The sequence below is a fragment of the Curvibacter cyanobacteriorum genome (genome assembly GCF_028649475.1).
Lineage (GTDB): Bacteria > Pseudomonadota > Gammaproteobacteria > Burkholderiales > Burkholderiaceae_C > Curvibacter > Curvibacter cyanobacteriorum.
In genome coordinates, this window is the sequence record NZ_JAQSIP010000004.1 from 1 (window position 1) to 57,671 (window position 57,671).

42 protein-coding genes and 2 tRNA genes (1 of these 44 running past the window's edge) are annotated in these 57,671 nt (G+C 67.4%); 26 read left to right on the forward strand and 18 right to left on the reverse strand.

Going from position 1 to position 57,671, the window contains the following annotated elements; translation table 11 throughout:
- The 16 genes from PSQ40_RS09625 to PSQ40_RS09700 all read left to right on the forward strand — a co-directional run.
- Positions 1-127 (forward strand): EF-Tu C-terminal domain-related protein (locus tag PSQ40_RS09625; protein WP_457851493.1); only part of this gene is annotated, 127 nt, incomplete at its 5' end.
- A gap of 9 nt (positions 128-136) precedes the next feature.
- Positions 137-212: transfer RNA gene (locus PSQ40_RS09630), tRNA-Trp, on the forward strand.
- A 91-nt stretch (positions 213-303) separates the two neighbouring features.
- On the forward strand, positions 304-687 hold the full coding sequence (gene secE, locus PSQ40_RS09635; protein WP_273951172.1) for a preprotein translocase subunit SecE: 384 nt from the start codon (positions 304-306) through the stop codon (positions 685-687).
- Positions 687-1,274 (forward strand): transcription termination/antitermination protein NusG, encoded by a 588-nt coding sequence (nusG, locus tag PSQ40_RS09640; RefSeq protein WP_273925129.1) that lies wholly within the window; start codon positions 687-689, stop codon positions 1,272-1,274. The genes secE and nusG overlap by 1 nt, the downstream gene beginning before the upstream one ends.
- 140 nt (positions 1,275-1,414) lie before the next feature.
- The gene (gene rplK / locus PSQ40_RS09645) at positions 1,415-1,846 is read left to right on the forward strand and encodes a 50S ribosomal protein L11 (RefSeq protein ID WP_019577992.1); all 432 of its coding nucleotides are present in this window, start codon (positions 1,415-1,417) and stop codon (positions 1,844-1,846) included.
- Positions 1,846-2,541, forward strand: a complete 696-nt coding sequence (rplA, locus tag PSQ40_RS09650) for a 50S ribosomal protein L1 (protein ID WP_273951173.1) — start codon at positions 1,846-1,848, stop codon at positions 2,539-2,541. The genes rplK and rplA overlap by 1 nt, the downstream gene beginning before the upstream one ends.
- 243 nt (positions 2,542-2,784) lie before the next feature.
- Positions 2,785-3,324: a 50S ribosomal protein L10 gene (gene rplJ, locus PSQ40_RS09655; RefSeq protein ID WP_273951174.1), complete on the forward strand. Its 540-nt coding sequence runs from the start codon at positions 2,785-2,787 to the stop codon at positions 3,322-3,324.
- A gap of 40 nt (positions 3,325-3,364) precedes the next feature.
- Positions 3,365-3,739 carry a 50S ribosomal protein L7/L12 gene (gene rplL / locus PSQ40_RS09660; protein WP_273951175.1) on the forward strand — a complete coding sequence of 125 codons (375 nt, stop codon included), beginning with the start codon at positions 3,365-3,367 and terminating at the stop codon, positions 3,737-3,739.
- A gap of 287 nt (positions 3,740-4,026) precedes the next feature.
- A complete protein-coding gene (gene rpoB, locus PSQ40_RS09665; protein ID WP_273951176.1) occupies positions 4,027-8,151 on the forward strand; it encodes a DNA-directed RNA polymerase subunit beta in 4,125 nt (1,374 codons plus the stop codon).
- Between the two features lie 20 nt (positions 8,152-8,171).
- On the forward strand, positions 8,172-12,386 hold the full coding sequence (rpoC, locus tag PSQ40_RS09670) for a DNA-directed RNA polymerase subunit beta' (protein WP_273951178.1): 4,215 nt from the start codon (positions 8,172-8,174) through the stop codon (positions 12,384-12,386).
- A 106-nt stretch (positions 12,387-12,492) separates the two neighbouring features.
- Positions 12,493-13,047, forward strand: a complete 555-nt coding sequence (locus PSQ40_RS09675) for a LemA family protein (protein WP_273951180.1) — start codon at positions 12,493-12,495, stop codon at positions 13,045-13,047.
- Positions 13,044-14,435 (forward strand): 16S rRNA (cytosine(967)-C(5))-methyltransferase RsmB, encoded by a 1,392-nt coding sequence (gene rsmB / locus PSQ40_RS09680; RefSeq protein ID WP_273951181.1) that lies wholly within the window; start codon positions 13,044-13,046, stop codon positions 14,433-14,435. The genes PSQ40_RS09675 and rsmB overlap by 4 nt, the downstream gene beginning before the upstream one ends.
- On the forward strand, positions 14,386-15,036 hold the full coding sequence (locus PSQ40_RS09685) for a DUF4390 domain-containing protein (RefSeq protein ID WP_409338576.1): 651 nt from the start codon (positions 14,386-14,388) through the stop codon (positions 15,034-15,036). The genes rsmB and PSQ40_RS09685 overlap by 50 nt, the downstream gene beginning before the upstream one ends.
- A complete protein-coding gene (locus PSQ40_RS09690) occupies positions 15,033-17,312 on the forward strand; it encodes a sensor histidine kinase (RefSeq protein ID WP_273951183.1) in 2,280 nt (759 codons plus the stop codon). The genes PSQ40_RS09685 and PSQ40_RS09690 overlap by 4 nt, the downstream gene beginning before the upstream one ends.
- 50 nt (positions 17,313-17,362) lie before the next feature.
- A complete protein-coding gene (locus PSQ40_RS09695; RefSeq protein ID WP_273951184.1) occupies positions 17,363-18,028 on the forward strand; it encodes a response regulator in 666 nt (221 codons plus the stop codon).
- 51 nt (positions 18,029-18,079) lie between these two features.
- A tRNA-Phe gene (locus PSQ40_RS09700) sits at positions 18,080-18,155 on the forward strand.
- A gap of 216 nt (positions 18,156-18,371) precedes the next feature.
- Here PSQ40_RS09700 and PSQ40_RS09705 read toward each other — a convergent pair.
- Positions 18,372-18,821, reverse strand: coding sequence for a winged helix-turn-helix transcriptional regulator (locus PSQ40_RS09705; RefSeq protein WP_273951185.1), 450 nt, complete (start codon positions 18,819-18,821; stop codon positions 18,372-18,374).
- Between the two features lie 88 nt (positions 18,822-18,909).
- On the opposite strand from PSQ40_RS09705, the gene PSQ40_RS09710 reads away from it, so the two are divergent.
- On the forward strand, positions 18,910-19,761 hold the full coding sequence (locus tag PSQ40_RS09710; protein WP_273951186.1) for an SDR family oxidoreductase: 852 nt from the start codon (positions 18,910-18,912) through the stop codon (positions 19,759-19,761).
- A 133-nt stretch (positions 19,762-19,894) separates the two neighbouring features.
- On the opposite strand, the gene PSQ40_RS09715 is transcribed toward PSQ40_RS09710, so the two are convergent.
- The 4 genes from PSQ40_RS09715 to PSQ40_RS09730 all read right to left on the reverse strand — a co-directional run bounded on the left by PSQ40_RS09715 (position 19,895) and on the right by PSQ40_RS09730 (position 24,517).
- Positions 19,895-20,293 (reverse strand): hypothetical protein, encoded by a 399-nt coding sequence (locus PSQ40_RS09715; protein WP_273951187.1) that lies wholly within the window; start codon positions 20,291-20,293, stop codon positions 19,895-19,897.
- A gap of 171 nt (positions 20,294-20,464) precedes the next feature.
- A complete protein-coding gene (locus PSQ40_RS09720; protein WP_273951188.1) occupies positions 20,465-21,724 on the reverse strand; it encodes a phospholipase A in 1,260 nt (419 codons plus the stop codon).
- Positions 21,721-22,236: a hypothetical protein gene (locus tag PSQ40_RS09725; RefSeq protein ID WP_273951189.1), complete on the reverse strand. Its 516-nt coding sequence runs from the start codon at positions 22,234-22,236 to the stop codon at positions 21,721-21,723. Before PSQ40_RS09725 ends, PSQ40_RS09720 begins: the two co-directional genes overlap by 4 nt.
- A gap of 217 nt (positions 22,237-22,453) precedes the next feature.
- Positions 22,454-24,517: an ATP-dependent helicase gene (locus tag PSQ40_RS09730; RefSeq protein WP_273951190.1), complete on the reverse strand. Its 2,064-nt coding sequence runs from the start codon at positions 24,515-24,517 to the stop codon at positions 22,454-22,456.
- Between the two features lie 186 nt (positions 24,518-24,703).
- On the opposite strand from PSQ40_RS09730, the gene PSQ40_RS09735 reads away from it, so the two are divergent.
- Positions 24,704-25,687, forward strand: coding sequence for an acid phosphatase (locus PSQ40_RS09735; protein ID WP_273951191.1), 984 nt, complete (start codon positions 24,704-24,706; stop codon positions 25,685-25,687).
- A gap of 112 nt (positions 25,688-25,799) precedes the next feature.
- Entirely contained in the window at positions 25,800-26,777 is a 978-nt protein-coding gene (locus tag PSQ40_RS09740; RefSeq protein WP_273951192.1) for an AEC family transporter, read from the forward strand.
- 82 nt (positions 26,778-26,859) lie between these two features.
- Here PSQ40_RS09740 and priA read toward each other — a convergent pair whose 3' ends face one another.
- From priA to PSQ40_RS09770, 6 genes are all read right to left on the reverse strand, one after another.
- A complete protein-coding gene (gene priA, locus PSQ40_RS09745; RefSeq protein WP_273951194.1) occupies positions 26,860-28,965 on the reverse strand; it encodes a replication restart helicase PriA in 2,106 nt (701 codons plus the stop codon).
- A gap of 1,131 nt (positions 28,966-30,096) precedes the next feature.
- Positions 30,097-31,242 (reverse strand): uroporphyrinogen decarboxylase, encoded by a 1,146-nt coding sequence (gene hemE / locus PSQ40_RS09750; RefSeq protein ID WP_273951195.1) that lies wholly within the window; start codon positions 31,240-31,242, stop codon positions 30,097-30,099.
- Positions 31,243-31,346: 104 nt separating this feature from the next.
- The gene (locus tag PSQ40_RS09755; protein ID WP_273951196.1) at positions 31,347-31,679 is read right to left on the reverse strand and encodes a thioredoxin family protein; all 333 of its coding nucleotides are present in this window, start codon (positions 31,677-31,679) and stop codon (positions 31,347-31,349) included.
- A gap of 23 nt (positions 31,680-31,702) precedes the next feature.
- A complete protein-coding gene (locus PSQ40_RS09760; protein ID WP_273951198.1) occupies positions 31,703-34,018 on the reverse strand; it encodes a protein-disulfide reductase DsbD family protein in 2,316 nt (771 codons plus the stop codon).
- A gap of 42 nt (positions 34,019-34,060) precedes the next feature.
- Positions 34,061-34,816 carry an alanyl-tRNA editing protein gene (locus PSQ40_RS09765; RefSeq protein ID WP_273951199.1) on the reverse strand — a complete coding sequence of 252 codons (756 nt, stop codon included), beginning with the start codon at positions 34,814-34,816 and terminating at the stop codon, positions 34,061-34,063.
- A complete protein-coding gene (locus PSQ40_RS09770) occupies positions 34,813-35,769 on the reverse strand; it encodes a LysR family transcriptional regulator (protein WP_273951200.1) in 957 nt (318 codons plus the stop codon). Before PSQ40_RS09770 ends, PSQ40_RS09765 begins: the two co-directional genes overlap by 4 nt.
- A gap of 119 nt (positions 35,770-35,888) precedes the next feature.
- On the opposite strand from PSQ40_RS09770, the gene PSQ40_RS09775 reads away from it, so the two are divergent.
- Positions 35,889-36,929 carry a zinc-binding alcohol dehydrogenase family protein gene (locus PSQ40_RS09775; RefSeq protein ID WP_273951729.1) on the forward strand — a complete coding sequence of 347 codons (1,041 nt, stop codon included), beginning with the start codon at positions 35,889-35,891 and terminating at the stop codon, positions 36,927-36,929.
- Positions 36,930-36,948: 19 nt separating this feature from the next.
- Here the strand turns inward: PSQ40_RS09775 and PSQ40_RS09780 are convergent, their stop codons facing one another.
- The 3 genes from PSQ40_RS09780 to PSQ40_RS09790 all read right to left on the reverse strand — a co-directional run bounded on the left by PSQ40_RS09780 (position 36,949) and on the right by PSQ40_RS09790 (position 40,847).
- On the reverse strand, positions 36,949-39,270 hold the full coding sequence (locus tag PSQ40_RS09780; protein ID WP_273951201.1) for a diguanylate cyclase domain-containing protein: 2,322 nt from the start codon (positions 39,268-39,270) through the stop codon (positions 36,949-36,951).
- Positions 39,260-40,219, reverse strand: a complete 960-nt coding sequence (locus PSQ40_RS09785) for a transporter substrate-binding domain-containing protein (protein ID WP_273951203.1) — start codon at positions 40,217-40,219, stop codon at positions 39,260-39,262. The genes PSQ40_RS09780 and PSQ40_RS09785 overlap by 11 nt, the downstream gene beginning before the upstream one ends.
- A 145-nt stretch (positions 40,220-40,364) precedes the next feature.
- Complete coding sequence (locus PSQ40_RS09790) at positions 40,365-40,847, reverse strand: Lrp/AsnC family transcriptional regulator (RefSeq protein ID WP_273951204.1); 483 nt, start codon at positions 40,845-40,847, stop codon at positions 40,365-40,367.
- 105 nt (positions 40,848-40,952) lie between these two features.
- Between PSQ40_RS09790 and mdeB the strand changes: the two genes are divergently transcribed.
- Entirely contained in the window at positions 40,953-43,607 is a 2,655-nt protein-coding gene (gene mdeB, locus PSQ40_RS09795; protein WP_273951205.1) for an alpha-ketoglutarate dehydrogenase, read from the forward strand.
- A 196-nt stretch (positions 43,608-43,803) separates the two neighbouring features.
- Here mdeB and PSQ40_RS09800 read toward each other — a convergent pair whose 3' ends face one another.
- Complete coding sequence (locus tag PSQ40_RS09800) at positions 43,804-46,671, reverse strand: bifunctional diguanylate cyclase/phosphodiesterase (RefSeq protein WP_273951206.1); 2,868 nt, start codon at positions 46,669-46,671, stop codon at positions 43,804-43,806.
- A gap of 169 nt (positions 46,672-46,840) precedes the next feature.
- On the opposite strand from PSQ40_RS09800, the gene PSQ40_RS09805 reads away from it, so the two are divergent.
- Entirely contained in the window at positions 46,841-47,686 is an 846-nt protein-coding gene (locus PSQ40_RS09805; protein WP_273951207.1) for a creatininase family protein, read from the forward strand.
- A gap of 63 nt (positions 47,687-47,749) precedes the next feature.
- Here PSQ40_RS09805 and PSQ40_RS09810 read toward each other — a convergent pair whose 3' ends face one another.
- The 3 genes from PSQ40_RS09810 to PSQ40_RS09820 form a co-directional block, all read right to left on the reverse strand.
- The gene (locus PSQ40_RS09810; protein WP_273951208.1) at positions 47,750-50,104 is read right to left on the reverse strand and encodes an ATP-binding protein; all 2,355 of its coding nucleotides are present in this window, start codon (positions 50,102-50,104) and stop codon (positions 47,750-47,752) included.
- A gap of 73 nt (positions 50,105-50,177) precedes the next feature.
- Positions 50,178-52,436, reverse strand: a complete 2,259-nt coding sequence (locus PSQ40_RS09815) for an EAL domain-containing response regulator (RefSeq protein WP_273951209.1) — start codon at positions 52,434-52,436, stop codon at positions 50,178-50,180.
- A 111-nt stretch (positions 52,437-52,547) separates the two neighbouring features.
- Positions 52,548-53,495 (reverse strand): LysR substrate-binding domain-containing protein, encoded by a 948-nt coding sequence (locus PSQ40_RS09820; RefSeq protein WP_273951210.1) that lies wholly within the window; start codon positions 53,493-53,495, stop codon positions 52,548-52,550.
- 185 nt (positions 53,496-53,680) lie between these two features.
- On the opposite strand from PSQ40_RS09820, the gene PSQ40_RS09825 reads away from it, so the two are divergent.
- The 4 genes in view from PSQ40_RS09825 to PSQ40_RS09840 are tightly spaced (at most 29 nt apart) and all read left to right on the forward strand, a layout consistent with a single transcriptional unit that may run on beyond the window.
- A complete protein-coding gene (locus PSQ40_RS09825) occupies positions 53,681-55,354 on the forward strand; it encodes an ABC transporter substrate-binding protein (RefSeq protein WP_409338577.1) in 1,674 nt (557 codons plus the stop codon).
- A 25-nt stretch (positions 55,355-55,379) separates the two neighbouring features.
- Positions 55,380-56,333 (forward strand): ABC transporter permease, encoded by a 954-nt coding sequence (locus PSQ40_RS09830; RefSeq protein ID WP_273951212.1) that lies wholly within the window; start codon positions 55,380-55,382, stop codon positions 56,331-56,333.
- A gap of 29 nt (positions 56,334-56,362) precedes the next feature.
- Positions 56,363-57,256, forward strand: a complete 894-nt coding sequence (locus PSQ40_RS09835) for an ABC transporter permease (RefSeq protein WP_273951213.1) — start codon at positions 56,363-56,365, stop codon at positions 57,254-57,256.
- Between the two features lie 2 nt (positions 57,257-57,258).
- Positions 57,259-57,671, forward strand: partial view of an ABC transporter ATP-binding protein gene (locus tag PSQ40_RS09840; protein ID WP_273951214.1) — the beginning only. Its footprint extends 697 nt past the window's final position; only the first 413 of its 1,110 coding nucleotides appear in the window; the start codon lies at positions 57,259-57,261; its stop codon lies off the right edge, out of view.

Here is a 57,671-nt window from a genome sequence, read left to right on the forward strand (position 1 = left end):
TGGCGACAACGTGTCGATCACTGTGAAGCTGATCAACCCCATCGCCATGGAAGAAGGCCTGCGCTTCGCCATCCGCGAAGGCGGCAAGACCGTGGGTGCTGGCGTTGTGGCCACCATCATCGCCTAATTGACACGGAGGGGTATAGCTCAATTGGCAGAGCGTCGGTCTCCAAAACCGAAGGTTGTAGGTTCGATTCCTACTGCCCCTGCCACCTGAAGGTGGCAACCCAAAAGCCCGTCAAGACCTGACGGGCTTCGGTGTCTCAGGACACGCAACAATTTTCAAGCGGGAACCAGCCAATCATGGCAACTTCACAGGTTGAAACCGTCAGTGCCGGGGCCGACAAGGCCAAGATCGCGGCTGCAAGTGCTCTGGTGCTTGCAGCCTTGGTGGCGTTTTATCTGCTGTCGCGCCAAGGCGCCTGGGCTCAGTGGGCCGCCCTGATCGTGGGCCTGGCAGCCGCCGTGGGCGTCTTCCTGACGTCTGAGCCGGGTCGCCAGTTGGTGGCCTTTGGCCGCGAAGCCGTGCGCGAAGTTCGCAAGGTGGTCTGGCCCACCCGCAAAGAAGCCATGCAGATCACGGCCTATGTGTTCGCCTTTGTGGTCGTCATGGCTTTGTTCCTCTGGTTCACTGACAAAACCCTGGAATGGTTGTTCTACGACTTGATTCTGGGCTGGAAGAAATAATGACTGACGCTGTTGACAACACCGCAGGCGAAGCGGCTGCGGCGCCCGTGAACCCGGATCTGCGCTGGTACGTGGTGCACGCCTATTCGGGCATGGAAAAGGCCGTCGAGCGCAACATCCTCGAGCGCATCAACCGCGCCGGCATGCAGCACAAGTTTGGTCGCATCCTGGTCCCCACCGAAGAAGTGGTGGAGATGAAGAACGGCCAGCGCAAGACCACCGAGCGTCGCTTCTTCCCCGGCTACGTGCTGGTGGAGATGGTCATGGACGACGAGTCCTGGCACTTGGTCAAGCACACCAACAAGGTCACTGGCTTTGTGGGTGGCGCCAAGAACCGACCTGCTCCGATCTCCGAAGCCGAAGTGCAGAAGATCGTGAGCCAGATGCAAGAAGGCACCGACAAGCCGCGTCACAAGGTCGAGTTTGAAGTGGGCGAACTGGTTCGCGTCAAGGAAGGCCCGTTCACGGATTTCAATGGCTCGGTCGAAGAAGTCAACTACGAAAAGAGCAAGGTTCGTGTGTCGGTGACCATCTTCGGTCGCGCCACCCCGGTCGAGCTCGAGTTCACCCAGGTCGAAAAGACCTGAGTTTGCTCCCCTCCCTTTCCCGGTTCGCCGGTTGAGGTGCTACCCGATTCGGCACCCCGTCAAAACTCAGAGTCGTTAACCCCGGGAAGCTGCGCCGCTCATGTCGAGTGGTGCCGCGTTTGACCCGCAAGGAGTAAAGCATGGCGAAGAAAATCGTCGGTTTTGTGAAGCTGCAAGTTCCAGCTGGCAAGGCCAACCCGTCCCCCCCGATCGGCCCGGCACTGGGTCAACGTGGTCTGAACATCATGGAGTTCTGCAAGGCGTTCAACGCGCAGACCCAAGGTGTTGAGCCTGGTCTGCCGCTGCCGGTGGTGATCACCGCGTTCGCTGACAAGAGCTTCACCTTCATCATCAAGACGCCCCCGGCGACCACCTTGATCAAGAAGGCCATCAAGCTGGACAAGGGCTCTGCCCGTCCGCACAGCGACAAGGTCGGCAAGATCACCCGCGCTCAGCTCGAAGAGATCGCCAAGACCAAGATGAAGGACATGAACGCTGCCAGCGTTGATGCCGCCATTCGTACCATTGCCGGTTCCGCACGCTCCATGGGCGTGACGGTGGAAGGTCTGTGATGACTAAGCTCACCAAAAAAGCAAAAGCCCTGCAAGGCAAGGTTGACAGCAACAAGCTGTACCCCCTGAACGACGCCCTCACCCTGGTGAAGGATTGCGCAACCGCCAAGTTCGATGAATCCATCGACGTGGCTGTGCAACTCGGCGTTGACGCCAAGAAGTCGGACCAAGTGGTTCGTGGCGCTGTCGTGCTGCCCAACGGCACCGGCAAGACCAAGCGTGTCGCTGTGTTCGCCCAAGGCGCCAAGGCTGAAGAAGCCAAGGCCGCTGGCGCTGACGTGGTCGGCATGGACGACCTGGCTGCCATGGTCAAGGCGGGCGACATGCCTTTCGACGTCGTGATCGCTGCCCCCGATGCCATGCGCATCGTGGGTACCCTGGGTCAAATCCTGGGCCCGCGCGGTCTGATGCCTAACCCGAAGGTGGGCACCGTGACCCCGGACGTCGCCACGGCTGTGAAGAACGCCAAGGCCGGTCAAGTGCAATTCCGCGTCGACAAGGCCGGCATCATCCACTCGACCATCGGCCGTCGCTCGTTCGACACCGACAAGCTGCAAGCCAACCTGGCTGCGCTGGTCGATGCCCTGAACAAGGCCAAGCCGGCGACCAGCAAGGGTGTTTACCTGCGCAAGGTGGCTGTGTCCTCGACCATGGGCGTGGGCGTTCGCGTTGACACCCAAACCATCGCAGCCTAATCGCTCGATTGAAGAAATCGTCAGAGGGTGAAAGCCCTCTGGTGTGGTGGGCCCTGATGGCTGCAAGGCTGTCAGGGGCCATCCAAGACCGCTGGTGTGCACGCCGCAAGGCAGGCACTTAATACCCGAGGGGCCAGCGCAGATGGCGATCCCGCTGCAGATGGAAATTTTCCAAAACAGTTGGTCGCTGCACTAAGGCGCGTTGCGGGTTCCGACCCAAAACGCATTTTGAAGGAGTAGACCTTGAGTCTGAATCGCAGTGAGAAAGAAGCGGTCATTTCCGAAGTGACCAGCCTCGCCGCTAAAGCTCAAACGCTCGTGATCGCGGAATACCGTGGCATCACGGTCGCTGACATGACCAAACTGCGCGTCGATGCACGCAGCAAGGGTGTGAGCCTGAGTGTTCTGAAGAACACCCTGGCCCGCCGTGCTGTGGCTGGCACCCAGTTTGACGTTGTCGCCGACCAGATGACCGGTCCGCTGATCTATGGCTTCTCTGAAGACGCTGTGGCCGCCGCTAAGGTGGTGGCCGATTTCGCGAAGACCAACGACAAGCTGGTGATTCGTGGTGGCGCCATCGGAGGCAAAGTCCTGGATGTGAACGGCGTTAAGCAACTGTCTAGCATTCCGTCGAAGGACGTGCTGTTGGCCCAGTTGTGCGGCTTGTTGATGTCCCCCATCTCCCGTACCGCTGTGGTGCTGGGTGCTCTGGCGGCCAAAAAGGGCGAAGGCGCAACCGAGGAAGTGGCTGCTGCCGCTACCGAAGAAGTGGCTGCTGCTTGAGCGCGCAGTCACCTGTTAACCAATTGTTAGGAATTTAAAAATGGCATTCGATAAAGACGCATTTCTGACCGCTCTCGACAGCATGACGGTCCTCGAACTCAACGACCTGGTCAAGGCCATCGAAGAGAAGTTTGGCGTGAGCGCTGCCGCCATGGCCGCTCCCGCTGCTGGTGGCGGCGCTGCTGCTCCGGCCGCTGAAGAAAAGACCGAATTCAACGTCGTGCTGACCGACGCTGGCGCCAACAAGGTGTCCGTCATCAAGGCCGTGCGCGAAATCACCGGTCTGGGTCTGAAGGAGGCCAAGGACCTGGTCGACGGCGCTCCCAAGGCCGTCAAGGAAGGCATTGCCAAGGCCGACGCCGAAGCTGCCAAGAAGAAGCTGGAAGACGCTGGCGCCAAGGTCGAACTCAAGTAATTGGGTCTCGCTCAGAGGCTGGAGTGCCCCAAAAGGCCTCCAGCCTTTGGTGCTTCTTGGATGCATCCAAGCAGAGCACACCCAAAAGAGGCAAATTGGCCTCTTTTGAGTGTTTTCTGACCCCGACAGCAGAAGACGCCTTGGTTCGGGCGATGTGCAACGCATCGCCGTCAGCCATGGTTGGTAGTGGCCAACCGCCAAGTCTCGCCCGAGTGTGCCCCAGCGTGCGCCACCGTGCGTTTCCCATCGTCGAAGACCCAGGACTCATGTCTTTGCCCGGAGATTTCATGGCCCAAACATCCACGTACAGCTACACCGAACGCAAGCGAATTCGCAAGTCTTTCGGCAGCCGCGACAGCGTGCTCGAAGTGCCTTACCTGCTGCAGATGCAAAAGGACGCCTACACCGCGTTCCTGCAAGCAGATCGTGCCCCCCAAAAACGGACTGCTGAAGGCCTGCAAGCTGCTTTCGAAGCCGCTTTCCCGATCGTCTCGCACAATGGTTTTGTCGAGATGAAGTTTGTCGAGTACAACCTCGCCAAGCCGGCTTTTGATGTGCGTGAGTGCCAGACCCGTGGCCTGACTTTCGCTTCCGCCGTGCGTGCCAAGGTGCAGCTCATCATTTACGACCGCGAGTCCTCGAGCGCGCAGTCGAAGGTGGTCAAGGAAGTCAAGGAACAAGAGGTCTACATGGGTGAAGTGCCCCTGATGACCGACAAGGGTTCCTTCATCATCAACGGCACCGAACGCGTGATCGTGTCCCAGCTGCACCGCTCGCCGGGCGTGTTCTTTGAACACGACAAGGGCAAGACCCACAGCTCGGGCAAGTTGCTGTTCTCGGCCCGCGTGATTCCTTACCGTGGCTCGTGGCTGGACTTCGAATTCGATCCCAAGGACCTGCTGTACTTCCGCGTTGACCGCCGCCGCAAGATGCCGGTCACCACGCTGCTGAAGGCCATCGGCCTGAACCCCGAGTCGATCCTGGCGAACTTCTTCGTCAACGACAACTTCCGCCTGATGGACAGCGGCGCGCACATGGAGTTCGTGGCCGAACGCCTGCGTGGCGAAGTGGCCCGTTTCGACATCACCGACAAGTCGGGCAAGGTGGTCGTGGCCAAGGACAAGCGCATCACCGCGCGCCACACCCGTGAGCTCGAGCAATCGGGCACCACCCACGTCAGCGTGCCGGAAGACTTCCTGATCGGTCGCGTGGTGGCCCGCAACATCGTGGACGGCGACACCGGCGAGATCATTGCCAAGGCCAACGACGAGCTGACCGAAGCGCTGCTGAAGAAGCTGCGCAGCGCCGGCATCCACGATCTGCAGTGCATCTACACCAACGAGTTGGACCAAGGCCCGTACATCTCGCAGACCCTGCGCATCGACGAAACCACCGACGAGTTCGCCGCCCGCGTCGCCATCTACCGCATGATGCGCCCTGGCGAGCCGCCGACCGAAGACGCCGTGCAAGCGCTGTTCCAGCGCCTGTTCTACAACCCGGACACCTACGACCTGTCGCGCGTGGGCCGCATGAAGTTCAACGCCAAGATTGGCCGCGAAGAATCCACCGGTCCGATGGTCCTGACCAACGAGGACATCCTGGCCGTGGTCAAGATCCTGGTGGACCTGCGCAACGGCAATGGCGAAGTCGATGACATCGACCACTTGGGCAACCGCCGCGTGCGTTGCGTCGGCGAACTGGCCGAGAACCAGTACCGCACCGGTCTGGCCCGCATCGAGAAGGCCGTCAAGGAACGTCTGGGTCAGGCTGAGCAAGAGCCGCTGATGCCGCATGACCTGATCAACTCCAAGCCGATTTCTGCGGCCCTCAAGGAGTTCTTCGGCGCCTCGCAGTTGTCGCAGTTCATGGACCAGACCAACCCGCTGGCCGAGATCACCCACAAGCGCCGCGTCTCGGCCCTGGGCCCGGGCGGTTTGACCCGCGAACGTGCCGGCTTCGAAGTGCGTGACGTGCACGTGACCCACTACGGTCGCGTCTGCCCGATCGAAACGCCTGAAGGCCCGAACATTGGTCTGATCAACTCGCTGGCGCTGTACGCCCGCCTCAACGAGTACGGTTTCATTGAAACCCCGTACCGCCGTGTGGTGGATGGCAAGGTGACCGACCAGATCGACTACTTGTCCGCCATCGAAGAAGGCAAGTACGTGATCGCGCAGGCCAACGCCACCCTGGACAAGGATGGCCGCCTGACCGGTGACCTGGTGTCGGCCCGTGAAAAGGGTGAATCCACCCTGCTGAGCGCCGAACGTGTGCAGTACATGGACGTGTCGCCGGCCCAGATCGTGTCGGTGGCCGCCTCGCTGGTGCCGTTCCTGGAGCACGATGACGCGAACCGCGCATTGATGGGCGCCAACATGTCGCGTCAGGCCGTGCCGGTGCTGCGTCCCGAGAAGCCGATGGTCGGCACCGGGATCGAGCGCGTGGCCGCTGTGGACTCGGGCACCGTCGTCACCGCCAACCGCGGTGGCGTGGTGGACTACGTCGACGCCACCCGCATCGTGATCCGCGTCAACGACGCTGAAGCGGTGGCCGGTGAAGTCGGTGTGGACATCTACAACCTGATCAAGTACCAGCGTTCCAACCAGAACACCAACATCCACCAGCGCCCGATCGTCAAGCGTGGCGACAAGCTGGCCAAGGGGGATGTGATTGCCGACGGCGCATCGACCGACCTGGGCGAAATCGCCATCGGTCAGAACATGCTGATCGCCTTCATGCCGTGGAACGGCTACAACTTCGAAGACTCGATCCTGATCTCCGAACGCGTGGTGGCCGACGACCGCTACACCTCGATCCACATCGAGGAACTGGTGGTCATGGCCCGTGACACCAAGCTGGGCGCTGAAGAAATCACGCGCGACATCCCGAACCTGTCGGAACAGCAACTGAACCGCCTGGACGAGTCCGGCATCATCTACGTCGGCGCCGAAGTGCAACCCGGCGACGTGCTGGTGGGCAAGGTCACGCCGAAGGGCGAGACCACCCTCACGCCTGAAGAGAAGCTGCTGCGCGCCATCTTCGGCGAGAAGGCTTCCGACGTGAAGGACACCTCGCTGCGCGTGGACCAGGGCTCGCAAGGCACCGTCATCGACGTGCAGGTGTTCACCCGTGAAGGCATCGTGCGCGACAAGCGCGCTCAGCAGATCATCGACGATGAACTCAAGCGCTTCCGCCTCGATCTGAACGACCAGCTGCGCATCGTGGAGGCCGACGCCTTCGACCGTATCGAGAAGCTGCTGACCGGCCGCATCGCCAACGGTGGCCCGCAAAAGCTGGCCAAGGGCACCAAGCTCGACAAGGCTTACCTGAGCTCGGTCGAGAAGTTCCACTGGTTCGACATCCGTCCGGCCGAGGACGAAGTCGCCACCCAGCTCGAATCGATCAAGAACTCCCTGGAGCAGACCCGTCACAGCTTCGACCTGGCTTTTGAAGAAAAGCGCAAGAAGTTGACCCAAGGCGATGAGCTGCCCGCTGGCGTGCTGAAGATGGTCAAGGTCTACCTGGCCGTCAAGCGCCGCCTGCAGCCGGGTGACAAGATGGCCGGCCGCCACGGTAACAAGGGTGTGGTGTCGAAGATCGTTCCGGTCGAAGACATGCCCTACATGGCCGACGGCACCCCCGCTGACATCGTTCTGAACCCGCTGGGCGTGCCTTCGCGGATGAACGTGGGTCAGGTGCTGGAAGTCCACTTGGGCTGGGCCGGCAAGGGCATTGGCCAGCGCATCGGCAACATGCTGCAAGCCGAAAGCCGCCTGGCCGAGCTGCGCAAGTTCTTCGAAGAGCTGTACAACGCCCACGGCCGCAAGGAAGACCTGTCGCAACTGAGCGACGAGGACGTCATCGAGATGGCCGAGAACCTGAAGTCGGGCGTGCCTTTCGCCAGCCCGGTGTTCGACGGTGCCTCCGAAGAAGACATCCGCGCCATGCTCAAGCTGGCTTACCCGGACGACATCGCTGCCGCCAAGGGTCTGACCGCTGCACGCACCCAGGCCCACCTGATCGACGGCCGCACGGGTGAACCGTTCGAGCGTCCGACCACCATCGGCTACATGCACTTCTTGAAGCTGCACCATTTGGTCGACGACAAGATGCACGCCCGCTCCACGGGTCCGTACTCGCTGGTGACGCAACAACCACTGGGCGGCAAGGCCCAGTTCGGTGGTCAGCGTTTCGGGGAAATGGAAGTCTGGGCGCTGGAAGCTTACGGCGCCGCTTACGTGCTGCAAGAAATGCTCACCGTCAAGTCCGACGACGTGCAAGGCCGTACTAAGGTGTACGAAAGCATCGTCAAGGGCGAACACGCCATCGAAGCCGGCATGCCGGAATCGTTCAATGTGCTGGTCAAGGAAATCCGTTCCCTGGGCCTGGACATCGAACTCGAACGTTCTTAATTTGAAAGGGAAAGAGTCACATGAAATCGCTACTCGACCTGTTCAAGCAATTCACGCCTGACGAGCATTTCGATGCCATCCGCATCGGCATGGCCTCGCCCGAGAAGATCCGTTCCTGGTCTTTCGGTGAGGTGAAGAAGCCCGAAACCATCAACTACCGCACCTTCAAGCCGGAGCGTGATGGTCTGTTCTGCGCCAAGATCTTCGGCCCCATCAAGGACTACGAATGCCTGTGCGGTAAGTACAAGCGCCTCAAGCACCGCGGTGTGATCTGCGAGAAGTGCGGCGTTGAAGTCACGCAGACCAAGGTGCGTCGCGAGCGCATGGGTCACATCGACCTGGCCGCGCCTTGCGCCCACATCTGGTTCCTGAAGTCGCTGCCGTCGCGTCTGGGCCTGGTGCTCGACATGACCCTGCGCGACATCGAACGCGTGCTGTACTTTGAAGCCTACGTGGTGACCGACCCCGGCATGACCCCGCTGAAGAAGTTCAGCATCATGAGCGAGGACGACTACGAAGCCAAGCGCAAGGAATACGGCGACGAGTTCATCGCCAAGATGGGCGCTGAAGGCATCAAGGACCTGCTGGAGTCGATCGAGATCGACACCGAGATCGAACGCCTGCGCGGCGACCTGACCGGCTCGGAAGTCAAGGTCAAGAAGAACGCCAAGCGCCTCAAGGTGCTCGAAGCCTTCAAGAAGTCGGGCATCAAGCCCGAATGGATGGTGCTCGAAGTGCTGCCCGTGCTGCCGCCGGACCTGCGTCCGCTGGTGCCGCTGGACGGTGGCCGTTTCGCCACCTCCGACCTGAACGACCTGTACCGCCGCGTCATCAACCGCAACAGCCGTCTGCGCCGTCTGCTCGAGTTGAAGGCCCCGGAAATCATCGCCCGCAACGAAAAGCGGATGCTGCAAGAAGCCGTGGACAGCTTGCTGGACAACGGCCGCCGCGGCAAGGCCATGACCGGCGCCAACAAGCGCGCTCTCAAGTCGCTGGCCGACATGATCAAGGGCAAGAGCGGTCGTTTCCGTCAGAACTTGCTGGGCAAGCGCGTCGACTACTCGGGTCGTTCGGTGATCACCGTGGGCCCGACCCTGAAGCTGCACCAGTGCGGTCTGCCCAAGCTGATGGCCCTGGAGCTGTTCAAGCCCTTCATCTTCTCGCGCCTCGAAGCCATGGGCATCGCGACCACCATCAAGGCCGCGAAGAAGGAAGTTGAATCCGGTACCCCGGTGGTGTGGGACATCCTTGAAGAAGTCATCAAGGAACACCCGATCATGCTGAACCGGGCGCCGACGCTGCACCGCTTGGGCATTCAGGCTTTCGAGCCGATCCTGATCGAAGGCAAGGCCATCCAACTGCACCCGCTGGTTTGCGCGGCCTTCAACGCCGACTTCGACGGTGACCAGATGGCTGTCCACGTGCCGCTGTCGGTTGAAGCCCAAATGGAAGCCCGCACCCTGATGCTGGCCTCCAACAACGTGCTGTTCCCGGCTTCGGGCGAACCGTCCATCGTGCCTTCGCAAGACGTGGTGCTGGGTCTGTACTACACGACCCGTGACCGCATCAACGCCAAGGGCGAAGGCCTGGTGTTCTCCGACACCCATGAAGTGCAACGCGCTTTCGACGCTGGCCAGGTGGACCTGACCGCCCGCGTGACCGTGCGCATCACCGAATGGAACAAGGACAAAGCTACGGGCGAATTCGTGCCTGAAACCAAGCTGGTGGAAACCACCGCTGGCCGGGCCCTGCTGTCCGAGATCCTGCCCAAGGGCCTGCCTTTTGCCAACATCAACAAGGCGCTCAAGAAGAAGGAAATCTCCAAGCTGATCAACGTCTCCTTCCGCAAGTGCGGTCTCAAGGAAACAGTGGTCTTCGCCGACAAGCTGCTGCAAAACGGTTTCCGTCTGGCGACCCGCGCCGGCATCTCGATCTGCATCGACGACATGCTGGTGCCGCCAGAGAAGCACGGCATCATCGAGCGCTCCGAGAAGGAAGTGAAGGAGATCGAACAGCAGTACGTCTCCGGTCTGGTGACCTCGGGCGAACGCTACAACAAGGTCGTGGACATCTGGGGCAAGGCCGGTGACGAAGTCTCCAAGGTCATGATGGCCCAGTTGGCCAAGCAAAAGACCATTGACCGCCACGGCAAGGAAGTCGATCAGGAATCGTTCAACTCGATTTACATGATGGCCGACTCCGGTGCCCGCGGTTCTGCTGCCCAGATCCGTCAGCTCGCAGGGATGCGGGGCCTGATGGCCAAGCCTGACGGCTCGATCATTGAGACCCCCATCACGGCGAACTTCCGTGAAGGTCTGAACGTGTTGCAGTACTTCATCTCCACCCACGGTGCCCGTAAGGGTCTGGCGGACACGGCGTTGAAGACGGCCAACTCGGGTTACCTGACCCGTCGTCTGGTGGACGTGACGCAGGACTTGGTTGTGACCGAGGACGATTGCGGCACCAACAATGGTTCGCTGATGCGCGCCATCGTTGAAGGCGGTGAAGTGATCGAATCGCTGCGCGACCGTATCCTCGGCCGCACCGCTGCCGACGACGTGCTGCACCCCGAAACCCGCGTCGTGCTGGCCAAGGCCGGCCAGATGCTGGACGAAGACCTGATCGAAGAACTCGAAGCCGCTGGCGTCGACGAAGTGAAGGTGCGCACCGCGCTGATCTGCGAAACCCGCTACGGCCTGTGCGCCAAGTGCTACGGTCGCGACTTGGGCCGCGGTGGCCTGATCAACCTCGGCGAAGCCGTGGGCGTGATCGCTGCCCAGTCCATCGGTGAACCGGGTACCCAGCTGACCATGCGGACCTTCCACATCGGTGGTGCCGCGTCGCGTGCTGCCATCGCCTCCAGCGTGGAAGCCAAGTCCAACGGCATCATCGGCTTCAATGCCACGATGCGTTATGTGAGCAACACCAAGGGCGAGCTGGTGGTGATTGCACGTTCGGGTGAAATCATCATCCAGGACGAGCATGGCCGCGAGCGCGAACGCCACAAAGTGCCTTACGGTGCGACCCTGACGGTGAAGGCCGACCAGACCATCAAGGCTGGCACGATCCTCGCCAACTGGGACCCGCTGACCCGCCCGATCATCACCGAGTTCGCCGGTCAGGTGAAGTTCGAGAACATCGAAGAAGGCCTGACCGTGGCCAAGCAGGTCGACGAAGTGACCGGTCTGTCCACCCTGGTGGTGATCGATCCGAAGCGTCGTGGCTCGGCCAAGGTGGTGCGTCCGCAAGTGAAGCTGGTCGACGCCCAGAACCAGGAAGTCAAGATCCCGGGCACCGATCACTCGGTGACCATTGGCTTCCAGGTCGGCGCGCTGATCCAGGTGCGCGACGGTCAAGACGTGGGCCCTGGCGAAGTGCTGGCCCGCATCCCGGTTGAAGGTCAAAAGACCCGCGACATTACCGGGGGTCTGCCGCGTGTGGCCGAGCTGTTCGAAGCCCGTACGCCGAAGGACAAGGGCACCCTGGCCGAAATGACCGGTACCGTGTCGTTCGGTAAGGAAACCAAGGGCAAGGTCCGCTTGCAGATCACCGATCCGGAAGGCAAGGTCTGGGAAGAACTCGTGCCGAAGGAAAAGAACATCCTGGTGCACGAAGGCCAGGTGGTGAACAAGGGCGAATCGATTGTGGACGGCCCGGCCGACCCGCAAGACATCCTGCGCCTGCTGGGCATGGAAGAACTGGCCCGCTACATCGTGGACGAAGTGCAGGACGTGTACCGCTTGCAAGGCGTGAAGATCAACGACAAGCACATCGAGGTGATCGTTCGCCAGATGCTGCGCCGTGTCGTGGTCGAGAACACCGGCGAGTCGAACTACATTGCTGGCGAACAAGTGGAGCGTTCGGAAATCCTGAACACCAACGAAGCGCTGCAACGTGAAGGCAAGGTGCCCGCCACCTACACCAACCTGCTGCTGGGGATCACCAAGGCCTCGCTGTCGACCGACTCGTTCATCTCGGCGGCTTCCTTCCAGGAAACCACCCGCGTGCTGACCGAAGCGGCCATCATGGGCAAGCGCGACGAACTGCGCGGCCTGAAGGAAAACGTGATCGTGGGTCGCCTGATCCCCGCCGGTACCGGTCTGGCTTACCACCAGGCGCGCAAGGCCAAGGACGCCATGGACGAAGCCGAGCGCCGTGCCATCGCTGAAGCCGAAGCCGCCGAGCTGGCAGCCAGCCAGGACTCGACGTCTGAAGAAGGCGCTGCCACCGAGTAATTTCGGCGGTTGACCCTCTCTCAGCCTGGCGCCCCAGGCCCGTCACACGATGGGTCTGGGGCGTTTTTCATCTGACAATGCATTGGAGCAATCTGGAGAGCCCGACATGTCCTGGGACGATGTGCTTGAATGGCCAATCGGGGTCTGGATCACAGCCGCGCTGCTGCTGTTCTGGGCCGTGGGCGCCTACAACCGCCTGGTGCGCTTGCGCGCCGCCGCGGTGCAGGCGTTCAGCCTGCTGGAGTCGCAGTGGCTGCGGCACCTGGCTTGGATCGAGGTGCAGACCTTGCCGGTGCCCAGCGACGCGGGGCCGCAACCCCCCGCGGGGGACTGGCAGGTGATGCTGCCTGCCATGGCCCAGTTCCGAGCCTGCCTGCAGTCGGCCAAGGCGGCCCCTTTGAGCGCCGAACGCCTGGCCGCGCTGGCCTCGGCATGGTCTGTGCTGCTGATGGCCATCCGCCAGACCCTGGCGCCCGATGACGCGGGTGCGTTGCGGGTGCCAGAATGGCTGGTGCCGCAGTGGGAGCAAATGATGCTTCAGGACCAGGCTGCCGTCGACGTGTTCAACGCGGCCATCACCCAATACAACGAGGCCATCCGCCAGTTTCCAGCCCTGCTTTTGGCGGGCTTGTTTGGCTACCGGTTGGCCCGCCCCCTATGACAAGCGAACAAAAGACAACGACTGCCAAGACCGGTCCCCGGACCGGTGATTTCTCTGACTCGGTGCCTTTGTGGCAGCAGTTGCAGGCAGTGGCCCAGGCCCTGGCCGAGGTGCGCGGTGGCGCATCGGCCACCACCGCGCTGGACGCGGTGCCCGCGGCGCTGCGCCCCGGCGTGCAATCGCTGCTGTTCCATGTGCTGCGCTGGCTCGGTCAGGCCGAGGCCTTGCGCCGCAAGCTGGCGCCGCGCAACCCGCCGCCGGTGGCCGACGCCCTGCTGTGCACCGCCTTGGCCCTGGGCTGGCGTGAGGCCGAGGCCCCCTACGAGATGTTCACCCTGGTGGACCAGACGGTTGAGGCCGCCAAGCGCCTGCCCGCGACGCGCCCGCAGTCGGCCTTCATCAACGCCTGCCTGCGCCGTTTTCTGCGTGAGCGCGAGGCCCTGGTGGACGCCACCGCGCGCGAGCCCATGGCCCAGTGGAACCACCCGCGCTGGTGGATCGACCGCCTGCGCCAGGACCACCCGCGCCACTGGCAAGAAATCTTGCGCACCAACGCCACCCAGGCACCGATGACGCTGCGCGTCAACCTGCGCAAAACCACGGTGGCGGACTACCTGGACCGGCTCGCCAGCCAGGGCATCGAGGCCTTGCCGCTGGGCGGCCAGGCCCTCATGCTGTGGCAGGCCCGCCCAGTGCAAGACGTGCCGGGCTTTGCCGAAGGTTGGGTGTCGGTGCAGGACGCCGGAGCCCAGCTGGCCGCTCCGCTGCTGCTGCAAGAGCTGACCCCGCCGCCGGCGGGCCGACCGTTGCGTCTGCTCGACGCCTGTGCCGCCCCGGGGGGCAAGACCGCCCACCTGCTGGAGCTGGCCGAGGCCGAGGTCACCGCGCTGGACATCGACCCCAAGCGCTGCGAGCGCATCCACCAAAACCTGGCACGTCTGCAATTGCAGGCGCGGGTGGTGGCCGCCGACGCGCGCGACATCGACCAATGGTGGCCAGTCAACGGCCAGCGGGAGCTGTTCGATGGCATTTTGCTCGACGCCCCCTGCACGGCTTCGGGCATTGTGCGGCGCCACCCCGATGTGCGCTGGCTGCGCCGCGAGAGCGACATTGGTCAGCTGGCCGTCATCCAGGCGGCCTTGCTGTCCCTGCTGTGGCCCCTGGTCCGACCCGGGGGGCGACTGCTCTACTGCACCTGCTCGGTTTTCAAGGCCGAGGGCGAGCAGCAGATTCAAACGTTTCTTGCGCACAACACTGATGCGGTTTTACGCCCGTCACCTGGCCATTTAATCCCCCGCACGGCGCGCAAGGGCGACGCTGTCCGGGACAATGGACACCGTGACCTCGACGGATTTTTCTACGCCTTGCTCGAAAAACGCGCAGATTGACCGCTTTGTCTTTCTCGCGGGATGGCTGCTGGCCCTCTTTCTGCTGATCGGCCTTCGCCCCGCGTGGGCTGACGCCGCGGACATCGAGGTGTCCCAGATGCGGGTCGAACGCACCGAAGAAGGGCTTTACCTGTCCGCTCTGGTGCGTTTTGACCTGCCCCAGCTGGTCAATGACGCGGCCGTCAAAGGCATTCCCCTGTATTTCGTGGCCGAGGCCGAGTTGCTGCGCGAGCGCTGGTACTGGTACGACCGCCACATGACCAGCGCCACCCGCTACATGCGCTTGGCCTACCAGCCCCTGACCCGGCGCTGGCGCCTGCAGGTGGCGCCCACCCCCATCACCAATTCCGGCCTGGGCGTCAGCCTGGCCCAAAGCTTTGACGAGCTGGAAGACGCCCTGGCGGCGGTGCAGCGCATCTCGCGCTGGAAGATCGCTGAGGCCAGCGACGTCGAGGGCGACGCCAAGCACACCGTCAACCTGCGCTTCCGCCTGGACGTGTCGCAGCTGCCGCGGCCGTTTCAGCTCGGCCTGGCCGGTCGCACCGACTGGAACCTGGCCACCAGCCGCAACCAGCGCCTGGGCCCGGAGACCCCCAAGTGAGCGTGGCGCCTCCCCGGCGGGCCGACCGGCATTCGCTGTTCAGCTCGCGCACCGCGCGCTGGACGGTCGGGCTGGGCATTGTCACGATGGTGGTCACCGGCATCGTGCTGCTGTTCCTGCTGACCCAGGCCACCAACAACCGCGACCTTTACGAGCGCAACTACCTGCGCCTGTTTGTCATCAACTTGGTGGTGGCGGGCGCCTTGCTTGCGGCCATCCTGTGGATCGCGCTGCGCCTGTACCAGCGGCTGCGTCGGGGGCGCTTTGGCAGCCGACTGCTGGTCAAGCTGGCCGCCATCTTTGCGCTGGTCGGCTTCATGCCCGGGGTGTTGATTTACGTGGTGTCCTACCAGTTCGTGTCGCGCTCCATCGAAAGCTGGTTTGATGTCAAGGTCGAAGGGGCGCTGGACGCCGGGGTCAGCCTGGGGCGCGCCACCCTGGACACGCTGGCCAACGACCTGGCCAACAAGACCCGGGTCGCCGGCACCCAGCTGACCGATGTGCCCGACACCACCGCGGGCCTGGTGCTGGAGAAGATCCGTGATCAGCTGTCCGCCAGCGATGTGGTGCTGTGGGGCGCCTCGGGCCAGTTGATTGCCAGCGTCGGCCAGTCTCGCTTTCAGCTCAACCCCGATCGCCCCTCGGTGCAGGTGATCCGCAATGTGCGCAAGCAGCGCGCCGTGGCCCAGATCGAGGGCCTGGACGACCCCGGCAACGCCGCCGCCCTGAGCAATGCGCGCATCCGCGCCATGGCCCTGGTCAGCAGTTCCAGCCTGGGCTTGTTGTCGGAGGCCCGTTTTCTGCAGGTCTCGGTGCCATTGCCGCCGACGCTGGTGGCCAATGCCATGGCAGTGCAAGAAGCCAACCGCGAATACCAGGAGCGGGCCCTGGCCCGTGGCGGCCTGCGCCGCATGTACATCGGCACGCTCACGCTGAGCCTGTTCCTGGCCGTGTTTGGCGCCGTCTTGCTGGCGGTGTTGCTGGGCAACCAGCTGGCGCGTCCGCTGCTGGTGCTGGCCGAAGGCGTGCGCGAGGTGGCTGCCGGCAACCTCAGCCCCAAGGCCGTGCTGCAGGGCAAGGACGAGCTCGGGGGCCTGACGCGTTCGTTTGCCGACATGACCCAGCAGCTGGCCGACGCCCGCGCCACGGTGGAGAAGAGCATGCGCCAGGTCAGCACCGCGCGCGCCAACCTGCAGACCATCCTCGACAACCTGACCGCGGGTGTGATCGTGCTCGACAGCCAGGGCCAGATCCAGTCGTCCAACCCCGGCGCCACCCGCATCCTCAAGGTGCCGCTGGCGGCCTACGAAGGCCGGTCCCTGTCGGCCATCCCGGGCCTGGAGGGGTTTGCCAGCCGGGTACAGGGCCAGTTCGATGCCTTCCTGGGCGACAACGCGCTGCAACACGGGCTGGACCACTGGCAGCAGTCCTTCGAGTTGCCCGACGGCCAGACCGGGGCCAGCGCCACCATGATCACCCTGGTGGCCCGGGGCGCCGAGCTGCCAGGCGCGGCCCGTCTGCTGGTGTTTGACGACATCTCGGAGATCGTGTCGGCCCAGCGCGCCCAGGCCTGGGGCGAGGTGGCGCGTCGCCTGGCGCACGAGATCAAGAACCCGCTCACCCCCATTCAACTGTCCGCCGAGCGCCTGGAGATGAAACTCTCGGGCAAGGTCGCGGCGCCCGAACAGGCCATCCTGACCAAGTCCGTCAAGACCATCGTGGACCAGGTCGACGCCATGAAGCGCCTGGTCAACGAGTTCCGCGACTACGCGCGACTGCCCGCCGCCGAGCTCAAGCCCCTGGACCTCAACGCCCTGGTGCAGGACATCCTGCAGCTCTACAGCCCTGAAAACGCCGACGTGCCCGTGCACGTCGAACTCGACCCGCGCTGCCCCCCGGTGCTGGGCGATGCCCAGCAACTGCGCCAGGTGGTGCACAACCTGCTGCAGAACGCGCAGGACGCCACCGAAGGCAGCCGCGAGGACAGCGATGTGCCCGCGGTGGAGATCCTCACCCGCTGGAGCGAAAGCAGCCAGCGCGTGCGCCTGATCGTGCGCGACCATGGCACCGGCTTTCCGGAGCACATCCTCAAACGGGCCTTTGAGCCCTACGTCACCACCAAATCCAAGGGCACCGGCCTGGGTCTTGCTGTGGTGAAGAAAATCGCTGACGAGCACGCCGCACGCATTGATCTGTCCAACCACTTGCGTGGCGACAAAATTGCGGGGGCCCAAGTGTCGCTATCATTCGCCACTGCACAGGCCCGTGTGGCCTGAGGCGCAAGCGCTCTTCGTCTCTTCTCTCCTGGAATCGCAAACTTTTAATCATGGCAAACATACTGGTGGTCGACGACGAGCTGGGCATTCGTGATCTGCTGTCCGAGATCCTCAACGACGAGGGCCACAACGTTGAATTGGCGGAGAACGCTTCGCAGGCCCGCAACGCCCGCCAGCGTGAAGAATTCGACCTGGTGCTGCTGGACATCTGGATGCCCGACACCGACGGTGTCAGCCTGCTCAAGGAATGGGCCGCGGGCGGCTTGCTGTCCATGCCCGTGATCATGATGAGCGGCCACGCCACCATCGACACCGCGGTCGAAGCCACCCGCATCGGCGCCTTCTCCTTCCTCGAGAAACCCATCACCCTGCAAAAGCTGCTCAAGGCGGTGGAGCAGGGCCTGGCCCGGCACCAGCTGCGCAAGACCGTCCCCGTGGTGCCCAGCGAGCCCGAGCCGCGCATCGAGCCCACCCCCTTGCCCGTGATGCCAAGCAACGAGCAGCTGTCGCAAGCCCAGCAGCTGTTTGACCTGGACAAGCCCTTGCGCGAGGCCCGCGATGGCTTTGAGAAAGCCTACTTCGAGTTCCACCTGGCGCAGGAGAACGGCTCCATGACCCGCGTGGCCGAGAAGACCGGCCTCGAGCGCACCCACCTGTACCGCAAGCTGCGCCAGCTGGGCGTGGACCTCTCGCGCAGCAAAAGAAATGCGATTTAATGCCGTTTCTTGCGCAGACCCCAAAAAACTGGTTATAATTTAAGTCTCGCAGGCCTGGTAGCTCAGTTGGTAGAGCAGCGGATTGAAAATCCGCGTGTCGGTGGTTCGATTCCGCCCCAGGCCACCAAATACAAGCGCCCCAGCACTCGAAAGAGTCTGGGGCGTTTCGCATGGGGCCTTGGCTGAAGTGGGTCAGGGTGACCCTCGGTCGTCGACGGAGCCGCTAGCTGGTGCTGGTGCTGGTGCTGGTGCTCGCCGACGGGCCTCCAGCGGACCCTCCAGGCCCAGACGTCATCGCTGGGTCTGAACCCCTGGCCCCTACCCCCTTTGAAGCCGCAGTCCCTCAGCCCGCCAGCCCTGCGCGCTCGACTTCACCCTCTGCCACACCCGCCCCGCGTGCTTCCATCATCCGTGGCAGGTTGCCCTCGATCCAGTCGGCCAGGTCTTCCACCCGCAAGCCCACCTCCTGGCCCAGCGGGGTCAGCGAGTACTCGACGTGGGGCGGCACCACGGGGTAGGACACCCGCAGCACCAGGCCGTCGCTTTCCAGCCATTGCAGGGTCTGGGCCAGCATCTTTTCGCTCACCCCATTGATCTTGCGGCGCAACTCGCTGAAGCGGTGCGTCTTGCGCAGCAGCGCCACCAGCACCAACACGCCCCAGCGGCTGGTGACGTGGCGCAGCACCTCGCGCGACGGACAGGCCTCCGAGAACAGGTTGCCGCGCTCCAGGCCCTCGGCCAGTGAGCGGGGGCGGATGGGGCCCACGGCCCGGGGTGCGTCTGGTTTTTGCATCGCTTACCTTTTGGTGCGTACTTGTAAAAAGTTAGTGCTTACCAAATGATAGTGCTTGTCTTCAACCAACGCATTGGGAATTCACACCATGATCGTCGTCACCGGCGCCAACGGCCAATTGGGCCAACTCGTCATCCAGGCGCTGCTGCGCCAAGTCCCCGCATCGCAGGTCGTGGCCGCGGTGCGCCAGCCCGCCAAAGCCGCTCAGCTGGCCGCGCTGGGCGTGCAGGTGCGGCAGGCCGACTACAACCAGCCCGCCACCTTGGACGCGGCCTTTCAGGGCGCCCACCGGGTGCTGTTGATCTCGTCCAGCGAAGTGGGGCAACGCGCGCTGCAGCACCAGAACGCCATCGACGCAGCGCAGCGCGCTGGGGTGCAGTTGCTGGCCTACACCAGCCTGCTGCGCGCCGATGCCTCGCCGCTGGGCCTGGCCGCCGAGCACCAAGCCACCGAGGCCTACCTGAAGTCGGTCGGGCTGCCCCATGTGCTGCTGCGCAATGGCTGGTACACCGAGAACTACCTCGCCAGCGTGCCGCCGGCGCTGCAACACGGAGCCTTCATTGGCAGCGCGGGCGAAGGCCGCATCGCGTCGGCCGCCCGGGCCGACTACGCCGAGGCCGCGGCCCGAGTGCTGACCTTGCCGGACCAGGCCGGCCGTGTTTACGAGCTGGCCGGTGACTCGGCCTACACCCTGGCCGAGTTCGCGGCGGAGTTGAGCCGCCAATCGGGCAAGACCATCCCCTATGTGAACCTGCCCGAAGCCGATTACCAGAAGGCATTGGTGGGCGCGGGCCTGCCCGAGGGCCTGGCCCATTTGCTGGCCGATTCGGATGCGGGTGCCGCGCAGGGGGCCTTGTTCGACGAGGGCCGTCAGCTCAGCGCTTTGCTGGGGCGCCCGACCACGGCGCTCGCGCCGCTGATGGCGCAGGCCCTGGCTTGACCGCGGACCCCGCCGTGGACTCGGCGGGTGGTTGGCCGGCGGATGTGCTGGCCTGATGTGCCCGCCAGCAGCCCGTTGACGGTGGCGGGGGCGGGTGGGACCCGGGCTGGTGCGAGGCTCGGGTCAGGCATGCTCAGGCGGCTTGGAACCCCGGCCGGCTCTTGGGCGGGGTGGCTTTGGGGAACTTGCCATGGGGCAGGGCGTGCAGGCGGTGGAACAGGCGCCGGCAGTAGCCCGTGATGCCCAGGCATTTGTTGATTTCTTCGACTGGCAGCGGACCCGACACCACCACGATGTCATTGGCGATGTCCACCGCACCCGCGGCGCGCAGGCGCCGACGCGCGCCGGTGGCCCAGGACTGGATGCGGGTCGGGTTGCCGTGTTGGTGCAATTCGCCGGTGTGGCGGTCAAAGGCGATGGCCACCGTGTCGGTCTTGAGCCGAAAGCGCCGTTCCCCGGTGAAGGGGCTGGGCGCTTCGGTCATGTCGTACAGGTAGTAGCTGCCGGATTTGAGTTGGTATTGCAGGTCCATGGGTGTGTCCTCGTGTCCCGATTGTGGTCGGGCGTCACCGGGGCAAGAGCTGGAAAACGGGCCTAAAACCCCCGGTTATCGGGGGTGTCGAGCGCCGCAGGCGCGCGGCGTTGCGCTAAGCAGGTTGGGTGCCAGGCCCCAGGGCGCAAGGCCCGGCGCATGGCTCGGGCGTCAGAAGTCCACCAGGCTCAGGCCCACGCTGAACACCACGCGGCGGCGGTTGTAGTCGAGCAGGCTGTCGCCATAGCCGCTGAACAACTGGGTGTGCAGGCGCAAGCCGCTCTTGCCACCGCTGTCCGGGCCGTTGCCCAGGGCCTTGAGCCATTCCAGCCGCACCGAGCCACGGGCTTGCGAGCCCAGCGAGTGCCGCACCGTGGCGCCGAGCGTGTTGTCCGGGCTGGGGTGGTAGTAGACCGAGGCCTCGGCCCGACCCACGTAGTTGCTGATGCCCGGGTTGTCGTCACTGCCCGCGCTCTCGTTGATGCGACGCCACAGCCGCCCTTGCACCCGCCAGCGGGTGTCGAGCTCGGCCCCGCTCATGAGGTAGTAGCGGTTCCAGCTGCGCGACAGCGGCAGGCTTTGCCCGTTCGACTGGTGGGCCACCCCAACCCCCGTGAAGCGCCAGCGCCAGCCGCCCGGCAAGGCCGCGTCGGTGGGGTAGACGTAGATCAGCTCGGGCTCGTGGTCGGTGCTGCGGAAGGGGCGCGACAACTGCGGCGTGAACAGCTGCCAGTAGGACTGCTGGGTGTAGCCAAACCACAGCGAGTCTTTCAGCGTCGGGTGGCCTTGGGTCAGCAGGCCCTGGGCGATCTTGGTGCGCACCGACAGCTGCAAGCGCGTTTCGGTGCGCTTGTACTCGACCGGCGTGCTCAGCGTGTGGCCCGGGCTGGGGGAGCTGGGCTGGGTGTTGACGCCGTCCGACAGGATCAGCGACAGGCTGATGGGGCGGTAGCCCCGGATGCCAAAGGTGCCGCAGTCGCTGCCGGCTTCAAGCTCCCAGAAGCGCGAGGTTTCGGTGTACTGGCGGTCCTGGCAGCCTGCTTCGGTGCCCACGCTGATCAAGCGGGTGGCCGGCAAGGTGGTGTCCACCGGGCGGGTGTCGGGGTACTGGCTGGCCAGCGCGCCGGGCGACACCGTGACCTCCCGCGGGGCCGATGCGGCGGCCCCCGTGGCCGGGGCCGCGGGGGACAGTGGCGGCGGCGCGGCGGTGCTCAGGGCGCCGGGGGCGCCGACGGGCAGGCGCGCGGCCTGGGCCCAGGCGTCAAAGCAGGCCAGGCGGGCGCTGGGGTCGTTGACCAGGGTCTGGCAGTGCGTCCAGTCCGCCACGGGCGGCTGCAGCGGCGCGGTGGCGGTGGCCAGCGCGGGCGCGCACGGCAGGCCACTCAGCAGGCCCAGTGCGAGGGCGGCGGTCCAGCGACGAACTCGGTTCATTCGGCCAGCTTGCGCAGCACGAACTGACGGGTTTGGGGCGGTTTTTCTGAAGTCCATGTGCCTTTGATCTCGCGGCCGCAGCGCTGGTCTGTCACCTCGCCCAGCCAGGTGGCTGAGATGTTGCGGCCGTTGTCTGATTCTTCCAAGGTGAAGTCGCCATTGTCCACATCACCGCTCAACCACACCCGTTGACCGTCTCTCTGCAGCACGCCACGCACGCTGTCGGGCAGTTCCGGGTGACGCTCCAGCAGCAGGGTGATGGGCTGGGCCGGGCCCGGGCTGAACTCGGCGCGCCACAGGCCGTACAGGTCACTGGCTTGCAGTTCGCTGGCCTCGGGACAGCGGCTTGGGGCGCTGGGCGCCGCCGGGGGGGGCGGCGCATCGGCCTGCACGGGCAGGCTGCCCCCCAGGGCCAGCACGCCAGCCAGGCTGAGTTTCAGCAGCCCAGCCCCCCACGCGCCCGCGGTGGGCAGGGGCCGGGGGGGGGGCAGGATGGTGTGGAGGGCGGTCATCGGGGTTCGCATTCAGGGGCTGATCGGGTCGGACAAAAGCAGCAACAGGGGCGTGAAACTCGGGCGGTGTGGCCGGGGCCTGGGCTGGCTCGGCGGGCCACGGGGGCCGACCCCGACAGGTCCGCCGGGTCAGACCCGCTGCTCCGCTGACAGTTCCGCCCGGCAAGGTGTGGCGCACGTGCCAGTGGGCCTGTGGGCCAGCGGGGCGTGCGCCGCATCAGCCGCCGGGCGACTGGGCGGCACTGGCCGCGCGCTTGGCGAACTCGGCCCGCAGGGCCTTGAGCTTCTCGCGCGGGTCTTCCTTGACGGTATTTTGGTCCAGCGCCATTTCGGCAATGAAGCGGCTGGGCAGGGCGGCCACCATTTCGCGGCCTTTCTTGCGTCGGCGGGTCCAGCTCACCGCCAGGGTGCGCTGGGCGCGCGTGATGCCCACGTACATCAGGCGGCGTTCTTCCTGCAGGCGCAGGGCCAGGCTTTCGCCACTGACTTCGCTGCCCGGTTCCTGCTCCATCTTGAAGGGCAGGATGTTCTCGTTCACCCCGACCAGCATCACATGCGGCCATTCCAGGCCCTTGGAGGCGTGCAGGGTGGACAGGGTGACCACGTCCTGCTCCTGCTCGCGCTCGCTGATGGTGGACAGCAGGGCGATGGTCTGGGCCACCTCGAGCAGGTTCTTCACCTCGCGGGTGGTGCTGACCCCGGCCGCATCGTCGATCTGGCCGCCGCAGCGACCCGACATCCAGTCGCAGAACTCGAGCACATTGGTCCAGCGGGTGGCCGCGGCTTTTTCGCTGTCTTCGTTGTCGTACAGGTGCTGCTCGTAGCCAATCTCTTTGAGGAAGTCGAGCAAGAAAGTGCGCGCGTCTTCCGCGCCCAGGGTCTGCCGGGCACGGTATTCGAGGTCGTTCACATAGCGGCCAAACTCCTGCAGGCTGCCGCTGGCGCGGGCCGGCAGCACGTTCTGCAGCGAGGCACTGAACAGCGACTCGAACAGGCTCAGCTTGTACTGGCTCGCGTACACCCCCAACTGGCCCAGCGTGGTGTGACCGATGCCGCGCTTGGGGGTGGTGATGGCGCGCAGGAACGCGGGGTCGTCGTCGTTGTTGATCCACAGCCGGAACCAGGCACACAGGTCCTTGATTTCGGCACGGTCAAAAAAGCTCTGCCCACCCGACACCTTGTACGGGATCTGTGCGCGGCGCAGCGCCTGCTCGAACATGCGCGCCTGGTGGTTGGCGCGGTAGAGGATGGCGAAGTCCTTCAGGTCTTTCCATTTCGAGGTGGCGCGCAGGCTCTGGATGCGGGCCACGGCGCGCTCGGCCTCGTGTTCTTCGTTGTCGGCGTCGACCACGCGCACCGGTTCGCCTTCGCCGAGTTCCGAGAACAGGGTCTTGGGAAACAGCTTCGGGTTCGGCTGGATCACGTTGTTGGCCGCGCGCAGGATGGCCGAGGTGGAGCGGTAGTTCTGCTCCAGCTTGATCACCTTCAGGTTCGGGAAGTCCACCGGCAGTTTGCGCAGGTTGTCCAGCGTGGCGCCGCGCCAGCCGTAAATGGACTGGTCATCGTCGCCCACGGCGGTGAAGCGCCCGCGCTGGCCGACCAGGGCCTTGAGCACCTCGTACTGGGTGGCGTTGGTGTCCTGGTACTCGTCGACCAGCACATGGCCCAGCAGGTTCTGCCACTTTTCGCGCACTTCGGCGTGGTCGCGCAGCAGCTTCAGCGGCATGCCGATCAGGTCGTCAAAGTCCACGCTTTGGTAGGCCGTCAGGCGTTCTTCGTAGCGCGCCATGATCTCGGCGATCACGCGCTCGTGGTCGTTCTCGGCCTGGGCCATGGCCTGGGATGCGTTCAGGCCCTGGTTCTTCCAGGCGCTGATGGTCCATTGCCACTGGCGTGCCGTGGCCATGTCGGGGCTGCCGCCGCAGTCCTTGAGGATGCCGGTCACGTCGTCGGCGTCCAGGATGCTGAACTGGGGCTTGAGGCCCAGCACCGCGCCGTCTTCGCGCATCAGCCGCACCCCCAGGGCGTGGAAGGTGCAGATCACGATGTCCTTGGCCTTGCGCCCGATCAGGCCCTTGGCGCGCTCGCGCATTTCGGCCGCCGCTTTGTTGGTGAAGGTGATGGCCGCGATGCGCTTGGGGTCCAGCCCCGACTCGATCAGGTGCGCGATCTTCATGGTGATCACGCGCGTCTTGCCCGAGCCCGCGCCAGCCAGCACCAGGCAGGGACCCTGCACGTAGTTGACAGCTTCAAGTTGGGCGATGTTCAGACCGGCAGACATGGGATCAGGGGGTGAGCGGGATGAGCGGCTCCAGTGAAAGGGCCGATGGGGAAAGCGGAGGCAGCGAGGCCCGCAATGATAGCGGCAGCCGCCCGCCAAGCGCCGGCCCAGCCTGGCCGGAGGTCGGATCAGGGGGCCGGGGCTCGGCGGGTGTCCTTTGATGCCTGCCCTGATTGGACCTCTGCCATGCTGCCTGCCATCCCTTCCCTTCGCTCTGGCGCCTGCCGCGCCGGCTTTGCCCTGGGGACCTTGTCCCTGCTGATGGGCTTGAGTGCCTGCAACAGTTCGGGGGCCTCGTCGGTGGACCCCGCCACGGCCCCGCCCACCACCCTGGCCCAGGTCGGGGAGTACCCGCCCGGTTCCGGGGTCTGGAAGGGCTACCTCGCCAGCACCGCCTGGCCCGACAGCCTGGCCCTCTTGCCCGCGCCGCCCACCAAGGGCCTGCCGCCCTACGAGGCGGACGAATACGCGTTCCTGAGCACCCGCACGCTGGCGCAGGGCCCGCGGGGCCAGGTGGCCAAGGCCGACGCGGACCTGCACTTTCCCCATGCCCCCAACCAAATGGCCTGTGCGCTGGGCCTGGACATCGACGCCGATCGCTCGCCCAACCTCAACGCCTTGATGGCGCGCTCCTTTGCCGATGCCGGCCTGTCCACCTACAAGGCGAAGAACTACTACAAGCGCGTGCGCCCGTTCGTGGTCAACCAAACCAGCACCTGCTTGCCCGCCGACGATGCCTTGCTGGCCAAGGACGGCTCCTACCCTTCGGGGCACACGGCCATCGGCTGGACCTGGGCCCTGCTGTTGTCCGAGGTGTCGCCCGAGCGCACCAACGCGCTGTTGCAGCGGGGCCTGGCCTTTGGCCAGAGCCGCGTGATCTGCGGTGCGCACTGGCAAAGCGACGTGGACAACGCGCGCCTGGTGGCCGCGGGCGTGGTGGCCCGCCTGCACAGTGAGCCGGTGTTCCTGACCCAGCTGGCGCTGGCCAAGCAGGAGGTCGCCACCCTGCGCCAGACCATCAAGAGCAGCACCCGCGACTGCGCGGCCGAAGCCGCCGCCCTGCAGCTGGGGGACACCGCGCCCCCGGCCTCGGTCTCGGGCGCGGCCAGCGGCACCGCCGCTGGGCTGCCAGCCAGCCTCAGCGAGCCCAGCCCCGCGGCCAAGCCCTGACGCCCGGCGAGCCGGGGGGGGCGTCAGCAGGTCTGGCGCGCAGGCGGCAGAATAAGGGCCCTGTCTGCCCTGTTCACCCCGGCGCCGGGTTACCGGCTGAAAGCGTTAGCGCGTGCTGTCCATTCTGCTGGTCACCTTCCCCTTCTTTGCCCTGGTTTTGTGTGGTTACCTGGCGGCGCGGCGCCGGATGTTGCCCCTGGAGGCGATCCCCGGCCTCAACACCTTTGTGCTGTTCTTTGCGCTGCCGTGCATGCTGTACCGCTTCGGCGCCAGCACCCCGCTGACGCAGCTGCTCGACGCCAGCCTGTTCCTGGTCTACCTGCTGTGCGCTTTGCTGATGGTGGCCTGGACGGTGCTGAGCACACGCAACCGCCAGCGCGGTGGCCCGGTGGGCTGGAACGACGCGGCCTTTGGCGCGCTGGTGGCCGCGTTTCCCAACACCGGCTTCATGGGCGTGCCGCTCCTGGTGGCCCTGCTCGGCACCGCCGCCGCCGGCCCGGCCATCGTGTCGATCATTGCCGACCTGGTGATCACGTCGTCGCTGTGCATCGCCTTGTCGCGCCTCGACGGGGCCGACAAGCATGGCGCCGGCCAGGCGCTGCGCAACGCCTTCAAGGGCATGGTGACCAACCCCATGCCGTGGTCCATCTTGCTCGGTGGGGCCGCGTCGGCGGCCAGTTTCAGCCTGCCCGCGCCGGTGCAGAAAACCGTCTCGCTGCTGGCCGATGCCGCGTCTCCGGTGGCGCTGTTCACGATTGGCGCGGTGCTGGCGCGCTCGCAGATGCTGCCTTCGCGCCATGCGCTGCCCGTGCGCGGCCTGGGCGACGTGCCCCGCATTGCCTTGTACAAATTGCTGCTGCACCCCGTCCTGGTCTGGTGCGCTGGCCAGCTGGCCCTCCTCGCGGGCTGGCCCCTGGACCCCTTCGCGCTGACCGTGGTGGTGCTGGTGGCGGCGCTGCCCAGTGCCAGCAATGTGTCCATGCTGGCCGAGCGCTTTGATGCCGACACCGGGCGGGTCGCGCGCATCATCCTGATCTCCACCGCGGCGGCCTTCCTGACCTTCTCGGCTGCGGTCGCGCTGCTGACCTGACGCGCCGCCCGGGGCGCTTGGCCGCCAGGCCCCGCGCCCAGCCCAGGGCCCGCAAGCCCAAGCCCCGTGCTGTGCGGCGGGCTCAGATGGCGAGCGGGTCCACGTCCACGGCCCAGCGGATCAGGCCCTTGTGCTCGGGGGCGGCGCGGGTTGCGTGCAGCACCGCCTGCCACTGCGCCAGAAAGCGCTGCAGCGCCGCCCGCGAGGGGGACTCGATCAGCATCTGCGCCCGTTCGATGTTGGCCACGCGCTGGATGGTCATCGGCACCGCCGAGAAGCGGAACACCTGGTCCGCCCCGTCCAGCGTGGCGCCGGCCGCGCTGGCGCTGTTCAGAAAGCCCTGCGCCACCGCCTGGCTGCGGGCCTCGGCGCGCACCAGGGCCTGGAAGGAAAACGGCGGCATGCCGGCCTGCTCGCGTTCGCTGAGCTGGGCCTGCGCAAACGCCGGGTAGTCGTGGGTTTTGAGGGCCTCGAACAGCGGGTGCGTGGGGTAGAAGGTCTGCACCCACATTTCGCCCTCGCTCTTCTGCGCGCTCACGAAGGCGGCGTCCCGACCCGCGCGCCCGGCCGCCTGCATGAGCAGCGCGAACAAGCGTTCCGGGGCCCGGAAGTCGCTGGAGAACAAGGCCCCATCGGGGTTGATGGCCGCCACCAGCGTGACGCGGCGGAAATCATGTCCCTTGGCAATCATCTGGGTGCCCACCAGCACATCGACCTCGCCGTCGTGCACCTGGGCCAGCTGGCTTTCCAGGGCGCCCTTGGCCTTGGTGCTGTCGGCGTCAATGCGCGCGATGCGGGCGGGCTGGCCATCGGGGCGCAGGGTCTCGCTCATCAGCTCGGCCAGCTGCTCTTCCAGTTGTTCGGTGCCGCGGCCGAGCGGCGCGATGTCCAGGTTGCCGCAGTCGGGGCAGGCGCGCGGCACCGCCTGGGTGAAGCCGCAGTGGTGGCAGCGCAGGGTGCGGTCGGTCTTGTGGAACACCCGGTAGGCGCTGCAGTGCGGGCACTCGCTCTTCCAGCCGCAGTCGTTGCAGTGCAGCACGGGCGCATAGCCGCGCCGGTTCAGGAACACCATCACCTGCTCGCCGCGGGCCACCCGTTCGCGCATGGCGGCCACCAGTGGGGGCGAGAACACGGTGCCCTTGCCCTGCCGGTTCATGTCCACCCGCCGCACGCGGGGCAGACCGGCGTCGGCGGCCGCCCCGACGCGGGTGGGCATCAGCAGCCGCTGGTAGCGCCCGCCATCGGCCGCGGGGCGGCTGTGGTGCCAGCTCTCCAGCGACGGCGTGGCCGAGCCCAGCACCACCTTGGCCCCCTCTTGCTGGGCGCGGTAGACCGCCAGGTCGCGCGCCGAGTAGCGTGCGCCTTCCTGTTGCTTGTAGCTGGGGTCGTGTTCTTCGTCCACGATGATCAGCCGCAGCCCGGGCATCGAGGCGAACACCGCCATCCGCGTGCCCAGCACCATGCGGGCCTGACCGCTGTGGGCCGCCAGCCAGCTTTTCAAGCGCTGGGCCGGCGTCATGCCGCTGTGCATCGAGACCACCGCCTGGGCGCCCCAGCGCGGCGCAAAGCGGGCCTGGAAGCGCTGCTCCAGCTGCGGCGTGAGGTTGATCTCGGGCACCATGATCAGCACCTGGGCGCTGGGGTCGCGCGTCAGCAGCGCCTGCACGGTGTGCAGGTAGACCTCGGTCTTGCCGCTGCCCGTGGCGCCAAACAGCAAAAAGGGGCCGCTGTGCTGTTCGATCTGCGCGCACACCTCGGCCTGCTCGGGGGTCAGGGCCAAGCCCACCGGCGACTCGCCGGGGGCGTCGGGTGCCTGCGCAATGGGGCGCTTGAGCCGGCGCGCCAGTTGCTCGGGGCCCAGTTCGCGCAGCTGGGGGGGCAGGGCGGCCAGCGCCACCTCGCCCAGCGAGCGTTGGTAGTAACGCGCCGCAAAGCTGACCAGCCGCATCCACGCCGGCCCCAGCGGGGCGAGGCCGGTCAGCACGCCGCCGACCGGGCGTTCGGTCACGCCCCCGGCGTCCAGCGCCGATTCGTCCACCGGCCAGACCACGCCCAGGGTTTCGCGCTTGCCCAGCGGCACGCGCACCAAGGTGCCGGGCGGCAAGGCCTCGGGGCTTTGGTAGGTCAGCGGCCCCGACAGGCCGCTGTGCGCGGGCGTCTGGACCACCACAGCGAGCCGGTGGTGCATGGGCAGGGATTGTGCGTCAGCCCAGCCGGGCCCGGGCGCTCGGACGGGCGCTCGCGTGGCGCTTGGGCCGCTGAGGGCTTGATGGGCCAAGGCTTTGGGGTGATTCAGGTTTTCTGTGGATAACTTTGTTGATAGCGCGTAGGCAGATCGCAAAAATCCTTGTCTGACAAGGGCTTGGCGCACTTGCTTAAAAAACAGGCTTGAACATGAAATCTATATAAATCAATGACTTAGCGTTGATTGATGAGAGGCGCCACGCGGCTGGCCGGTCGCCGCAAGGGCCCAAAGGCACGCCCAACTTTTGTGCATAAGTGCTGCAGCGCCGCATCCGATCAGGCCGTGGCCGCCGCCTCGGGCTTGTCCCGGACACTGCACATGCTGTCCACAGACTTATGCGCTTCAGGTGCTGGGGTGGCTGGATTCGCCAAGTGCTTGATTTCACAGGGAAATTCACACCATCCCGCGTTTCTGTGGATAACTTTGGGGATAGGCCACCTGCTTGCAGGCCAAATCCTTGTCTCCCTTGGCCTCTGACAGATTGCCTCTTTATTGAGCAAACTTGAAATTCCATATAAATCAATCACTTAGCGGTTCTTCAAAAACCCCGGTGTGAGAAATCCATCGGAAATGGCTGTCAAAGCTAGGACGACCAGTCTGTGCATAAGTGAGCGCTCGTCTGCGCGGTCCGGGGGCGCGGGGCCTCGGTGCGGCCGATGGGGGCGGTCGGCGCGCGTTCAAACCGGCTTTCAGACCGTTCAAATCGGGCTAAGTCCTTGATTCTGGTGCGGTTTTTCAAAAATTCACAGAAGCTGTGGATAACTTTGTTGACAACGGCCCCTCAAGCCCGCGAAAGCCTTGTCCCACAAGGCTTTTCTTAGATTGCCCGCAAAATTGGCAAAAGAAAAAATCCATATGAATCAATGACTTATGAATCTGATAAGGCTGCGAAAGCCCGCGATCGCCGCCGCCGAGCGGGCTTGCATTTTTGTGCACAAGTCTCTTGACGTGGCGCCGGTTTTGGGCTTTGGCGCGGTGTTTTGAGGCGGGCAGACGTCAAAAAGCCGCTCCAGCTCGAGGGCGGAAGCGGCTGTGGGGGCGGCCGGGCGTGCGGCGCCCCGGGGCGCCCCGGGCTCAGCGCCCGCGCAAGCGGCGCGAGTGGGTGTGCACGGCTTCCACGAGGGCGGCCACGTGCTCGGGCGGCGTGTACTGGCTGATGCCGTGGCCCAGGTTGAAGATGTGGGTCGGGCCGCTGGTGTTCGGGTCCAGGTGCGGGGTCCCGAAGCTGTCCAGCACGCGCGCCACCTCGGTGGCGATCTGGGCCGGCGGGGCAAACAGCACGTTGGGGTCGATGTTGCCCTGCAAGGCCTTGCCCGGGCCGCCCACGGCGCCGCCCACGCGGGCCCGGGCCTGGCCCAGGTTCACGGTCCAGTCGAGGCCCAGCACCTCGCAGTCCAGGGCCGCCATGTTGTCCAGCCACAGGCCGCCGCCCTTGGTGAAGACGATGCGCGGGATGGCCACGCCGTCGTGCTCGCGCTTGAGTTGCTTGAGCACGCGGTCGGTGTAGGCCAGGCTGAACTGCTGGAAGGCGCCGTCGGCCAGCACGCCGCCCCAGCTGTCGAAAATCATCACGGCCTGGGCGCCGGCTTCGATCTGGGCGTTCAGGTAGGCCGCCACCGAGTCGGCGTTCACCTCGAGCATGCGGTGCATCAGGTCGGGGCGGCTGTACAGCATGGACTTGACCAGGCGGTAGTCGTCGCTGCCCTTGCCTTCGACCATGTAGCAGGCCAGCGTCCAGGGGCTGCCCGAGAAGCCGATCAGCGGCACGCGGCCGTTCAGCGCGCGGCGGATGCTGGTGACCGCGTCGAACACATAGCGCAGGCGGTCCATGTCGGGCACTTCGAGCGCCGCCACGGCGGCTTCGTCCCGCACCGGGGTGGCGAAGCGCGGGCCTTCACCCTGGGCAAACGACAGGCCCAGGCCCATCGCGTCGGGCACGGTCAGGATGTCGGAGAACAGGATGGCGGCGTCCAGCGCATAGCGCTCCAGCGGCTGCAGCGTGACTTCGGTGGCGTAGTCGGTGTTGGTGGCCAGGCCCATGAAGCTGCCCGCCTTGGCCCGCGTGGCCACGTACTCGGGCAGGTAGCGGCCGGCTTGGCGCATCAGCCACAGCGGCGTGTGGTCGGTGGCCTGACGCCAGCAGGCGCGCAGGAAGGTGTCGTTTTGCAGCGGCGCAAAGCGGCTGCTGGGGGCGGTGGTGGGGGCGGCAGAAGGGCTCATCCTGCCATTGTCGCAGCAGTGCCCACGGGCGCGAGGCACCGCTTTCTTGAACCAAGTCAAGGGCGCTGCAATGACCGGCCTGCACCGGCCCTCGGGGCGGCGTTTCAGGCCGGCGGCAGCGCCTGGGCCAGCCACTGCGACACCGTCTCGGTGTCGGTCGGTCGCACCAGGCGACCGGTTTCCTGGCCATTCACCAGCGCGATCAGTGTGGGCCAGAGCTTGACCCCAAACGAGCGGCCCAGCGGGCGCCCTGCGCCGTCCTCGATCAGGCAGTGGCGCACGCCTGGGTGGCGCGCCAGGGCCTCGGTCACAGGCGTCTGCGCCGCCCGGCAGTGGCCGCACCAGTCGGTGCCGAACTGCAGCACGGTGACCCCGGACCAGGTGTCGACGTCCGCGCGGCTGGGGGCTTCGGGGGAATAACTCAGTTCAGAGGCCATGGCAGTGCAGGAGGAGGAAAGTGTCAAGTGGGGGGCAGGGCCAGGGCTTGGCGCACCTCGGCCACGCTCAGCAGTTCGGACAGCACCACGGGCGCCTGGCCCGGGCGCAGCACCACGTACACCGGCACCCCGCTGCGGCCCAGCGCCTTCAGGGCCTGGGTGATCGCGGGGTCCTGCCGGGTCCAGTCGGCGCGCAGCAGGGCCACGCGCTGGTCGGCCATGTCCTTGAGCAGTGCCGCGTTCGCCAGGGTGCCGCGCTTGTTGACTTGGCAGGTCACGCACCAGGCGGCGGTGAAGTCGATGAACACCGGGCGTCCCTCGGCCACCAGGGCCTGGGCCCGGGCTTCGGACCAGGGGGCCCAGCCCGACGCCGCCGGGGCGTCTGCGTTGCGGGCGGCGCTGGGGGCCGCCTCCGGCGGCGGGTTCAGGTTGGGGCCCAGGGCCCAGCCCAGCCACAGCAACAAGGCCGCGCTGACCGCGCTCAGCCCGAGGCGGCCCGCACCGGGGCGGCTCAGGGCCCAGGCCAGCGCGCTCAGGGCCACCAGCAGGGCCAGCAGCGAGCCGGCCCCGTCGATGCCGCTTTGCTGGCCCAGCACCCAGACCAGCCAGGCCACGGTGCCAAACATCGGGAAGGCCATCAGCTGGCGGAAGGTCTGCATCCAGGCGCCGGGCTTGGGCAGGCGCCGCGCCAGGCCATCGCTCAGGCCCGGCAGCAGCGCCACCGCCAGGTAAGGCAGGGCCATGCCCAGCCCCAGGGCGACAAAAATGGCCAGCGCTTGCAGCGCCGGCAAGGCCACGGCAAAGCCCAGCGAGGCGCCCATGAACGGGGCCGTGCAGGGCGAGGCAATGGCCACTGCCAGCACGCCCGACCAGGCCGCATCGGCCACCGGGTGGCGCGCCTGCGCGCTGGCCACGCGGCTGGGCAGCCAGTGGCCGAACTCAAACACGCCGGCCAGGTTCAGCCCGATCACCGTGAACAACGCGGCCAGCCCGGCCACCACCCACGGCGACTGCAGCTGAAAGCCCCAGCCCAGCTGCGCCCCGCCCGCGCGCAGCGCCAGCATCAGCCCGCCGAGCGCGGCAAACGACAGCACCACGCCCGTGGTGTAGGCCAGGCCTTGCAGGCGCAGGGCCCGCGCGCCGTCGGCACCGCTGTGGCGCGAAAAGCCCAGCAACTTGATCGCCAGCACCGGGAACACGCAGGGCATGAGGTTCAACACCAGGCCCCCGACCAGGGCCCCGAGCAAGGCCAGGGCCCAGGCCAGCGGCCCGACCGGGGTGCTGGCGGGCAGCGGTTCGGGGCGGGCGGCGGTGGCCTGGTTGGCGGCCAGGGCGGCACTCAGCGCGGGCGACACCGCGCTGGGCGCGGCCACGGGCGGCCACTCGCCCTGCACGCTCAGCTGGGCCCGGTAGGCTGGGCTGCCGGCTTGCGGGCTGGGCAGCACCACGGTCAGTTGGCCGGGGCTGCTGCTGCGCTGGGCCGACAGCGGCACCTCGGTGGTCCACACGGCGCCGTCCCAGCGCGCGGGGCTGGGAGCCGCGATGTCGAGCACCTCGGCGTCTTCGGGGAACAGTTCCAGCGCCTGCCCGCGCCAGGCGGCGGGCAGACCGGCGATGCGCAGGCTCAGGGTCTGGCCCGCCACACGTGCGCTGTGCTCGCCTTTCAGGGCCTGGGGCTGCGCCGCCCGGGCGGCGGCAAACGCGGGCGCCTGGGCCGCGGTGGAGCCCGCCACCGGCACGTCCAGGGCCAGGTCGGCTTGCTCGGGGATGCACTCCTCGCGGCACACCAGCCACTGCGCATGCAGGCGGACCGGCAAGGTGTCGCCCGTGGCCCGCCAGTCGCGGCTGACCTGCACCGGCACCGGCAGCAACACCGTGTTCTCGTAGCCCAGGTTGGCCAGTTGGCCGATGCGGATCTTGTGCGGCACCGGCCAGTCGATCTCGCCCGCGCTCAGGCCCGCCGGCAGTTGCCAGCTCAGCTGGGTGGGCAGGCCGGAATCCCCGGGGTTCTTCCAGTAGGTGTGCCAGCCCGGCTGGTGGCGCAGGCTCAGGCCCAGCCACAGCGGCTGGCCGGGGCCCACGCCCTGGGGGGCCAGGGCCACCAGTTCGGCGGTGACCCGTGGGGTGGTGACGCTGGCGCTGGCGGCGCCGCTGAGGGCCCGGCTGCTGCTGTGGGGGCCCGGGCGCAGCTCCAGCTGGGCCGAGGCGGGGGCGGCGAACAGGCCGCTCAGCGCCACCAGAGCGCACAGGCTGGCGCTCAGGTGGGGGCCCAGGCCCGTGCCCAGGCGGAGGGCCTGGCGTTCGGGGCGGCGCCGGTCAAACAAAGTGGTGTGCAACATGGACTGGGTGGGAGCGTGGCGGGGGCGGTAAGTTCCGGCGGCTCAGGCCGCAAACCCCAGCACCACGCGGCGCGATTGGGCGCTTTTCTTCTCGATCTTGGTGACCACCACGGTGCCGATCTCGGCGGTGTTGCTCACATGGGTGCCGCCGCAGGGCTGCAGGTCGACCGCCTGGTCGCTGCCGGGCAGGGCGGCGATGTGGATGGTGCGCACCTGGCCGCTGCCGCGCGGCGGCTGCACCGACATGCTTTTGACCAGCGCCGGGTTGGCGTCGAGTTCGGCGTCGCTGACCGCGCCCACCGTCACGGGCAAAGCGGCCGCCACCAGGCGGGCCAGGCCCGCGTTGAGCACGTCTTTGTCCAGCGGCTCGGTCATGTGGAAGTCCAGGCGCGCCGCATCGGCCGTGATGGAACAGCCATTGACCGGCTGCGCCACCAGGTGGCACAGCAGGTGGGTGCTGGTGTGAAAGCGCATCGGCCGGTGGCGGCGTGCCCAGTCGATGCGCGCGGTCAGGGCTTGGCCGACCTGCAGCTCGGCCAGCAGGGTCTCCTGGCCCGGCGCCGGCAGGTGCGCGATGTCGGCCGTGGCCTGGCCCTGTTCGTCTTTGACCTTGCGGGTGTCGGCAATCGCCAGCGTGCGGCCGTCGGCCAGCACCAGCCAGCCACTGTCGCCGGCCTGGCCGCCGCCCAGCGGGTAGAACACCGTGCGGTCCAGCACCACGCCGGCCTCGCTGAGGGCGGTCACGGTGGCGCTGCATTCGCGCAGCTGGGCATCTTGGCGGAACAGGTCTTGGGTCATGGCGTCGATGGTAGCGAAGCTGGCGCGGGTCTGCGCTCGTCCAGGCCCATGCCCGACTGCTGGCAGCGCTGGGCCAGGGCGTCGATCAGGGCCCGCACCCGCGCCGGCACAAAGCGGTTGCTGGGCAGCACCGCGTGCAGCGGCATGGTGATGCCCTGCCAGTCGGGCAACACGCGCACCAGGGCGCCACTGGCCAGGTCGGCGTGCAGGTCGACCTCGCTTTTGCAAATCAGGCCGTGGCCCGCCAAGGCCCAGCGGTGGGCGATCTCGGCGTCGTCCACGCTGCGCCGGCCGTGCACGCGCACGGTCAGCTGCTCGCGCCCGTCGCTGCGGGTGAACGGCCATTGCAGCAGGCGCCGCCCGCGCACCATGAAGCTCAGGCATTCGTGCTGGCTCAGTTCGCTGGGGTGTTGCGGGGCGCCGTGGCGTGCCAGGTAGGCGGGGGCCGCGCACAGCACGCGGCGCGTGGTCAGCAGGCGCCTGGCCACCAGGCGCGAGTCGTCCAGCTCGCCGTAGCGCAGCGCCACGTCCACCTGGTCGCGCACCACATCGGCCAGGCTGTCACTGACCGCCAGCTGCAGTTCAACGCCGGGGTGGGCGTGCAGGAAGTCGTCCAGCCAGTCCAGCAGCACGCGCCGGGTGAGGTCGCTGGGGGCGGCCAGGCGCACCGTGCCCAGCAGCTGGGCGCCGCCCTCGCTGAGCTGGGCCTGGCCCTCGCTGAGCAGGTCCAGCGCCCGGCGCGCATAGCCGGTGAACAGCTCGCCCTCGGCGGTGATGCGCATGCTGCGGGTGCTGCGCTCGAACAGGCGCGCCCCCAGCCGGGCCTCCAGCTTCTTCAGCGCGGCACTGGCCGCCGCCGGGCTGATGTGCAAACGGGCCGCGCTGGCCGTCAGGCTGCCGGTGTCGGCGCAGGCCAGGGCCACACGCAGCTCGTCTAGATTTTCAATTTTCATTTGAAACTGATGCCTTTTTGGACGGGTTTATCTGCTGGCAGCGCGGGATTAGATTCTCCCCCATCCCTTGATTTTTCATTTGGAAGCACGCCATGACCTCTGCCATCAACCCCGCCACCATGCAAGCCGTGGGCTACCACCAGCCCCTGCCCATCGACCACCCCGAATCCCTGCAGGACCTGCGCCTGCCCGCCCCGCAGGCCAGCGAGCTGGACCCGCACGACCTGCTGGTGGCGGTGTCGGCGGTGTCGGTCAACCCGGTCGACACCAAGGTGCGCCGCAGCCGTGCGCCCGCGCCGGGCCAGGCCGAGGTGCTGGGCTGGGACGCGGTGGGCACGGTGCAGGCCGTGGGCTCGGCGGTCAGCCTGTTTCAGCCCGGCGACCGCGTCTGGTACGCGGGCAGCATCGTGCGCCCGGGCAGCAATGCCCAGCTGCAGCGCGTGGACGAGCGCATCGTGGGGCGCGCCCCGCGCACCCTGAGCGACGCGCAGGCGGCAGCGCTGCCGTTGACCGCCATCACCGCCTGGGAGCTGCTGTTTGACCGCTTTGGCGTGCCGCTGCAGGCCGACGCGGCCGGTGGCGCGGGCCAGACGCTGCTGATCGTGGGCGCCGCCGGGGGCGTGGGCTCGATCCTGATCCAGCTGGCGCGCCAACTGACCGGCCTGACCGTGGTGGCCACCGCGTCGCGCCCCGAAACCCGCCAGTGGTGCCTGGACCTGGGCGCCCACCAGGTGATTGACCACCACCAGCCCTGGGCCCCGCAGCTGCAGGCGGCAGGCGTGGGCCCGGTGCACCGGGTGGCGTCGCTGACCCACACCGGCCAGCATGTGGCGCAGATCATCGACGCCTTGGCCCCCCAGGGGCAACTGGGCCTGATCGACGACTTCGAGCCCGGCGCGGTCGACCTGATGGCCTTCAAGGCCAAGTGCCTGAGCCTGCACTGGGAGCTGATGTTCACGCGCAGTCGCTTCGGCACCCCCGACATGGTCCAGCAGCACCAGTTGCTGCAACGGGTCAGCGAGCTGGTTGACGCCGGCCGCCTGCGCAGCACCGAGGGCGAGCACATGGGCGCCATCAACGCGGCCAACCTGCGCCGGGCCCACGCCTGGATCGAGTCGGGCCGCGCGCGCGGCAAGGTGGTCCTGCAGGGCTGGGCCTGACCGGGCGCCCGCGGCGCGCTCAGCCCCCCGAGACCGGTGCGGGCGGCGGTAGCGGCGGCGGGAGCGGCGCGTGGGCCGTGTCGGCCGCCGTCGGCTCGGCGCGCCGGTCCGGGCCCGGGCCGAGCCCGCCTGCGGGCAGCGCGGCAAAGAATTCATAGCGGTTGCGGCCGCCTCGCTTGGCCTGGTACATCGCTGTGTCGGCGTGTTTGATCAGCCGGTCGGCGGTGTCCCCGTCGCTCGGGTACAGCGCCAGGCCCAGGCTGATCGAGACGCTGACCTCCTGACCCGCCACCCGGCAGGGCTGGGCCACGCGGGCCAGCACCTTGTCCGCCACCGCGGCCAGGTCGCTGGGGGCGTCGAGCTGGCCGATCAGCATCACGAACTCGTCGCCCCCGAGGCGGCAAATGGTGTCGCACTGGCGCAGCGTGGCTTGCAGGCGGCGTGCCACCTCGCGCAGCAAGTCGTCGCCCGCCGCGTGACCCAGGGTGTCGTTGATCTCCTTGAAGTGGTCGAGGTCCAGGAACATCACCCCAAACTGCCGCCCCTCGCGCTGGCCCAACTCGCAGGCCTGGGTGATGCGGTCTTGCAGCAGCACCCGGTTGGGCAGGTCGGTCAGCGCGTCGTGGTGGGCCAGGTGGGCCATGCGCTGGGCCATGGCGCGGGCCTCGCGCACGTCCTGGAACACCATCACCGCGCCCATCAGGCGGCCGTCGCGGCCAAAGATCGGGGCGACCGAGTCCTGGATCGGGTAGAGCGCCCCGTCGGCGCCCCGCAGCAGCGCCATGCTGGGCAGGCCCGACACCCGTTGCTCGCGCAGGCAGCGCTGCACCGGGCTGTCCAGGCGCTGCTGGGTTTCCTGGTCGAACAGCACGATCACCTCGTCAAAATCGCGCCCGCGCCAGCTCTCGACCGGGGCCCCCAGCAGACTGGCGGCCACCGGGTTGAGGTACTGCACGCGGCCGTCGGCATCGCAGGCCACCACGCCGTCGCCGATCGAGTGCAGCGTCACTTCGGTGAACTCGCGTTCGGCCGCGAACAGGGCCAGGCGCTGCTGCTCGGTCACGTCCTCGATCACCGCCAGCGCGCGGCTGGGTTGGCCGTGTTCATCGCGCTCCCACACCGCCGACAGGCGCGCCTCGATGGTCTCGCCGCGGGCGGTCAGCCATTGGCAGGCTTCGTCCTGGCAATGGCCGTGGCGGCGCAAGGCGGGCAGCACCTGTTCATTCAGGCGGCGTGCCGATTCGGGGGGCATGAAGGCCGTGAAGGGCTGCTGCAGCACCTCCTCGGGGCGGCGCCCGAGCTTCTCCAGCCACCAGTCGCTGGCGCTGACCAGGCGCCCATCGGGCAGGAAAGACATCAGCAGGGCCGGGGTGCGCGCGTACAGGGTGCGAAAACGCTGCTCGCTGGCGCGCAGCTCGCGCAGGCTCTGGCGGTAGCCTTCCATCGCGGTGGCCAGCAGGATCGGTGGCACGATGACCGCCAGGATCGGCAGGTAAAACAGCACGTGCTGCCAGTGCAGGGTGGTGGCGGGGGGCACCAGCAAGCCCAGCCCGATCTGAGTGCCGGTCAGCACCGAGGTCATGAGGTTGGCCACGGCGGTCAGCGCAAAGCCCTGGCGCAGCGCCATCAGCACCAGGGGCAGCGCGATGTACACAAAGGGGTAGGGCACGGCCAGCGGCACCACCAGTGACACGCCGGCGCTGAGCAGCAGCAAGGAGACCGCCTCCAGCGTGGCCAGCTGGCGCCACACGGCGCGCCGGCCCTGGCGCAGCAGCACCAGCACCAGGGGCAGCATGGAGATGCTGCCAATCAGCCCCCCTTCCAGCCAGCGCGGCCACAGGTAGGCAAAGGTCGGTTCGCTGCAGCTGGCCAGCAGCGCCGCCCCCAGCACCGACCCCACCAGTGCCGGCAGCACCCCGGCCAGCAACAGGCCCTTGGCCAGCAGCGCGGGGCTGTGCAGCAGATCGGGGCCCCGCATCAGTGAGCGCAGCGCCCAGGCCGCCAGCGCGGTTTCGGTCAGGTTGGCGGGCACGAAGGTCAGCGCGATCAGCCAGTCGTCCCCCAGCGCCAGGTTGACGCCCAGGTTAGCGGCCATCATCAGCGGCAGCATCAGCCAGGCGTCGCGCGGGGGGCGCCGGGCCAGCGCCCAGGCGCCGGCCAGGTTGGCGTACCAGAGCGTGGCCACGCTGCCGGGCAGGCGCGACACCTCGATGCCCAGCCAGGCCAGCGCCGCGTACACCAGGGCCGCCCCACCGGCGGCCAGCCACAGCGGCGGCTGCGGGCGGCGGTGCGGGGGCACCGGGGGCGGGCCGGTGTCCTGGGGGCGGGGTTCAGCCCGCATCATGGACCGATTCCCGCTGGCGCCACCAGGCCACCGCCAAGCCCAGCACGGCCAGCGCGGCCAGGGCCGTGCCCAGCCGGATCAGCCAGCGCGCCCGGGGGTCCTCGCCGCGTTGCTGACGGCCCTCCAGCCATTGCCGGCGCAGGGTCTGGCGTTGTGCCTCGGGCAGCAGGCGCAGCCCCTCTTCGAGCCGCTCGCCGATGTCCGGCCGCGACTTCAGAAAAGCAAAGCTCAGCGGGTACTCGAACCCGATGCCGGCGTGCACCTTGAAGGCGTCCAGGCCCAGCCGGTCGGCGACAAAGTGCACGCTGGCGACGTCGGCCACCACCGCGCTGACCTGGCCGAGGCGCAGTTTCTGCAGGCCTTCAGCGTCGTCGTTCACCGACACCCATTGCACGGCGGGGTATTTCTCGCGGGCGAAGGCCTCGACCGCGTAGCCGCGCCCCACGGCCACCGGGCGGCCCTGGAAGTCCAGCAGGGTGGGCTGCTGGCCCGTGGGCAGGGTCACCAGCACCGCGGGCACCGTGGCGTAGGCACGCGTGAAACCGAGCACCTTGGCGCGCTCGGGCGTCGGGCGCAGGGAGGAGATCAGGTCCACCTCGCCGCGCTGGGCCGCCGCCAGGATCTCATTGAGCGGGCGCGGGGGAAGCATCTCAAGCTGCAGGTTGGCGTGTTCGGCCAGCGCCGCCAGCATGTCCATCGACAGGCCGCGCACCACGCCGTCGCTGTCTTCGTAGATGAAGGGGCCGTAGTCTTTTTCAGGTGCGAAACGCACCTTCAGCGGGGGCCCCTGGGGGCCATGGTCGGCGGCTGCGGGCGTTGGGGCCAGCGGCGCCAGGGTCAGCACCGCGGCGGCCAGCAGGGCCGGCCCGGCGCGGGCAAAGCGCGGCCTGACACCCCGCAAGGGGGCTTTGGAAACGAGCGGTGCTTGTTCTCCCTTGCCCTGCATGGTTGACGACTTTCCTTGTTCGGACGCGACTGACCGGGGACCACACACCCCATTCTGGAGGAATCATCCGCGCGTTACAAGTTGTTGCGCCCGCAGCGTTTCGGGTCGCCATGGCGCGGGCCCGGGCCCCGGGCGCGGTGCGTCGTCAGCGCGGGCCCGCCTGGGGCGTGGGCAGGGGCAGGGCGGTCTTGTAGCGCACCTGCTTGAGGGCAAAACTGGAGCGGATTTTCTCGATCCCCGGGATCGGCGTGAGCCGCTCCAGGATGAAGCGCTCCAGCGCCGCCATGTCGGCCACCGCGATGCGGATCAGGTAGTCGCTGTCGCCGGTCATGAGGTAGCACTCCATGACCTCGTCGTGCTCGCAGATGCGCTGCTCGAAGTCGGCCAGCGCGGCCTTGCTCTGGGTGGTCAGGCTGATCGAGATGAACACATTGAGCCCCAGCCCCAAGGCGGCCGCGTTGGCCAGTGCCACGTAGCGGGCAATCACGCCCGCCTGCTCGAGCGCCTTGACGCGGGCCAGGCAGGGCGAGGGCGACAGGTGCACCCGGCGCGCCAGCTCGACGTTGGACAGCGAGCCGTCCTGCTGCAACTCGGCCAGGATGCGCAAATCGAGGGTGTCCAGTTTCATCTGCTTCCAATGGGGTTAGGTGTGGCATTTTATGCCTCTGTCAGTCATTTTCGTGGCTTGAATGAGTCGCTCATTCGGCGTTGACCTGCCTACAGTGTTTGTTCTATGAACGCCCCCATCCCCCCGCAGCATCTGCTTCAACCCCTGTCCCAGGAGGCCGCCTTGTCAGTCGATCTGGACCCCACCGAAACCGCTGAATGGCGCGAAGCCTTTGAGTCCCTGGTGCAGAGCCAGGGGCCGGAGCGCGCGCGCTTTGTGCTCGACGAGCTGGTGCGCCTGGCGCGTCAGCACGCCACGGGCTGGCAACCCGACCTCAACACGGCCTACGTCAACACCGTGTCGCTGGCGCAGCAGCCGGTGTTCCCGGGCGATCTGGCGATCGAGGAGCGACTGGCTTCGCTGATGCGCTGGAACGCGCTGGCGATGGTGGTGCGGGCCAACCAGGCCTATGGCGAACTGGGCGGCCACATCGCCAGCTACGCCAGCGCGGCCGACCTGTTCGAGGTCGGCTTCAACCATTTCTTCCGCGCCCGTGAAGGCGTGGGCCCGCAGCAGCACCGCGGGGACCTGGTGTTCTTCCAGCCGCACAGCGCGCCTGGCGTGTACGCGCGGGCTTACCTGGAAGGCCGCCTCGATGAGGCCGACCTGCGGCATTACCGGCAAGAGATCGTGGCCCCCGGCGCAGGCGCGCGCGGCCTGTCGAGCTACCCGCACCCCTGGCTGATGCCGGACTTCTGGCAGTTCCCCACCGGCTCAATGGGCTTGGGGCCGATCAGCTCGATCTACCACGCGCGTTTCATGCGCTACCTGAGCCACCGCCAGCTGCTCGATTGCAGCGGCCGCAAGGTCTGGGGCGTGTTCGGCGACGGCGAGATGGACGAACCCGAAAGCATGAGTGCGCTGACCCTGGCCGCGCGCGAAGGGCTGGACAACCTGGTCTGGGTGGTCAATTGCAACTTGCAGCGCCTGGACGGCCCGGTGCGCGGCAATGGTCGCATCATCGACGAGCTGGAGCGCCTGTTTGCCGGCGCCGGCTGGAACGTCATCAAGCTGGTCTGGGGCAGCGACTGGGACGGCCTGCTGGCGCGTGACGTCACTGGCGCGCTGGTGCGCGCCCTGTCGGGCACGGTCGACGGCCAGATGCAGACCTTCGCGGCCAAGGACGGCCGCTTCAACCGCGACAACTTCTTCGGTCAGAACGAGGACCTGACCCGCCTCGCCATGGGCCTGACCGACGAGCAGATCGACCGCCTGAAGCGCGGCGGCCACGACCTGGTGAAGATCCACGCCGCCTACGCCGCGGCCGCGGCCCACCGGGGCCAGCCCACCGTGATCCTGGCCCACACCAAAAAGGGCTATGGCATGGGCTCGGCGGGCCAGGGCAAGATGACCACGCACAGCCAGAAGAAGCTCGACGAGACCGATCTGATCGAGTTCCGCAACCGCTTCAACCTGCCGCTGAGCGACGAGCAAGCCACCTCGCTGAGCTTCTACAAGCCGGCCCCCGACAGCCCCGAAATGCAGTACCTGCAGCAGCGCCGCCAGCAGCTTGGCGGCTACCTGCCGCAGCGCGACACCCGCTGCGACCCGGTGGCGGTGCCCGCGTTGGCGCAATACGGCCAGTTCGCGCTGACCCCGGCGGGCAAGGAAATGAGCACCACCATGGCCTTTGTGCGCATGTTGGGCAGCCTGCTCAAGGACGCGCAACTGGGCCCGCGCATCGTGCCCATCGTGGCCGACGAGGCGCGCACCTTCGGCATGGCCAACCTGTTCAAGCAGGTCGGCATCTACAGCAGCGTGGGCCAGCGTTACGCGCCCGAGGACATTGGCTCGGTGCTCAGCTACCGCGAGGCGCTGGACGGCCAGATCCTCGAAGAAGGCATCAGCGAGGCCGGTGCCATCGCCAGCTGGACCGCCGCCGCCACCAGCTACAGCGTGCACGGCCTGGCCATGCTGCCGTTCTACATCTACTACTCGATGTTCGGCTTTCAGCGCGTGGGCGACGCCATCTGGGCGGCCGCCGACCAGCGTGCGCGGGGCTTCCTGCTGGGCGCGACCTCGGGCCGGACCACCCTGGGCGGCGAAGGCCTGCAGCACCAGGACGGCAGCAGCCACCTGGTGGCTGCGACCATCCCCAACTGCAAGGCCTACGACCCGGCCTTTGCAGGCGAACTGGCGGTGATCGTCGACCAGGGCATGCGCGAGATGATGGTCGAGCAGCAGGACACCTTCTACTACCTCACGCTGATGAACGAGAACTACGCCCAGCCCGACCTGCCCGAGGGCGCGGCCGAAGGCGTGTTGCGCGGCGCCTATGTGTTCCAGCCCGGCGCCGCGGTGGCCGGAGGTGCTGCCCCCCAGGTCACCTTGCTGGGCTCGGGCGCCATCCTCACCGAGGTGGTGAAGGCGGCCGACCAGCTGCGCGCCGAGGGCGTGTCGGTGGAGGTGATCAGCGTCACCAGCTGGAGCGAGCTGGCGCGCGACGGCCAGGCCTGCGAGGCGCGCGCCCTGGCGGGCGAGGCCGAGCCCGGCCAGGCCTGGCTCAGCACCCTGTTGGCCGGCCGCCCTGGGCCGGTGATCGCCGCCAGCGACTATGTGCGCGCGGTGCCCGAGAGCGTGCGTGCGCTGGTGCCGGCGGGCCGCCGTTACCTGACCCTGGGCACCGACGGCTTTGGCCGCAGCGACACCCGTGCCGCGTTGCGCGCCTTCTTTGGGGTCGACGCTGCCCACGTGGTGCGCGCCGTGCGCCACTGCCTGTGAGCCCACGGCCCCCCTGAGCCCCCGATCCCGCCCGGCTCCGGTGCCTGGGCGGGCTTCATTGGCCCCACCCTCATGCGGTGAAGGCCACGCCCCAAGTGGGGCGCTGGCCGCTACCCAGGTGGGGCGCTGGCCGCCGCCCGGGGGGCGTGCGCCAGGCCAAGCCAAGCCAGGCGCGGAGTCAGGTTCCCCGCGGCCCTCAGGCCCGGCGCTGCTGACGGCGGTGGTGGCGAATCCACTCCCGGCATTCCTGCTCGGGCATCGGACGGGCGAACAGGTAGCCCTGCAAGGTGTCGCAGCCGCGCTCGCTGAGGAAGTCGCGCTGCGCCGGGGTCTCCACGCCTTCGGCCACGCAATGCAGGCCCAGGTCCTTGGCCATCGACAGCGTGGCCCGGGTCACCGCCTCGTCTTCGACATCGCCGGGCAGGTCGGCCACAAAGGACTTGTCGAGCTTGATGCGGGAGATGGGCAGGCGCTTCAGGTAGCCGAGGCTGGAGTAGCCGGTGCCAAAGTCGTCGAGCGAGAAGGTCAGCCCCATCGCCGTGAGTTCGCGCAGGCGGCTGTCCAGATCGTTGAGCGGCTGCATCAACAGGGTTTCGGTGATCTCGAGTTCGATGCAGCGCGGGTCCACGCCGCTGCTGTGCAGCGCGCTGCGCACCGTGTCGGTGAAGCCCGGCTTCCTGAATTGCATGGGCGAGATGTTGATGGCCATCATCAGCTCGTCCAGCCCGTCGTCGCGCCAGTCCTGCAGTTGGCGGCAGGCCTGGTGCAGCACCCAGGCGCCCAGCGGTTCGATCAGCCCGCAGTCCTCGGCCACCGGGATGAAGCGGTCCGGCGGGATCAGGCCTTCTTCGGGGTGGTTCCAGCGCACCAGCGCTTCGACCCCCGACACGCGCCCGGTGCTGGCCTCGATCTGCGGCTGGTAGACCAGGTACATCTCGTGGCGTTCCAGCGCGCGGCGCAGGTTGTTCTCCAGGAACATGCGGCGCGACACGCGCGCGTTCATTTCCTTCATGAAGAACTGGTAGCCGTTGCGGCCGGCCTCCTTGGCCACGTACATGGCGGTGTCGGCGTGCTTGAGCAGGTGGTCCAGGGTGTCGCCGTCTTCGGGGTAGCAGGCGATGCCCACGCTCATCGACAGGTTGATCTCATGGCCTTGCACCACCAGCGGTGTGTTGAGCGCACCGCGCAGCGCCTCGGCCACCTGGGCCGCTTCGTCGGAGGCGTTGACCCGGGGCATCAACACCACGAACTCGTCGCCGCCAATGCGGGCCAGCAGGTGGTGGCTGTCCAGGCAGGGGGCGAGCCGGTTGGCCACCGCCTGCAGCAACTCGTCGCCCAGCGCATGGCCCAGCGTGTCGTTGATGTGCTTGAAGTGGTCCAGGTCCAGGAACAGCACCACCAGGCGTTCGCCCAGGCGTTGCGCCTGCTCCAGTTCGGTCTGGCTGCGGCTGACCCACTGGCTGCGGTTGGGCAGGCCGGTCAGGCTGTCGTAGTGGGCCAGCGCGGCCAACTCGCGCGTGCGCAGGTCGACCAGGGCCTGGGTGCGCCGGGCCTGCCCGGTGATGACCAGCAAAAAGGCCCCCAGCAGGCCCACGCACAACAGGCTCAGCGCCACCATGACCCAGGCGCTCCAGTCGCGCGCGTGCTCCATGAACGCCGGGGTGGCGCGCACCCGCAGCTCCCACTCGCGGCCACCGAACAGCAGGCTGCGGCGCAAGCTCAGCTCGTGGGTCATCCAGTCGGCGCGGTCGCAGCCGGGCGGGCCCGCCAGGCGCTGGTTGTCGACCGCGGCCATCGGGTCGACCAGGCAGCTTTCGGGGCGGTGGCCGGAGTCGGGCTGGCTCATCGCGTGCAGCACATCGTCCATGCGGAACACCGCTGACACCACGCCCTTGAGCTGGCTGGGCGTCTGCGGCTCGAACACCGCCTGGTACATCACCACCGCACGCTGTTCGCCGGATTCCTGCACCAGGCGAATGCCCTCGGAGACCCGGGCCTGACCGCTCGCGCGCGAGCTGGCCACGGTGGCCGCGGTGGCCGGCAGCACCGCCACGTCCAGGCCCAGCGCGCGCACATTGCTGGCCCGCGGTTCGATCAGTGTGATCGGCAGGTACTCGGGCCGCACCGCCGAGGTGTACGTGGTGCCCGTGACCGAGCGGCCCTTGATCAGCCAGTGGCGCGATTCATAGAGGGAGCGCTCGTGGACCGTCAGGTAAGGGCTCCAGCCAAAGTTCTGGGTGCCGGGGTAACGCTCCAGCCAGTGCCGGGCGGTCTGGGCGAACTCGTCCTGGGTGATTTCATCGGGGCTGCCGACCCGGGTCTGGCTGACCTGCATGACGCGGGCGATCGCCTGCACGCTGTCGCTCTGGGCGTCCAGCCGCCGTTGCAGGCGCTGGCTCAGCTCGGTAGCGGACTCTTCCAGCTGCGACTTGATGCGCCGGTCTTCCCAGTTCTTGATGCCATACACCACCGTGCCCACCACCAGCAGTGCCACCCCCATCGGGGCGGCCACCGTCCAGCGCCGGCTGCGCCAGTGGCTGGCCGGCTGGCCCTGCCACACCAGCACCAGCGGCAGGCCGAGCACGGCCCCAATGGCGTCGCCCAGCCACCAGGTCCACCAGCTGAACAGCGCCTCGCTCGGGGCAATCACCTGCGCCGCCACCAGCACCGGCACCGACAGGCTGGCGTTGATCAGCGCGCTCAGCGGGCCCACCCCCAGCAGCAGCCACATGACCCGGTTCGGGCTCTCCACCGGGTCGGGGTAGCCGATCCAGCGCCGCGCCAGCGCGGCCCCGACCTGGGCCTGCAGCATGGCGCCGATCGGCGGCACCAGCATGTGCCAGGACAGGCCTTGCAGCCCGGCCTGGTGGCTGGCCTGCCACTGCACCAGCCAGGACCCCAAGGCCACCGCCGGCAGCATCCAGGGGCCGCGCGTCAGCACCATGCCCAGCGCCAAGCCGGCGGGCAGGAACACCAGGGACACGTAGTCCGGCGGGATGCAGATTTGCAGCGAAATCCAGCCCAGGATGGCATACAAGGCCGCGGTCCAGCAGGCAGGGAACAAGCGGTCAGTCAGAAAAGCAGGCACGGGCGGGCGGGCGGCGAGGCAGATGAGAGGGAAGTCTATTGTTACAGCATGAAATGATGTTTTTGCGCGAACTGGGCAGGGTGTTTCGCGCGCGCGACCATTTGGCCCGCAGCAGGCGCCAAAAACTGGCACTAATATGCGCTTCATGACACTTTCATCACGTTTCTGGGCCGAACTGGGCTGCCGGGATTTCGCACGCCTGCAGGCCACCGGCGAGGCCGCGGACGTGGTCGCCGTGCTGCCGGTGGCGGCCATCGAACAGCATGGCCCCCACCTGCCCCTGAGCGTGGACACCACGCTGGTGGACGGCATCGTGCAAGCGGCCTTGCCCCATCTGCCGGCCGCCCTGCCGGTCTTGTTCTTGCCCACCCAGGCGGTGGGCCTGAGCCCCGAGCACCAGCGCTTTGCCGGTACCCTGACCTTGTCGCCCGAGACCGTGATCCGGCTCTGGACCGAGCTTGGTGAGTGCGTCGCGCGGGCCGGGGTGAAGAAGCTGTTGTTGTTCAACAGCCACGGCGGCCAGGTCAGCGTGATGGACATCGTGGCGCGCGAGCTGCGCAGCCGCTGCGGCCTGATCGTCTACAGCTGCAGCTGGTTCAACCTGCCCTTGCCGCCCGAGGTGGAGGCCCTGTTCAGCGCGCAGGAGCAGCGCTTTGGCATCCACGCGGGGGACACCGAGACCTCGATGATGCTGGCGTTGCGACCCGAGCTGGTGCAGATGGCGCGGGCTCAGAACTTCCGCAGCAGCTCGCAGGACCGGGCCGAGCGCTACCCGCTGCTGGGCAACGGGCGCAGCGCCAAGCTGGGCTGGCAGATGCAGGACTACCACCCCGCCGGGGCGGCAGGCAACGCGGCCGCGGCCACCGCCGACAAAGGCCACGCCCTGGTGCAGGCCGCCGCCCAGCAGCTGGTGCGGCTGCTGCAGGAGATCGCCAGCCTGCCCCTGAGCACCCTGGTGGACGCCCCCGACCCGGGCCTGGCCGAGCCCTGAGTTCTGAGCCCTGAGCCCTGAGCCCTGAGCCCTGAGCTCGCCGCGCCGCGCCGCGGGGGCGCGTCAGCGGCTGTCCGGGACCGGGCCGTGGTCGGGCGCCTGCCAGGGCAGGCGCAGCCGGAAGCAGCTGCCCTGGCCCAGCGCGCTGCTGACCTGCAAATCGCCCCCCAGCACATTGACCGCCGCGTTGTAGGCGATGTTCAGCCCCAGGCCAGTGCCGCCGCGCCCCATGCGGGTGGTCACAAAGGGGTCGAAGATGCGCTGGATCAGCTCGGGCGCGATGCCCACGCCGTCGTCCTCCACCCGCAGCATCACGCCGTCGCCGTGGCGGCTGGCCTCGGCCACGATCCGGATGCGGCCCTGCTCCCGGCCGTCAAACCCGTGGGTGATGGCGTTGGTGATCAGGTTGGTCAGCACCTGGCCCAGCGGGCCGGGGTAGCTGTCCAGCAGCAGGCCTGGCGGTACCTGCACCTCGATCTCGTAGGGCAGGCGGTGGAAGCTCGGCTTGAGCGTCAGCACGATTTCGGCCACCAGTTCGTTGAGCTCGAAGCGCCGGCGCTGCGAGCTGGTCTGGTCCACCGCGACCTGCTTGAAGCTGGTCACCAGCTCGGCGGCACGTTCCAGGTTGCGGCTGCTGATGCGGGTGGCCTGGTCCACGCTGTCGAGCAGGCCCTCCAGGGCCGATCGGCGCAGCCCCTGCGCCAGGCCGTCGCGGAACTGGCGCACCTCGTCGCGCAGCGTGGAGACGGCCATCAGGCTGTTGCCCAGCGGCGTGTTGAGCTCGTGGGCCACGCCAGCCACCAGGCTGCCGAGGGCGGCCATTTTCTCGGCCCGCACCAGCTCGCTGCGGGTGGTGGTCAGGTGCTCCACGGTCTGGGCCAGCGTGGCGTTGGCCTGTTGCAGGGCCTCGGTGCGCTGGGCCACGCGCTGCTCCAGGTCCTGGTTCAGGGCTTGCAGGGCCCGCTCGGCCTGGCGGTGTTCGGTGATGTCTTCCAGCGCCCAGATGGTCAGGCCTTGCCGGCCCAGCTGCACCTGCCGCACGCTGACCCGGCACAGCATCACGTGGCCGTCGGCGCAGACCATCTCGGTTTCGAGCTGCGCATCCTCGCGGCGGGCCAGGCTCAGCAGCTGGTCGCGCGCCGCCAGGTCGCGCCACAGGCCCAGGTCGATGCCGCGGCGGCCGCACATTTGATCGCGCGTGTAGCCCAGCTGGCGCTCGCAGGCGTCGTTGACCTCGAGGATCAGGCCGTTCTGGTCCAGGTCGCTCACCACCATCGGGATCGGCGCGGTGTTGAACAGCAAGAGTCGCTTGTCCTCGCGCTCCTTGAGCCGTTCGGCCATGGTTTGCAGGTCGGCGCTGAGGCGGTTGAACTCCAGCACCCGGCCGCGGGGCCAGCGCCCGGTGCGGTGGCCCGCCGCCACGCGGTGGGCTTGCAGCACGATGGCCCGCAGCGCCCGCACCAGGCCCGAAGCCCAGAACGGCGTCAGCAACAGACCGACCAGCAAGGTGCCCACGAACGCGGCCGCCAGCGAGATCACCGAGCCCCGCACCCGCGGGTTGGCCAGCCCTGTGGGGGTGCGCGCCACATAGACCCAGTTGATCAGGTGCGAGCGCTCAACCGCCACATGCAGGCTCTGGCCGCCATGCACCAGGCGCGCCGGGCCGGTGGGTGGCTGGCCCTCGCGCAGCGCTTGCAGCAGGGGCCAGTCTTTCAGCTGGGTGCGGCCCACGCCGCGCTGCTGGTCGGAGTCGGCAATCACCAGGCCCGCGGCGTTGATGACCCACACCTCCACGGGGTTGGCCGCGCTGCGCATGCCGTCATCGGGCAGCTGGGACAAGTCGTCCAGCAGGTAGCGGGTGGGCACCTCGGCCAGCAGCAGGCGCTGGTCGGGCAGGGGCAGCACCAGGCCCAGCACCGGGTCACCGTTGAGGACCGAGCGGTGCTGGTCGTCCCACAGCAGCTGTTGGCGGTGCAGGCCCAGTTGCACCAGCGGGGTGGCCGACAGGTCCTGCTGCCGCAATGCTTCGCCTTGCAGGCGCAGCACGGGGGGCAGGCCGAAGGCTTCGATCCGGCCTTGCCCATCCAGCACATACAGCGCGCGGAACACCACCCCCTGGCCCGCGGCCTGGTTCAGCAAGGTGCTGACGCCGCGGGGGCCGAGCTGGGGCAGGGCGCTGGCCAGCACACCCAGGCGTTCTTCGATCCCGCTCAGCAGCAGGTCCTCGCGGGCGGCAAAGACCCGGGCTTCGTGGGCCACCTGGTCGCGCGCGTCCTGTTCCATCAGCGGGATGCGCACCGCCAGGATGGCCGAGCCCACCAGCAAAAAAGTGATCAGGCTGGTGAGGAACTGCAGGCCGCTCAGGGTGCTGCGCAGCCGCCATTCGCGGCGTCCGCGCCACCACCGTGCGAGCCTCATGGCGGGCCGCTCCAGCGCCCGCCCAGGTCGATGGCCCGACGGCCTCGACGCGGGGGCTGCGCGTCGGCCAGGGTCATGGGCGGGGCGGTTGTTGTTGCAGCCAGCTCAACAGCTCATCCAACGGCATGGGGCGCGCATAGCGGTAGCCCTGGGCCTCGTCGCAGCCCAGTTCACGCAGGATGTTGGCCTGGCTCTCGGTCTCCACGCCTTCGGCCAGCACCTTCATGCCCAGTTGGTGGCCCAGCGGCACGATCATGCGGGCGATGCGCGCCCCGGGGCGTTCGGTGTCCAGCAGGTTGATGAAGGCGCGGTCGATCTTCAGCCGGTCGGCGGGCAGGCAGTCGAGGTAGGACAGCGACGAGAAGCCGGTGCCAAAGTCGTCGATCGCCACCGCCACCTGGCGTGACTGCACCTCGCGCATCAGCGCCGCCACGCGCTCCATGCCGACCATGGCCACCGACTCGGTGATTTCCAGCTCCAGCCGTTCCGGTGCCACGCGGGGGTTGTCGCGCAGGGCTTCGTCGAGGATGTCCAGGAAGTCGGGTTGGCTGAACTGCACCGCCGACACGTTGACCGCCATGCGCAAGCGGGCAAAGCCCTGTGCATGCAAGCGGCCCAGGTCGTACAGCGCGGTGCGCAGCACCCAGGTGCCCAGGTTGACGATGAGGCCCGAGCGCTCGGCCACCGGGATGAAGCGATCGGGCGGCACCATGGTGCCGTCCTCGGCCCGCCAGCGCAGCAGGGCTTCCACGCCCAGCACCTCGCCAGTGGTCAGCGACACCTGGGGTTGGTAGACCAGGAACAGGCGGTCATGGTCAAAGGCGCGGTGCAGGCCGTGCAGCAGCCGGGTGCGTTCCTTGGAGTCCGCGCCCAGCGCGGGGGTGAAGTACTCGATGCGGCCCTGACCGCCGGCCTTGGCCCGCTTCATCGCGATCGAGGCGTCCTTGAGCAGTTCGTGGCCATTGAGGAACGGCACCTCGTCGCAGCGCACCAGGCTCATGCAGACCGACAGGCGACGGTCGATTTCTTCGACCACAAAGGGCTCGTCGAACAGCGGCTTGAGGGTCTCGGGGTTGACCCACTGGTGGTGGCCCACGATGGCGAAGGTGTTGCCCGCGACGCGGGCGATGAAGCAGCGTTCCGACAGTTGCTCGGTCAGGCGCTGGCCGATGGCGCCCAGCAGCAGGTCGCCATAGCGGTGGCCGAACATGTCATTGGTTTCGGCGAACTGGTCGACGTCGATCTTGGCCAGCACCATGTCGGCCAGCTTGTCGTCGTGGCCCAGGTCGTCGAGGTGCTGGATCAGTGCCGCCCGGTTGGGCAGGCCCAGCAGGCGGTCCACAAAGGCCACGTTGCGCAGGCGGTCAAACAGCGTGACGTTGGAGGCGCACAGCGCGATGTTGGTGCAGAACACCTCCAGCAGATGGTGGTCCACCTCGCGCAGGGGCTGGGACGCCGCGACAAAGGCCGCAAAGTCCTGTTGGTCCCGGCCGGCAAAGAACAGCGTCAGACTGTTGTGGCCCACCACGCTGCGCCGCTCGGTCAGGCTGCGGGTCAACTGGGCCACGATGTCGGGGTTGTCGATGTCGGTGATGCGCTTTTGCATCAGGTGGCTGTAGGGGCCCGCCGCGGCGATCACGATGTAGTCCCCGGCGGCCTCGCCCGGGCTGGTGGGCATGACGCTGGCGCAGACCAGGCCTTCGGGGTCCAGGCCCATGAGGCTGGCCATCTGGGTGATCACGCCCTCGGCAAAGGTCTGCAGGCCTTGCTCGGCGATGAAGTGGTGGCTGGCGGCGACGATCTTTTCCAGCCCACGGCGGCTGGCGTCGAGGCGCCGCAACTGGTCGTAGGACCGGATGGCCGCGGTCAGTGTGGCGTAGAGCTTGCCCCGCGTGAGTTCGCTTTTGGTCTTGTAATCGTTGATGTCGTACTGGCGGATGGTCTCGATCTCGGGCGCCTGACCCGGCTGGCCGGTGCGCAGGATGATGCGCGTGTTCTGCAGCTTGAGCCCGTTGCGGATGCTGTCCACCATGGCCAGGCCGGCGTGCTCGGTCTCCATCACCACGTCGAGCAGGATGACGGCCACGTCGCTCTCCTGGCGCAGCACGTCGAGCCCTTCGACGCTGGAGTAAGCGTGCAGCAGTTGCAGCTTGCGGCCCACGATCTCCAGACCGCGCAGCGCGTAGGAGGTGCTTTCGTGCACATCGCGGTCGTCGTCCACGATCAAGATGCGCCAGGGCAGCCGCTGGGGGATGGGCGCAACCGGGGTCGCGGGGGCCGGCCCGGCGGGCGGATCCTCGTCGACGAAAGGAATCAAGGCGTCAGTGGACATGCGGCCCTTGGGCGGTTGATCAGGGCCCGGGTCAGCGTGACCCGGGGGCTCAGACGGATCAGTACAAACTGTAACGCGAGGGTAGTGGATGCACCTTAACTCAAGTTGACATCAGTGTAATTTCCCCTTGTTCGCGGGTTTATTGGGTGTTTCCACCAAGAAACGGACCAAAGCCGCCACACCGTCATCGACCTGGCCGTCCAAGGTGCCGACCAGCAGGCGGCGTTGTGCCCAGGGGTCGGACAGGGGGCGCCAGGCCAGTTTCATGGCCCGCACGATGGGCAGCGAGGCGGCTTTGGGCAGCACCGCTAGCCCCAGGCCCGAGGCCACCATGTGGCACACCGCGTCAAAGCTGCGCACCTGCATGCGCAGGCGAAACGGCTGGCCCGCGATGCGCGCGGCCTGTTGCTGCTGCTGCAGCATCGCGGCCCCGGCGGCCAGGCTGATCCACTGCTCACCGAGCAGGCTGGTGAAGGCCACCGCCTGCCGTGGCGGGCTGCCCAGCGCCACCGGGTGCTGGCTGGGCAGCACCAGGATCAGTTCGTCGTCGCGGAAATGTTGGGTCTGCAGGCCGCTGGTGTCCGGGCCCTCGACAAACACCGCCAGGTCGGCGCGGCCCTCGCGCAGCGTGGCCACCACGCTCTCGGACACCTGCTCTTCGAGGTCCACCTGCACCTGGGGGTGTTGCTCGCTGAAGCGGGCCAGCAGGGCCGGCAGGAACTGGTTGATGGCCGCGGTGCTGGCGCACAGGCGGATGTGGCGCGCAATGCCCTGGCGCAGGTCGCTGAGCTCCTGGCTCAGCTGGGCCATGGTCTGCAGCAGGCTGAGCCCGTGTTTGACGAACAGGCGGCCCGCCGCCGTGGGGGTCAGCCCCTTGGCGTGGCGCTCGAACAGGGGCAGGCCCAGCGCGTCCTCCAGTTCACGGATGCGGCGGCTCGCGGCGGCCAGCGCAAGGTGGTTGTCACGGGCCGCGGCGGTCAGGCTGCCCTGGTGCGCGCAGGCCACGGCCAGGCGCACCGAAATGAGGTCAAAGCGGGCCAGGTTGAAGGCCGGGTGCATGGCAGGGCTCCGGTTGGGTGCGCCGTGCTGGGGCGCGGTGCATGCAAATGGGTTGCAGGGGGTGGCACCAAGCCGGGGCTGTATGCACAGCGGCGGCCGGGTTGGGGCGCCACTTGGTGTCAAAACGTTGGCATGTTACTTGCGGTTTGTGTGGCTCTTCTTTCTTTTGTTCGCAGGAGCACTTCATGAATCGCTTGGCAACCCGTACCGCACTGACCTGGCTTAAGCGCCCGGCTTCTCTGACCTTGCTGGCCGCTGCGCTGATCGCCTCCGGCGCCCAAGCCCAGGAGAAGGTCCTGCGCATCGCCATGACGGCGGGCGACATCCCGCGCACGCTGGGTCAGCCGGACCAGGGGTTTGAAGGCAACCGCTTCACCGGCATCCCGATGTACGACGCGCTGACGCAATGGGACCTGTCCAAGGCCGATGCCCCCAGCGTGCTGATCCCGGGCTTGGCGCTGAGCTGGGCGGTGGACGCCAAGGACAAGACCAAGTGGGTGTTCAAGCTGCGCCCCGGCGTCAAGTTCCATGACGGCTCGGCCTTCAACGCCGACGCCGTGGTCTGGAACGTGCGCAAGGTGCTCGACAAGGAGGCCCCGCAGTTCGACGCCAGCCAGGTTGGAGTGACCGCCTCGCGCATGCCGACCCTGAAGTCGGCCCGCAAGATCGACGACCTGACCGTCGAGTTGACCACGGGCGAGCCCGATTCCTTCCTGCCGATCAACCTGACCAACCTGTTCATGGCCTCGCCCGCGCACTGGGAAGCCAAGCTCAAGGCCGTGCCCGCCAGCGTCACCGACACCGCAGAGCGCAGCAAGCAGGCCTGGGCCGCGTTCGCCGCCGATGCCTCGGGCACCGGCCCCTTCCACATGACCCGCTTCGTGCCGCGCGAGCGCCTTGAAGTGGCCGCCAACAAGGCGTACTGGGACCCCAAGCGCACGCCCAAGATCGACAAGGTCGTGATGGTGCCGATGCCCGAAGCCAATGCCCGCACCGCCGCCCTGCTGTCGGGCCAGGTCGACTGGATCGAGGCCCCGGCGCCCGACGCCATGGACCAGATCAAGCAGCGCGGCTTCAAGATCTACACCAACGCCCAGCCCCATGTGTGGCCGTGGCAGCTGTCGTTTGCCGAAGGCTCGCCCTGGCTCGACAAGCGCGTGCGCCAAGCCGCCAACCTGTGTGTGGACCGCGAAGGCCTGAAGCAGATGCTGGGGGGCAACATGGCCGTTCCCAAGGGCACCGTGGCCCCGGGTCACCCCTGGTGGGGCAACCCCGGGTTTGACATCAAGTACGACGTCAAGGCCGCCCAGGCCCTGATGACGCAAGCCGGTTTCAGCGCCGCCAAGCCGGTCAAGGTGAAGGTGCAGATCTCGGCCTCGGGCTCGGGGCAGATGCAGCCGCTGCCGATGAACGAATTTGTCCAGCAGTCGCTCAAGGCCTGCTACTTCGACGTGCAGTTCGACGTCATCGAGTGGAACACCCTGTTCACCAACTGGCGCAAGGGGGCCAAGGACCCGTCGGCCAACGGCACCAACGCCATCAACGTGAGCTTTGCCGCGATGGACCCGTTCTTTGCCATGGTGCGCTTCGTCAGCACCAAGACCTTCCCGCCGGTGTCCAACAACTGGGGCTACTTCGGCAACGCCGAGATCGACAAGCTGGTCTCGGATGCCCGGACCACCTTCGATGACAAGGCCCGTGACGGCGCCCTGGCCAAGTTGCATGCACGCATCGTGGACGAAGCGCCCTTTGTGTGGATCGCTCACGACGTCGGCCCGCGCGCCATGTCGGCCAAGGTGAAGAACGTGGTGCAACCGCGCAGCTGGTTCATCGACATCGCCACCATGACCCTGGACTGACCCCCGTCCCCGCCGGAAGCCCGACATGCTGACCTACCTTTTGCGCCGCCTGAGTTACGCCCTGCCCATCATGCTGGGGGTGTCGCTGGTGTGTTTTGCCCTGGTGCACCTCGCGCCAGGCGACCCGCTGGTGTCCATCCTGCCGCCCGACGCTTCGGCTGAATTGGCGGCGCAAATGCGGCAGATGTACGGCTTCGACCGCAGCTACCCCGAGCAGTTCGGGCTCTGGCTGTGGCGGGCTGCCCAGGGCGACCTGGGCACCTCGATTGCCACCGGTCGCCCGGTGGCCGATGAGGTCATCAAGGCGGTGGGCAACACCCTGCGCCTGGCCGTGCTGGCCACCACCATCGGCTTTGTGCTGGGCAGCTTGTTTGGCTTTGTGGCGGGCTTCTTCCGCAACTCCTGGCTCGACAAACTGGCCTCGCTGGTGTCGGTGCTGGGCGTCAGCGTGCCGCACTACTGGCTGGGCATGGTGATGGTCATCATCTTCTCGTCCACCCTGATGTGGTTGCCAGCCACGGGCGCCGGGCCCTCGGGCTCGGAAGGCTGGGCCTGGGACTGGGAGCACCTGAAGTTCATGGTGTTGCCCGCGCTGACCATGTCGGTGATCCCGATGGGCATCATCTCGCGCACCGTGCGCGCCCTGGTGGCCGAGATCCTGGAGCAGGAGTTCATCATTGGCCTGCGCGCCAAGGGCCTGACCCAGCTGGGCGTGTTCCGCCACCTGCTGAAGAACGCCGCCCCCACGGCGCTGGCCGTGATGGGCCTGCAACTGGGCTACCTGCTGGGCGGCTCGATCCTGATCGAGACCGTGTTCTCCTGGCCTGGCACCGGCTTCTTGCTGAACTCGGCCATCTTCCAGCGCGACCTGCCGCTGCTGCAGGGCACCATCCTCGTGCTGGCCCTGTTCTTTGTGCTGCTCAACCTGATCGTGGATGTGCTGCAAACCCTGCTGGACCCGCGCATCGCGCGCGCCTGACGCTGCCCCCCTTTCAAGGAACTTTGCCCATGTCCTCAACCCTTGCTCCGCGTCAGCGCACGCTGCCCGAGCCGGTGCTGCAGTCGCCCGGTTACTGGCAGTCGGTGCTGCAACGCCTGCTGCGTGACCGCGTCGCCATGGCCGCTGGCGTGGTGGTCATCCTCCTGTTGCTGATGGCCGCCCTGGGCCCGTGGATCACCCCGGCCGACCCGTACGCGGCCTCGATGCTCAAGCGCCTCAAGCCGCTGGGCACGCCCGGCTTCCCCCTGGGCACCGACGAGCTGGGCCGCGACATGCTGTCGCGCCTGATGATTGGCGCGCGCCTGTCGCTCTTCATGGGCCTGGCCCCGGTGCTGTGCGCGTTTGTGGTGGGCTCGGTGATCGGCCTGGTGGCGGGCTATGCCGGCGGTCCGGTCAACACCGTGATCATGCGCACCATCGACGTGTTCTACGCCTTCCCCTCGGTGCTGCTGGCGATCGCTTTGTCGGGCGCGCTGGGCGCCGGCATCCTCAACTCGTTGGTGGCGCTGACGGTGGTCTTTGTGCCGCAGATTGCCCGCGTGGCCGAGGCGGTGACCACCCAGGTGCGCAGTCGCGACTACGTGGACGCCGCCCGAGCCTCGGGCGCCGGGCCCATCACCATCGTGCGCGTGCATGTGCTGGGCAATGTGCTGGGACCGATTTTTGTCTATGCCACCAGCCTGATCTCGGTCTCCATGATCCTGGCCAGCGGTCTGAGCTTTCTGGGCCTGGGCGTCAAGCCGCCCGAGCCCGAGTGGGGTCTGATGCTCAACACCCTGCGCACGGCCATCTACACCCAACCCGCGGTGGCGGCCCTGCCGGGCGTGATGATCTTCATCACCTCGGTGGCCTTCAACCTGCTGTCGGACGGCCTGCGTTCGGCCATGGACAACAAAGGCTGATCATGAGCACTTGGCACTCCCTTCCCAAGACCGGCGACACCGATCCCGCCTCCGACGTGGGCGGCCCGGCCCAGCCCCTGTTGACGGTGCGCGGCCTGGTCAAACACTTTCCCCTCAAGGGCGGCCTGTTCGGTCGTGCCACCGGCCAGGTGCGCGCGGTCGATGGCGTGACCTTCGAGGTGCTCAAGGGCGAGACCCTGGGCGTGGTGGGCGAGTCCGGTTGTGGCAAGTCCACCACCGCCCGCCTGCTGATGCAGCTGATGGAGCCGACCGCCGGCGAGATCGTGTTTGACGGCCGCACCGTGGGCAGCCGCGACCTGCCGCTGAAAGAGTTCCGCCGCCAGGTGCAGATGGTGTTCCAGGACAGCTATGCGTCGCTCAACCCGCGCCTGACCATCGAAGACTCGATCGCCTT

Bases quoted from the DNA above. Each gene is read 5' to 3' on its own strand.
- secE (WP_273951172.1), top strand. From the start codon at position 304: ATGGCAACTTCACAGGTTGAAACCGTCAGTGCCGGGGCCGACAAGGCC.
- nusG (WP_273925129.1), top strand. From the start codon at position 687: ATGACTGACGCTGTTGACAACACCGCAGGCGAAGCGGCTGCGGCGCCC.
- rplK (WP_019577992.1), top strand. From the start codon at position 1,415: ATGGCGAAGAAAATCGTCGGTTTTGTGAAGCTGCAAGTTCCAGCTGGC.
- rplA (WP_273951173.1), top strand. From the start codon at position 1,846: ATGACTAAGCTCACCAAAAAAGCAAAAGCCCTGCAAGGCAAGGTTGAC.
- rplL (WP_273951175.1), top strand. From the start codon at position 3,365: ATGGCATTCGATAAAGACGCATTTCTGACCGCTCTCGACAGCATGACG.
- rpoB (WP_273951176.1), top strand. From the start codon at position 4,027: ATGGCCCAAACATCCACGTACAGCTACACCGAACGCAAGCGAATTCGC.
- rpoC (WP_273951178.1), top strand. From the start codon at position 8,172: ATGAAATCGCTACTCGACCTGTTCAAGCAATTCACGCCTGACGAGCAT.
- PSQ40_RS09675 (WP_273951180.1), top strand. From the start codon at position 12,493: ATGTCCTGGGACGATGTGCTTGAATGGCCAATCGGGGTCTGGATCACA.
- rsmB (WP_273951181.1), top strand. From the start codon at position 13,044: ATGACAAGCGAACAAAAGACAACGACTGCCAAGACCGGTCCCCGGACC.
- PSQ40_RS09695 (WP_273951184.1), top strand. From the start codon at position 17,363: ATGGCAAACATACTGGTGGTCGACGACGAGCTGGGCATTCGTGATCTG.
- PSQ40_RS09705 (WP_273951185.1), bottom strand. From the start codon at position 18,821: ATGCAAAAACCAGACGCACCCCGGGCCGTGGGCCCCATCCGCCCCCGC.
- PSQ40_RS09710 (WP_273951186.1), top strand. From the start codon at position 18,910: ATGATCGTCGTCACCGGCGCCAACGGCCAATTGGGCCAACTCGTCATC.
- PSQ40_RS09715 (WP_273951187.1), bottom strand. From the start codon at position 20,293: ATGGACCTGCAATACCAACTCAAATCCGGCAGCTACTACCTGTACGAC.
- PSQ40_RS09720 (WP_273951188.1), bottom strand. From the start codon at position 21,724: ATGAACCGAGTTCGTCGCTGGACCGCCGCCCTCGCACTGGGCCTGCTG.
- PSQ40_RS09725 (WP_273951189.1), bottom strand. From the start codon at position 22,236: ATGACCGCCCTCCACACCATCCTGCCCCCCCCCCGGCCCCTGCCCACC.
- PSQ40_RS09730 (WP_273951190.1), bottom strand. From the start codon at position 24,517: ATGTCTGCCGGTCTGAACATCGCCCAACTTGAAGCTGTCAACTACGTG.
- PSQ40_RS09735 (WP_273951191.1), top strand. From the start codon at position 24,704: ATGCTGCCTGCCATCCCTTCCCTTCGCTCTGGCGCCTGCCGCGCCGGC.
- priA (WP_273951194.1), bottom strand. From the start codon at position 28,965: ATGCACCACCGGCTCGCTGTGGTGGTCCAGACGCCCGCGCACAGCGGC.
- hemE (WP_273951195.1), bottom strand. From the start codon at position 31,242: ATGAGCCCTTCTGCCGCCCCCACCACCGCCCCCAGCAGCCGCTTTGCG.
- PSQ40_RS09755 (WP_273951196.1), bottom strand. From the start codon at position 31,679: ATGGCCTCTGAACTGAGTTATTCCCCCGAAGCCCCCAGCCGCGCGGAC.
- PSQ40_RS09760 (WP_273951198.1), bottom strand. From the start codon at position 34,018: ATGTTGCACACCACTTTGTTTGACCGGCGCCGCCCCGAACGCCAGGCC.
- PSQ40_RS09765 (WP_273951199.1), bottom strand. From the start codon at position 34,816: ATGACCCAAGACCTGTTCCGCCAAGATGCCCAGCTGCGCGAATGCAGC.
- PSQ40_RS09770 (WP_273951200.1), bottom strand. From the start codon at position 35,769: ATGAAAATTGAAAATCTAGACGAGCTGCGTGTGGCCCTGGCCTGCGCC.
- PSQ40_RS09775 (WP_273951729.1), top strand. From the start codon at position 35,889: ATGCAAGCCGTGGGCTACCACCAGCCCCTGCCCATCGACCACCCCGAA.
- PSQ40_RS09780 (WP_273951201.1), bottom strand. From the start codon at position 39,270: ATGCGGGCTGAACCCCGCCCCCAGGACACCGGCCCGCCCCCGGTGCCC.
- PSQ40_RS09785 (WP_273951203.1), bottom strand. From the start codon at position 40,219: ATGCAGGGCAAGGGAGAACAAGCACCGCTCGTTTCCAAAGCCCCCTTG.
- PSQ40_RS09790 (WP_273951204.1), bottom strand. From the start codon at position 40,847: ATGAAACTGGACACCCTCGATTTGCGCATCCTGGCCGAGTTGCAGCAG.
- mdeB (WP_273951205.1), top strand. From the start codon at position 40,953: ATGAACGCCCCCATCCCCCCGCAGCATCTGCTTCAACCCCTGTCCCAG.
- PSQ40_RS09805 (WP_273951207.1), top strand. From the start codon at position 46,841: ATGACACTTTCATCACGTTTCTGGGCCGAACTGGGCTGCCGGGATTTC.
- PSQ40_RS09810 (WP_273951208.1), bottom strand. From the start codon at position 50,104: ATGAGGCTCGCACGGTGGTGGCGCGGACGCCGCGAATGGCGGCTGCGC.
- PSQ40_RS09815 (WP_273951209.1), bottom strand. From the start codon at position 52,436: ATGTCCACTGACGCCTTGATTCCTTTCGTCGACGAGGATCCGCCCGCC.
- PSQ40_RS09820 (WP_273951210.1), bottom strand. From the start codon at position 53,495: ATGCACCCGGCCTTCAACCTGGCCCGCTTTGACCTCATTTCGGTGCGC.
- PSQ40_RS09825 (WP_409338577.1), top strand. From the start codon at position 53,681: ATGAATCGCTTGGCAACCCGTACCGCACTGACCTGGCTTAAGCGCCCG.
- PSQ40_RS09830 (WP_273951212.1), top strand. From the start codon at position 55,380: ATGCTGACCTACCTTTTGCGCCGCCTGAGTTACGCCCTGCCCATCATG.
- PSQ40_RS09835 (WP_273951213.1), top strand. From the start codon at position 56,363: ATGTCCTCAACCCTTGCTCCGCGTCAGCGCACGCTGCCCGAGCCGGTG.